This window comes from Hyunsoonleella pacifica, assembly GCF_004310335.1.
Classification (GTDB): domain Bacteria; phylum Bacteroidota; class Bacteroidia; order Flavobacteriales; family Flavobacteriaceae; genus Jejuia; species Jejuia pacifica.
In genome coordinates, this window is the sequence record NZ_SIRS01000003.1 from 634,388 (window position 1) to 690,110 (window position 55,723).

A 55,723-nucleotide genomic window follows, 5' to 3' on the forward strand; every position below is an offset into this window, starting at 1 on the left:
AAGATTTTGCAGAAGAAATTATAAAGTATACCGGAACAAAAAATAAGATTGTTTACAAGGACTTGCCTGTGAATGACCCACTTCAAAGGCAACCAGATATATCATTAGCAAAAAAAGTACTTGGATGGGAGCCAAAGATAGATAGAAAAGAAGGTATGGCTATTACTTACAACTATTTTGAAAGTTTTACAAAAGAAGAACTATATAGAAGTGAGCATAAAGATTTTTCCCATTTTATCAAAAAGTAATATATGGAATATATTCGAGGAAGGTATTCTTGGGTAATTAGGCCTATACTATTGATTTATGATTTAATAATCATTAACCTCTTTGCATATTATTTTCTCAGTTTCAATGAGGACGTAATGTATTTTTTCTCATATAAACCACTCAACAATAAGTATGTTCTTTATGTATTGTATTCTGTAATATTTTGGTCTTTATCTGGTTATTTTACAAAGTTTTATAAAGTATATAGATATTCTTCTCCTTATGCTATTTTGATATTACTAATTAAACAGTTTTTTGTCTATTTAATAATAACTTTTGCATTTATAGGAGCTTTTAGGAGTATAGCTTTACAAGCTTTAGTAACTCTTAATTACTTAAGTTATTCCTTTTTGGCAATAGCTTTTATGAAATTTTTAAGCTATTATAGTCTTAAAGGTTTTAGAACATTTTTGAAAGGTAATCTACGAAATGTTATAATAGTTGGCAGTAATAATGCTACAAATGAGCTTAAAAAGTTATTCATTGAAAAAAAGGAATTAGGGTATAACTTAAAGGGAATCTTTGGTAATAATTCAAACGGTTCAGGAAATATTGAGGATTGTTATTACTATTTAGATCAAAATTCGGATATCGACGAAATCTATTGTGCTATTGATGAATTAACTGAAATTGAAACAACTAAATTTATACAATATGCTGAACGAAATAGATGTAACCTAAAGTTTATTTCCAATACAGACAAAATTTTAACTAAGCGATTAAAAACAGACTATTATAGTTATTTACCAGTACTTTCTCTTCAAGAAGTAACTTTAAATAATGAACTTAATAAGTTTATAAAGCGAAGTTTTGATGTGATTTTTTCAATATTTGTGATAATACTCATAATGTCTTGGCTTTCTATAGTTTTGTTCATACTAATTAAATTAGAATCTAAAGGTCCGCTATTTTATAAGCATAAGCGTCATGGTATTAACTATAAAGAATTTTATTGTTATAAATATAGGTCTCTTAAAACGACAAAAGAAGAGAAGGGAACCTATGTTAAGGAAGATGATTCTCGTGTAACAAAAGTTGGAATATTCTTAAGAAAAACAAGCCTAGATGAATTACCTCAATTTTTTAATGTACTTAGAGGACAAATGAGTGTTGTTGGTCCTAGACCACACATGTTGTCCTATACTGAAGAATATTCTAAAGTTGTTGATAAATATAATTTTATATTTAGGCATAATGTTAAGCCTGGAATAACTGGTTTAGCACAAGTAAGTGGTTACAGAGGTCAAATAGAGTCTGATACAGATATAATTAATAGAATAAAGTACGATAATTTTTATATAGAAAATTGGTCACTCCTATTGGACATTAAGATTATTATTCAAACACTGATTAATATTATAAAAGGAGAAAAAAAAGCATATTAATGAACCTAAAGGTTTCCATAATAACTCCAACCTATAATTCTGAGAGCTTTATACAAACAACAATTAGAAGTGTAATAGATCAAACATATACCAACTGGGAGCTTTTAATAATTGACGATGCTTCTACTGATAATACATTAAATATTGTAAATAAATTTACTTCGAAGCATAAAAATAAAAACATCTATGTTATTAAAAACCATTCAAATCAAGGTGCAGCTATAACAAGAAATCAAGGTATCGAAAATGCTTCAGGAGATATTATTGCGTTTTTAGATTCAGATGATGTTTGGAAACCATCAAAGCTTGAGAAGCAGGTTAAGTTTATGATAAATCATGATATTGATGTATGCTTTACTAGTTATGATTTAATGGATGAAGATGGGGTATTAATGCAAAAAACAGTAAAGGCGTTGCCTAAACTCACATACAAAAAACTTTTAAAATGTAATTATATTGGCAACCTAACAGGTATGTACAATACTAAAAGCTTAGGTAAAATTTATTCCCCCAATCTCCGAAAGCGTCAAGATAGATTGGCTATTATGGTTAAATGCCGTTAAAGAAAGTAGCAAATTGGCTTTAGGAATAGAAGAATCATTAGCTGTATATAGGGTTAGAAAAAATTCTATTTCTTCTAATAAAATAAAAATGCTACAATATAATTATTTGGTATACCGCAAAGGCTTAAGGTTTTCGGTACTAAAATCTACCTATAGTTTAGCGATCTTTTTATTTGAATATTTTTTTATTAAAACAAAACAAATTATTCTTTTACAAAAGAAGTAAACTGTTTTAATTTACCACCTTTCGTACGCTTTAGTTCTTGCTTTCTTTCAAAATATATAGCTAAACCTGGCTCTAAGTAATTAGTAATTGATGCTTCTATAGTTGCTAATTTTTCATTGGAAAGTTCTACCTTACTACTATAAATAATTTTAAAAGTATTTAGTTTATGTTGCTCAATAATAAACTCTTTAACGTTCATATTGTCTTCTATTACTGTTTTAGTAATGTAATAAAAAGTTAAACCAGCTACTTTTTTACCACTAGGCAAAATAGCAATATCACTTGTTCTTCCCGTTACATGTTTTAAAACGGGTTTTTTTGTGGTACTACTTTCGCTCAATACTCCAATATCCCCTAAATCATACCTAATAAAAGGATGAGCCAAGTTATAAAGAGAAGATACTACAATTCGACCTTCCTTTCCATTTGGAAGAGGTTTATCATTTTCATCTAAAATCTCAATATATAAATCTTCTGTATTGACGATCCATTCATTATCAAGACTACTAAATGCGATTAAACTCAATTCAGCTGAACCGTACTCATTAACAATAGGTACTCCTAGATGTTTTTCTAATAATACTTTATCATCCTCAAAAAGCATTTCAGCAGTTACAATACAAACTTTTAGAGATGGGCAAATGTCTTTTAAAACAACACTCTTTTTCTTTAAAAATTTTGCAAATTGTACTATGGCACTAGTGTAACCATTTATATATTCGAATGGAGTAGATTTGAATTTTTTTACATTATGTTCCAATTGTGTGTCACTTAAATCAAAGACAGAGAAACGAAACCTATTACCAAGAAAATCTTTGAAGCGTTCTTTATAATAACCCATTCCATTGAGAGGAATCCCATAAAAACGTGCTTGTTTTGAAGCTGCGGCATCAATACCGTACCAAGAGTATCTGTCCATGAAATTTGCCCAAGACATGGCATGTGTATATTTATCTTTTACAAAAATTAATGGTGTGCCAGAAGAACCAGATGTTTTATGTATGTGGCAGTTTTTAGCTGTAAAACCATTGGATAACCTATGTTTTAAAGGAATTTGTAAGTCACTTTTTTTTATTATTGGTAATGTATTCCAATCATTAGTATCAATTCCCCTAACAAATTCTTTATAAAATATATTATGATTTAAGTGATGAGCTACTATGGCTTGCTTTCTAGAATTAAGATAAATTTTATGCTCTGCTTCAGTTTTAGATTGAATAGCAATTAAATCCCTTTTGGCTTTTTCAATGGGAAACCCTTTTAGTTTTAAAGTAAGGTTAAATAAATTCACTTAAATAAGATATCTGTGTAAAGTAAATAAAAAATATTCGTGTAATACGACCATTAATTTTATTTTTGCGGAAACTTTAAAAGCGTCTTTAATACTCAGTATTAAAAACAAGTGATTTGTCATTTCTGCCTATGCAGGAATCTAAAACTCAAACTATGAATATTCTAATACTTGGTTCTGGAGGAAGAGAGCATACATTTGCATGGAAAATATCGCAGAGTAGCAAATGTGAAAATTTGTATGTAGCACCTGGAAATTCAGGAACTGCTGAGGTGGCAACCAATGTAAATGTAGCTATCACTGATTTTGCTGCGATTAAAGATTTAGTGTTAGATAAGCATATAGATATGGTTGTTGTAGGACCAGAAGATCCTTTAGTTAATGGTGTTCATGATTATTTTTTGAATGATGATGCTATTAAGCATATTGCGGTTATTGGACCTCAAAAAGTTGCAGCAGAATTAGAAGGTAGTAAAGAATTCGCTAAAGAATTTTTGTATCGTCATAATATACCAACAGCTGCTTATGAAAGTTTTACAAAAGATACCGTTGAAAATGGATATTCCTTTTTAGAAACGTTAAAACCTCCTTATGTTCTAAAAGCTGATGGACTAGCCGCAGGGAAAGGTGTTGTGATTTTAAACGATTTAGATGAAGCTAAAGCAGAACTAAAAAGTATGCTCGTTGATGCTAAATTTGGAGATGCAAGTACAAAAGTTGTAATAGAAGAATTTCTAGATGGTATTGAATTAAGCTGTTTTGTATTGACTGACGGAACAAACTATAAAGTTTTGCCAACTGCGAAAGATTATAAACGTATTGGAGAAGGAGATACAGGATTAAATACAGGTGGTATGGGAGCAGTGTCTCCAGTGCCGTTTGCAACTGATGACTTTTTAAGTAAGATTGAAGAGCGTATTGTTAAACCTACTGTTGAAGGGTTGAAAAAAGATAACCTACCATATGTTGGATTTATTTTTATAGGATTGATTAAAGTTGGAGACGATCCAAAAGTAATTGAATACAATGTTCGTATGGGAGACCCTGAAACCGAGGTAGTATTCCCTAGACTTAAGAATGATTTAGTAGAAGTTTTACAAGCTATGGCAAACGGGACTCTAGATACAATTAATATAGAAATAGATGAACGTGCAGCTACAACCATTATGTGCGTTTCTGGAGGTTATCCTGAAGCCTATGAAAAGGGTAAGGAAATTACTGGAATAGAAAATATTGAAGATTCGATTCCTTTCCATGCAGGTGCTCAACTTAAAGATGGAAAGATAGTAACTACAGGAGGAAGAGTTATAGCTATCACTTCCTATGGTAAAACATACCAAGAGGCCATAAAAAAATCTTACCAAAGTATAGAAAAACTACATTTTGATAAGATGAATTATCGTAAAGATATTGGATTCGATTTATAGATACGAATGTGAAGATATGCTTTTATCTTCTTCGTTGTTATTATCAAAAATTTTAAGTTGCTTCATCCAGTAAACAATAGCAACCATACAAATAATAGTAAAAATCCAAGAAATACTATTGGCTAACCACCAATTATCCAATTCTAATGCTCTTAACGCATCATAAGGTGCAAATAACACGTTTACAAACAAATCTTGTATAGCGTAGAAGAAGTCTTTCATCTGTTAAAATATTTTTATTTTAAGAATGTCGTTATATACAAGCTACAATGTATTTAGTAACTCATGTAAATAGTAATCATTCGTTTCTTGATTAGTATATTTACGCAACAAAAATACAAAAACAGTTAATGATAACAAGCATTTTTAGTAAATCTAAACCAATAAATTTTATAATTGTATTTTTCATTATAGGTATTACCTGTCTATTCTCTTTTTTTAAATTACAGAATAATCAAATTAGTTTCAATTCAATTCTCATATGTATTGCTTTATTTATTGGGAGTTATTTTTCAATGTTGATTGTGAATTTTGTCTCAACTAAAAATAGACTTACACAAACCAACAATTTTGAAATTATATTATATGGGTTATTCTTACTTATGGTACCACAAACTACAGATAGTTTATGGATAACTTTAGCTAATGTTTTTTTACTTTTAAGCATAAGGCGGTTAATAAGTTTAAGATCTCAAAAAAATATAAAAAAGAAACTTTTTGATGCTGCATTTTGGATTACCATTGCTATGGTTTGCTACTTTTGGGCTGCTTTGTTTTTTCTTTTAGTCCCTGTAGCAATATTTTTATATACTGAAAATAAATTGCGAAATTGGCTTATACCAATAACGGCTATTATCTCGGTTTTACTCATTTCTTATTGTACTAGTTTTTTAGTGGAATACGATTTGTTAGCGCATCTTTCAAGAAAAAGTAAAATAAGTTTTGATTTTAGTGTTTACAATACCATCCAGTTTTTGGTAGCACTAACAGTGTTATTCTCTTTTGGGCTTTGGTCATTTTTATTCTACATAAAAAATATTAATTCAAAGAAAAAAGCACTTCGTCCAGCTTTATATATTATAATTTGGACGTTAGTTTTATCATTTATCATATTGGTAATAGCACCAAAAAAAACTGGGGTAGAATTTCTATTTATATTCGCCCCTTTAGCTATTGTTATTTCTAATTATGTTGAAATTATTAAAGAAAAATGGTTTAAAGAAGTGTTTTTTTCTATTCTCTTTCTAGTACCTTTTGTGCTTTTATTTTTGTAGCTTTTCTCCATACGATAAATCTCCTGCATCTCCAAGACCAGGAATTATATATCCTTTTTTGTTCAAAGTTTTATCAATAGCTCCAATCCACAGATGAGTAGTTTTTGGGAATTTGGAATTTACAAAATCAACACCTACTTGCGAACCTATTGCACTAATAACATGAATGTTTTTTGGAGTTCCGAAGGTTTTTAAAGCATTAAAAGTTGCAATTATAGACTGTCCTGTTGCCAACATGGGGTCTGCTAAAATTAAAGTTTTATTATTTAAATCTGGACACGCCAAATACTCAATAATAATGTCAAAACTTTCAGGGTTGTTTTTGTGTTGTCTGTAGGCCGAAATAAAGGCGTTCTCAGCATTATCAAAATAATTTAATAATCCATTGTGCAAAGGCATACCAGCCCTTAAAATAGAACAGAGGACAATAGAATCATCAATAACAGGTACATTACATTTATCCAAAGGTGTATGGATAATTTGATTTTTATAATTAAGTGTTTTACTTAATTCATAACCTACAATTTCTCCAATACGTTCAATATTTCTTCTAAAGCGCATACTATCCTTTTGAATTACTTGATCTCGTATTTCAGACATAAATGTGTTTAGTATAGAGTTTTCTTTTGAAAGGTTATGGATATGCATGTTTTAAGAAGTGCTTTTAGAATGCTAAAGTTAACTAATATAAGTATATTTGCGATTTAATATTTAAACCTATGTTTACTGATAAAGCTAATAAAATATTTCAAAATGTTATTGAAAAATACCATATTATAAATACTGTAGATCAACCTTTTGAAAACGCCTATGCTAAGGATAATTTAATTGAACATTTATTGTATAGAAAATGTTGGATAGATACAGTGCAATGGCATTATGAAGATATTATTCGCGATCCTAATATCGATCCAGTTGCTGCTTTAAAACTGAAGCGTCAAATTGACGCCTCAAATCAGGATAGAACAGATATGGTAGAGTATATAGATAGTTATTTTTTAGAGCAATACAAGGCTGTTACTCCAAAAGAGGATGCTACTATTAACACAGAAAGTCCGGCTTGGGGCATAGATAGACTTTCAATTTTGGCATTGAAAATTTACCATATGAATGAAGAAGCAACAAGAATAGATGCTTCTGATGTACACAGAGCTACTTGTAAAGCTAAATTGGATGTTTTGTTGGAACAGCGTGTGGACTTATCTACAGCGATAGATACACTTTTAAATGATATTGAAAAAGGTAATAAGTATATGAAAGTATACAAGCAAATGAAGATGTATAATGACGATGAGTTAAATCCTGTACTGCGTTCTCAAAAATAAAACTCCAGAGATTTCGATGACTATCGAAGTGTGAATCTCAATTTAGAATGGGATGTCGAAACCCGAAAAAAATATTCTAGTAATACGTCTTTCAGCTATGGGAGACGTTGCTATGACAGTTCCTGTTTTAAAAGCTCTTACCGAGCAACATACTGCATTACAGGTTACGGTTTTAACAAAACCTTTTTTTAAACCTCTTTTCAGGGATATAAATAATATTAACGTAATTACTGCTGATGTTAAAGGGAAACATAAAGGCGTTTTAGGATTATATAAACTTGGTAGAGTAATAAATAAATCACATAAATTTTACGCTATTGCTGATTTACATAATGTTTTAAGAAGTAAAATATTAAAACAATTTATAGATTGTAAACGTTTTGTTACTATTGATAAGGGACGAAAAGAAAAGCAACAACTAACTTCAGGCAAACTATTTAAGGAACTAAAAACTACACATCAGCGATATGCTGACGTATTTAATGCATTAGGTTATCCTATTGATTTATTAGAGCCATCTTTTCCTAAGCCAGTAGTACTTAAAGATGGTATTGAAACGCTTATTGGAGATAATTTATCTGGATGTATAGGAATCGCACCATTTGCAGCTCATGATGGGAAAATGTATCCCTTAAATTTAATGCAAGAAATAGTAAAAACATTGTCTTCAAATTATAAGATTATATTATTTGGAGGTGGTAAAAATGAAACGGCTATATTAAATAGCTGGGAGAAATTTAATAAAAATACAGTTTCTCTTGCTGACAAGTTGTCTTTAGATGAAGAGTTGGATGTGATTTCTAATCTAGATGTGATGTTGTCAATGGATTCTGGTAATGCGCATTTAGCAGCAATGTTAGGCATTAAAGTAGTTACTATTTGGGGAGTAACGCATCCTTATGCTGGCTTTGCGCCTTTTAACCAACCCAAAGATTATGCGCTACTTTCAGATAGAAAAAAATTTCCTCTAATTCCAACATCAGTTTATGGTAATAAATTACTTAAAGGTTATGAGAAAGTAGCAGCTTCCATTTTACCAGAAACAGTTGTTGATAAGGTTAAGGCTGTTATTTCGTAGAAGGTGTATTAAACATCATCATAATCTACTATTATAGACGAAGAGGTAGGGTGCGCTTGGCATGTAAGGATTAAACCATCAGCAACTTCACTTTCAGTTAATATGCTATTTTGAACCATTGTAGCTGTACCTTCCTTAATTTTAGCTAAGCAGCTGCTGCAAATACCACCTTGACAAGAGTAAGGCGCATCTAAATCTTTATCAAGAGCAGCTTCAAGAATCGTTTGTTTAGTAGACATTTCAAAAGTAGTTTCTTCATCATCTACTATTACTGTTAGCTGTGTATTACCAGATTCTGATGCAGTTTCCTTCTGTTCAACAGAAGCTTCAGCTTTTGCAGCTTTAAACAGTTCAAAATGAATGCGATTCTCGTCAATATCATGTTCCGTTAATACGTTTTTTACAGTATGAATCATGCCTTCAGGACCACAAATATAAAAAGCATCAACATCAACATCCTTGTACTTGTTTTTTACTACATAGTTAACAGTGCTTTTTTCAATACGCCCAAAAATAGCATTGTCTTCATCGGTTTGACTAAACACAAATTCAATTGAAAAACGCTCACTATATTTATTTTGAAGTTCTAGAAGTTCATTTAAAAACATGGTATCTTTTGTAGACTTATTACCATAAACTAAAATTACTTTACTATTTACTTCTTCCTCTAAAGCGCATTTAATGATACTCATAATAGGAGTTATACCACTACCTGCAGCAAATAGAGCTATGTTTTTTGTTTTATTATCGTTTGGTTCAAAAACAAAACGTCCTTTAGGAGAAGCAACTTCTATAGTCTCTCCTACTTTTAATGAATTGTTTGCGTATACTGAAAAAGTACCATGCTCCACCTCTTTAACAGCCACTTTTAGATCCCCACTTTTGGGAGATATACAAAGTGAATAATCACGTCTTACCTCACTACCGTTAATTTGAGTTTTAAGAGTAATATATTGACCTGCTTTAAATTTAAATTGTTCCTTAACATTTTCAGGAATATTAAAAGCAATACTTACTGATTTTTCGGTTACTCTAGTAATATTTTTAATAGAAAGCTTGTGAAATCCAGACATGAGAAATTTTTTAGCAAAAATAGTGAAGCATTAACGTTTTATCGGTGTTTTTTGTCGAAAAAATAATACATAAGATTTATATGCATAATAAAATTATGTATATTTAAACCCTATGAAAAGTGCCAATTTATATAAGGGAAGCTTAACAACCATCATTTTGAAACTTTTAAATGAAAATGACAAAATGTATGGGTACGAGATTACAAAAAAGGTTAAAGAAATTACCAATGGTAAATTGAATATTACTGAAGGAGCTTTATACCCTTCATTGCACAAGCTAGAAGCCAAAGGATTATTGGATGTGGAGTTTGCTAGAGTAAATAACCGTATGAGAAAGTATTACAAGTTAACGGAATTAGGTACTCAGGAAACTGTGAATAAATTGGCTGAACTAGAGGAGTATATTCAAACAATGCGTGCTTTAGTAAATCCTAAATATAGATTATAATGCTATATTTAGGTTAATATGATTGCTTACACAAGAAATAAAAATCGATTCTCTTATAGCTTTAAATTATACTTAACCTAAAAAAGTTGTAACATTTCTAGCTATTTTTATACCTATATCAAAAATTCACATTAACCATAAAAATTCACACATGAAACATCTTTTACTTGCATTCGTTTTACTATTTGCTTTTACTATTAACGCTCAAGAGGATTCAGAATTTAAATCTGAAACTATAGAGTTTATCAAGCTTACAGGAGCTACTAAAGCTTTTGATGATGCAATAGATCAAATAGGCGCTATGGTGTCTCAAGATAACAAAGCAGCTTATAAAAAGGAAGCTGAGGCTACTTTGGATGCTCTTTATGATGAGATGGCTACCCTTTACATGACAGAGTTTACTCAAGAAGAAGTAAAAGAATTAGTAAAATTTTATAATACAGCTATTGGAAAAAAATTGGCTACTAAACAAGTAGCATTGGCACAAAAGGGAATGATGATGGGGCAGTCTTGGGGTATGAAAGTACAAGGCATTGCGCAAAAGTATAATTAAACGCATTTCTATATGATTAAGCATTTCTTAAATTTAGAATGGAAGGCGTTTTTTAGGTCTGCAAGCTTTGGTAAAAGCCTAGGGATAAAGATTTTTATGGGTTTTATGGGCTTGTGGATGGTTTTGATGTTTTTAGGAACAGGCTTAGGCTTGTATCCATTACTTGAAGACTTATATCCTGAAAAAGACCCATTAAAAATTGTAAATAGTTTTTTGTTTTTCTGGATTCTAGGCGATTTACTGTTTCGGTTTTTCTTTCAAAAGTTACCCGTAATGAGTGTAAAGCCATTATTAACACTGCCTATCGGTAGAAATCAAATAGTTAATTTTGTTCTTGGCAAATCTGCTTTGTCCTTTTTTAATTTTTTACCGCTATTTGCTATAGTGCCTTTTGGTATTATGTTATTGATTAATGATTATCCAGTGGGTTCAGTAGTTAGTTGGCTGTTTGGTTTAATCTTAACAACCTTGATAATTAATTTTATCAATTTCATTATCGAAAGTTTATCGGCCGAAACTGAGCTTTCGTTTGTACCTATTATCCTTTTTACCGGAGGGCTTTTCGCCTTAGATTATTTTGATGTTGTATCATTTAAAAGTTTAATAGGCAGTTTCTATAACGCAATTTATAATTCGCCTTACTTATTAGTTACACTAATAGCAATACTGGGTGTTAGCTATGCTATCAACTTTAATTTACTACACAAAAAACTCTTTTTAGATAGTGGTTTAAAAACCGAGGTAAAAGAAGTAAATACATCAAATTTAGATTGGACCAAAAATTTTGGAGATATAGCACCATTCATGCAATTAGATTTACGATTAATTTGGCGTAACAAACGAACGAAATCTTCGGTTTGGATGTTGGCACTTGGGCTATTATATGGTCTGTTTTTCTATCCTCAACCTACCTATCAAAATCAAACTTTTTTCTTCATTTTTATAGGCATCTTTTCTACAGGTATCTTTTTAATAAACTTTGGACAGTTTGTGCCAGCCTGGGACAGTAGCTATTATAAATTATTGATGAGCCAAAATATTAAGTACGAGCAGTATTTAAAATCTAAGTTTACTTTAATGGCACTTAGTGTGTTGGTATTATTTGTTTTAGGTATTCCATACGTGTATTTTGGTTGGAAGATATTGTTTGCTCATTTTGCGGCAGCAATTTATAACATAGGCGTGAATACACATGTTATTTTATGGGGAGGTTCCTATAACCGAAAAAGAATTGATTTAAGTCAAAAAGCAGCATTTAATTACCAAGGTACAGGTGCAGTGCAATGGCTAATTGGTATTCCTTTACTACTATTTCCAATGCTACTTTTTGCTATTCTTAATTGGTTAGTCAGTTTTGAAATTGCATGTATAGTACTAATTGTAATAGGAGTTTTGGGCATCGTGTTTCATCAAAAACTAATGCGTTTTATTACAGACAAATATTTAGAATCAAAATATAAAATGATTGATGCTTTCGATCAAGAAAATTAAAATAAAACTATGATTACAACATCTAATTTATCTAAGAAATATAGTGGGAATCAAGTATTACATATTGAAAGCTTAGATATCCCAAAAGGTCAAAGTTTTGGTTTGGTAGGCAATAATGGTGCTGGAAAAACCACATATTTTAGCTTATTGCTAGATTTAATTCAACCTACAACAGGGCAGATTACTTCCAACAATATTCAAGTAAATAAGAGTGAAGATTGGAAACCTTTTACATCAGCTTTTATAGATGAAAGCTTTTTAATTGGTTACTTAACTCCAGAAGAGTATTTTTATTTTGTTGGGGAATTACGTGGACAAAATAAGGCTACTGTTGATGCTTTTGTAGCACAGTTTGAGGATTTTTTCCATGGAGAGATTCTAGGAAAGAAGAAATATTTACGTGATTTAAGTAAGGGTAACCAGAAAAAAGCAGGTATTGTAGCGGCTTTAATTGGTAATCCTGAGGTGGTAATTTTAGACGAACCTTTTGCAAATTTAGACCCGACCACACAAATTAGATTAAAGGGTATTGTAAAGGATTTAGCAGAGACAAAAGGAGTTACTGTTTTAATTTCTAGTCATGATTTATTACACGTTACAGACGTTTGCGAGCGTATTGTGGTATTGGAAAAAGGAGAAGTTGTAAAGGATTTGGTTACCAATACAGAAACGTTAAAAGAGCTGGAAGTGCATTTTGCAAATTAGTTTTTTAATTTTGAAGTGTTTTAAATTTACTAATGCAAAACTTATTTAATTACGTACAGACAATAATTTCTATTACAGAAGCAGATATTCACTTGTTTAAAAAGTATTTTGTTATTCAAAATATTCCAGCTAACACTCATTTTTTAAAGGCGGGAGATGTAGAGCGTTATATCTATTTTTTAGATGAAGGTGTTGTAAAAGGCTATCAAAATATAGATGGGAAAATTGTAATACAACATCTTGTAGCTGAACATGATTTTTTTACTTCATTGGATAGTTTTATGAACGAAACTCCTACACTAGACTACTTTGAAACCATAACAGATTGTAAAGTTATTAAGATTTCAAAGTCTGGTTTTGATACTTTACAAAGAGAGACTAAATTTTGGGATATTCTTGTTAAAGAAGTTACTAAAAATCATTTAAGCTGTAAGCAAGAGCGAGTGAAAGATTTTCAAACGCTTACTGCAAAAGAAAGGTATTTAAAGTTTTTAAAACATCATCCTAGATTAGCTCTTACAGTATCCATAGATAATATTGCTTCTTTTTTAGGGATGGAACCTCAATCGTTAAGCCGTATACGAAAACAAATCACTTTCTAACAAATGTTATTTCTAAGGTTCTAAAAGGTTTTGAAATTTGCTCAATCAAAAATTAAAATATGAGCAAAGAAATATCCTTAGTAACAGGCGGTAATGGTCATTTAGGAAATAATTTAGTTAGATTGTTAGTATCTCAAAACCATAAGGTAAGAACTACAGTAAGAGATATTAATAACCGTTTGCCTTTTGAAGGCTTAAATTGCGAAATAGTACAAGCAGATATTACAGATAAAACGGCGTTAAGAAAAGCGTTTAAAGGTGTTACTAATTTATACGCAGTAGCAGCAAACTTTAACATGTGGGCTAAAGATCCTAAAACGGAGATTTATGATAACAATATAAAAGGAACACAATATGTATTTGATATTGCCAAAGAATGTGGTATAAGAAATATTGTTTATGTAAGCTCGGTTGCTAGTTTAGACTTTACAAAATTACCTGCTAATGTAAATAATGGATATAATACAGATAGAAGAAATTGGTACTATAACTCTAAAAACGATTCTGATAAACTAGCTTTAGAGTTGGGTGAAAAATACGGGATAAGAACGGTTTTAATTTTACCCTCAGCCATGATTGGTGCTACAGCTCATAAGTTGAGTTATTCTAATAAGCTTGTATTGCAAGTTCTAAATGGAGAAATTCCATTAGATACAGGAGTTACTTTAAATTGGATAGATGTTAATGATGTGGCTTATGGTGCTTATAATGCAATGTTAAAGGGTAAAAATGGTAAACGTTATATTCTTGCTAACGAAAAACATACATCTTTAAAAGATACCGTTGTAATAGCATCAAAATTATTTCCTGAATTAAAATTAAAAACACCTAAAAGTGCACCAAAATGGGTGTTATATACCATTGCTGGAGTATTGGAGTTTGTTAGTAAAATTACTGGTAAAGCGCCTCTTCTACAACGCCATTATCTAGATATGTTTTATGGTTTACATCAAGATTATGATATTGATGAATCTAGAAAAGAATTGGATTTTAACCCAAAACCTTCAAAACAAGCATTAAAAGATGCTTTAACATATTTAAACTATGAGTGGCAAGCAGAACATGTGTTAAAATAAAATATACTTGTATACTTATTTCTAGAAGCTAGAAACTTTTGCAAAATTAGCTTAAAATAGTAGTAAAGTCTGGTTTTGCCTTTTGGTTTGTGGATAAGTTGCGTTAGGGATTGAGGTCACGCCATGGCGTGATTGAAGCTCCTCGACGTAGGAGGGAGCGACTGTCGAAAGCCTGACTGCCGGTAGGCATGACCCTTTAGGGCAACACCCAAAACACCTTCAAAATTCCTTTCATATTACAGCTTAATCAAAAAAGATGTTTATTTTTACCCACTTGCATACTATATGTAAGAGTTTGTAGTTATTTATTACACCAAACCAAACGGTATTGAAAACACTCTTTAAACCTACGGTAATTTTAGTTATAAGCATTATTGCTATAACGAGCTGTTCTCGTAAAAAAAATAAGTTTTTAAGCAGAAATATTCATGCGGTTACTGCAGAATTTAATGCATTGTACAATGGTTATAATGCTTTGGAGCAAGGAAGAACGTCTTTAAATGATAGCTACGAGGATGATTACTGGTCAATTTTGCCTATTGAGCGTATGCAGATTGATGAGGATGTTATTTTACCAGGACAGTCTAAAAACGACAATTTTACCCGAGCTGAGGAAAAAGCAGCTAAAGCCATACAAAAGCATAGTATGAATATTGATGGTAAAGAGTACAATCCACAAATGGATGAAGCTTATTTGCTTTTAGGGAAGGCAAGATATTTCGATCAGCGTTTTGTGCCAGCTCTTGAAGCCTTTAATTACATATTATACAAATACCCTGCGAGTGATAAAATTAATCAGGCTAAAGTATGGAGAGAAAAAACTAATATTAGGTTAGACAATGATGAGTTGGCTATTAAAAATTTAAAGCGCCTTTTAGAGCAGGAAGATTTGGAAGGTCAGGATTTGGCAGATGCGACATCTATGTTGGCTCAAGCTTACATTAATACAAAGTCCATAGATAGTGCCGTAACACAACTTAATATTGCAGCTAATGCTACAAAAAGTAATGATGAACGTGGACGTTACAGATTTATACAAGGGCAACTCTACAATAACTTAGGTTATAAGGACAGTGCAAATATTGTTTTTGATGAGGTAATAGAATTGAATAGAAAGACACCTCGTATTTACATGATTAGTGCGCATCTAGAAAAAATTAAAAACTTTGATTACGAGAATGGAGATAAATTAGCTCTAGCAGAATTATTGGAGGAGTTGGAAACCAATAGAGAAAATCGCCCATTTTTAGATAAGATTTATCATGTTATTGGTTCACATCATTTAAAAAATGGTTCGGTAGAATTAGCGTCTCGCTACTTCAACAAATCTTTAAGAACCAGTACTAGAGACCAAAAGTTGAAAGCTAGAAATTATGAAATTTTAGGAGATATGACTTTTGATAAGCGATTGTATGCTGATGCTGGTGCGTATTATGATAGTACTTTAGCAAACCTGAAGTTAAATTCTAAACCGTATCGTACTATAAAACGTAAACGTGATAACCTAGAAGATGTTATTTACTATGAAGGGATTGCGAAAGTTAATGATAGCATTTTACATTTAGTAAATCTACCCGACGCAGAAAGAATAGCCTATTTTGAAACTTATGTGACTGAATTAAAAGAGAAGGCCGAAGAAGAGGCAAAAAAGGAAGAAGCTTTACAACGTAATAATGGTTTGGCAACTGTTAATACACAAACAGGTATTAGTAATACTGGTAGTAGACCCTTAGGAGTTCCAGGGCAAGGTAATGTGTTTTATTTTTATAACCCTACTACAGTTGCTTTTGGAAAAAATGAATTTATAAAGGTTTGGGGAGACAGACCGTTAGAAGATAATTGGCGATGGTCTAATAAGGCATTATCTTCTGGAGGTAACTCAGGGACAATAACTGATGTCTCAGCAAGTGCTTCAGAGGAAGAACGTTTTGATCCGCAATTTTATATTTCTAAAATACCTTCAGAAGAAAAAGTTGTTGATAGCATTTCAAAAGAACGTAATTATGCTTACTATCAATTAGGATTGATTTATAAAGAAAAGTTTAAAGAGTTTAATTTAGCTAAAGATAAATTTCAAGAGTTGTTAAATAGCAATCCAGAAGAACGTTTAATACTACCTTCAAAATATAATCTGTATAAGATTTATGAATTATTAGGAGAAAATGATGAAGCTACTATTGCTAAAAATGAGATTGTTTCTAATTACCCAGATAGTAGGTATGCGGCTATCTTAACGAATCCGGAATCGGTTGCATTAAAGGATGAAAATAGCCCAATAGTGCTTTATGAAAAACTATACGATGCGCATGTGGTACAAGATTATGAATCAGTAATTGAAAAAAGTGAGGAATATATTAAAGCTTTTGATGGCGAGCCAATTGTACCAAAATTTGAATTATTGAAAGCTACAGCTTCTGGAAGATTATTAGGTTTTACTGCTTATAAGAAAGCTATTAATTATATAGCTGTTACTTATGCTAATACACCAGAAGGACAACAAGCACAGCGAATGGCTAACGAAATACTACCTAAGTTAAAGGGTAAAGAATTTACTAATGATAGTATTTCGGATAATTTTAAAGTGGTATTTAAATTTAACAGAACTAAAACAGATAGGATAGAAAGTTTTAAAGCTACTTTAGACGAGGTTCTGGAAAACGTAAGATACTACAAATTAAAGAGTTCGGTTGACGTTTACGATACAAATACTACCTTTGTAGTGGTACATGGCTTAAAAAATGGGCAGGTTGCTCGAACTTTTAACCAGATACTATTAGATAAAGATGTGAAGAAAATAAAAGAACCTTATTTTGCAGTATCATCTGCAAATTATCAAATACTCCAAATACATAAAAATTTGGAAACCTACTTAAACTTGAATAACCAATAAAACCAAGATGTTATGTTTTCAGAAAACAAAAAGGATAAACTAACCATGGGAAACCAATCAAGCCAAAATATTATAGCCCAAGGCACCAAAATTATTGGAGACTTTAATAGTGAAGGTGATTTTAGAATTGATGGTGCCATTGAAGGAAGTATTAAAACTTCTGGTAAACTAGTAGTTGGTAAAGATGGTATTATAAAAGGTACTATACAAGGTACTGATGCTTACTTTGAAGGAAAATTTTCTGGAAAACTATCCTTGTCTGGGACGTTAACATTAAAATCATCAGCATTTATTGAAGGTGAAGTTGTAGTTGGAAAGTTAGCAGTAGAGCCAGGTGCTACGTTTAATGTGACATGTGCTATGAAAGGTACTGTAAAACCTATGACAAACGGTGAGCCAACAAGACAAAAATCAGAAACCGAGAAAACAGCTTAATCCTTACTTAAGATTTACGTCTACTGCATTTCAAATGGGTGCAACTATTTATTTAGGTAATGTATTAGGTAAATGGTTAGATGGTAAATATGCCACTACATTTTGGGAATCAATAATTACACTTTTTTCAATTTTTGTTGCTATATATTTAGTTATTTCTCAAGTATTAAAACTTTCCAAAGACAATAAAGATGATTAAATCTTTTTTAGTGTATTTACTTTCGTTTATACTATTGTTTCTGATGTCCTATTGCACACATTCCTATTGTATAGAGACCAATGTCATAGAATTTCGTTTTAATCTGTTACAGCCCTATATGTTTTTTGCAATATTCTCCTTTGGGTTGTGTATTGTTTTTAAAGTGCTTTCATCTTTTAAAAAAATATCTTTTCAATTAGGCTTTATTTATCTGTTTACTCTTGCTATAAAAGTTGGGTTATTTGCCATAATATTTAATGAATCTATATTACAATTACCTAATCTTTCTAAAATTGAGAGTTTAAATTTGCTTATTCCACTATTCATTTTTTTAGTCTTAGAGCTCTATTTTGTAGCCAGACTTTTAGGGGTTGAAAGACCGAACTCAATTAGTTGAAAAAAATAATTGTTATTTCATTTATTATCGTACTTTTGCACGGAATTTAAAAATGCATTTTTTTGATTTTTACAATGAAGGCAGCCAAACAAAGTTTTAAATTTTTAGTATTACTTTTTACGTTATTCTTTGGAGCAGTAGTTTTTGCTCAGCATCACGAGAAAAAACACTCAAGTGAAGGTAGCGAAATAGACACAGAACAAGAGATTGATGAGTATATTATTCATCACACAAAAGATTCTCACGATTTTACATTATGGTCATATACAGATGATGCTAATCAACGCCATCATGTAGGTTTTCCATTGCCGATAATTTTATGGACTAGTGAGGGCTTAGTAACGTTCATGTCCTCAGAATTTCATCATAATGACGATGGTCATGTTCTAGTTGAAAAAGGAGGGCAAAAATTTGCTAAAATTCATTCTAAAATATATGAATTAGAGGCAGGAGCTTCTGTAGTTAATTTTGATGAAACGCATCATGCTACTAATGCTCATAAAGTTGTAGATTTTTCAATTACTAAAAGTGTAGTAGGTGTTTTGCTGATAGGTTTGTTAATGTTTTGGTGGTTCTCTTCTTTGGCAAGACAATATAAAAAGAAACAAATACCAACTGGATTTGGACGTATTCTAGAGCCACTTGTAATATATGTTAGAGATGAAATAGCAAAACCAAATATTGGAGATGCTAAATACCGACAGTTTACAGGATATTTGTTAACGGTGTTTTTCTTTATTTGGATAGCAAATCTAGCAGGGTTGATGTCTTTTGGATTTAATATCACTGGGCAGATAGCAATTACAGCATGCTTAGCAATCTTTACACTAGTAATATACACAACAAAAGCAAACAAAGAATATTGGGGACATACATTATGGATGCCTGGTGTTCCTGTTTTCGTAAAACCTGTTTTAGCTATTATAGAGTTGGCAGGTCACTTTTTAATAAAACCTTTCTCTTTACTTGTACGTTTGTTCGCTAATATTAATGCTGGACATATTGTAGTAATGAGTTTAATTGCAATAATATATAAGTTTAAAGAAAGTATGGGATTAGCAGGTTCTATCCCATTAGGTTTAGTATTATCATTTTTTATCACATTAATTGAAGTATTGGTGGCGTTCTTACAAGCTTATATCTTTACTATGCTTTCTGCATTATTTATTGGTATGGCTGTTGCAGAACATGATCATCATTAATATAAAGAGTTTGTTTAATTTAAATTGATTGTTATGACAATTCCAAATTTAGTAGGTGCTGGTTTAATTGTAATCGGAGCTGGTATTGGTTTAGGTAAAATCGGTGGAAGTGCAATGGAAGGTATTGCGCGTCAACCAGAAGCTACTGGTAAAATCCAAACAGCAATGATTATTATTGCTGCACTTTTAGAAGGTTTAGCATTTGGTGCTTTATTCTTAGGAAAATAAGAAGCCAAATTAAAACTTAAAAACACGTTCCTGCAACGGTTGGTTGCAGGGCGTGTTTTGAAATTAAACAAGACATAAATATAATAGAATGGAAACATTATTAAACGACTTTTCACCTGGGTTATTTGTAGTTCAAACAATATTATTGTTAGGGCTTATCTTTTTAATGGTGAAATTTGCTTGGAAACCTATTTTAAATTCTTTGAATGAAAGAGAAGAAGGTATTCAAAATGCTTTAGATGCTGCTGAAAATGCAAAAGCAGAGATGGAAAATCTTCAGGCAGATAATCAAAAGCTTTTAAAAGAAGCTAGAGCAGAACGTGAAGCTATGTTAAAAGAAGCTCGCGAAATGAAGAACAAGATGATTGAGGATGCTAAAATTGAAGCACAAGAAGAAGCAGGTAAATTAATTGCTCAAGCCCAAGCTAGTATTGAAACAGAAAAGAAAGCGGCTATTGCTGATTTAAAATCTCAAGTTGCTAACTTATCTATTGAAATTGCAGAAAAAGTTGTGAAAGACGAGCTTTCTAATAAGGATAAGCAAGAAAAGTTAGTAACATCTTTATTAGATGGTGCAACTTTAAACTAAAAGTATTATGGCAGGAACAAGAGCAGCAATACGTTACGCAAAAGCAGTTTTAAGTTTGGCCCTTTCTGAGAAAAAAGCAGATAAGGTTAATAACGATATGATTCTTATTGCTGATACAATTGCACAAAATAAAGATTTGGCAGATATGCTTGGTAATTCTGTTGTAAAATCAGAAGCCAAAAAAGGAGCATTGTTAGCTATTTTTCCAAAATTAAATACAATTAGTAACGGGTTGTTTGATGTTTTAATAGCTAATAAGCGAATAGATATATTAAACGAGGTTGCACAACAATACACCATTTTGTTTGATGAGCAAAATGGAAAACAAATTGCAACAGTTACTACAGCTGTAGCGCTAACAAAAGACTTAGAGAAAAAAGTTTTAGCTAAAGTTAAAGCGTTAACAAGTAAAGAGGTACAGTTAGAAAGTATAGTAGATGAAAGCATTTTAGGGGGTTTCATCTTACGTGTTGGAGATAAGCAGTTTGATGCTAGTATCTCAAACAAATTAAATAAGTTAAAAAGAGAATTTACATTAAATTAATAAATGGTTAGAGTGGATGTGTAACATCCGATGTCTAACGTCTAATATCTAAAAAAGATGGCAGAAGTAAAACCAGCTGAAGTATCAGCAATCTTAAAACAACAACTTGAAGGTTTTGAAGCCTCAGCTTCTTTAAATGAAGTAGGAACTGTACTTACTGTTGGAGATGGTATTGTACGTGCTTACGGATTATCTAATGCACAATATGGTGAGTTAGTTGAGTTCGATGGCGGTTTAGAAGGTATTGTACTTAACCTTGAAGAAGATAACGTTGGTATCGTATTATTAGGTGGTTCAACAGGTGTAAGAGAAGGATCTACCGTAAAGCGTACTGGTAAAATTGCTTCTATTAATGTAGGAGAAGGGATTGTTGGACGTGTTGTAGATACTCTAGGAAATCCAATAGATGGTAAAGGACCTATTGCAGGAGATACATATCAAATGCCATTAGAGCGTAAAGCACCAGGTGTTATTTACCGTGAGCCAGTAACTGAGCCATTACAAACAGGTATCAAATCCATTGACGCCATGATTCCTGTAGGTCGTGGACAACGTGAGTTGGTAATTGGAGATCGTCAAACAGGTAAAACAACGGTTTGTATTGATACCATCTTAAATCAAAAAGAATTTTACGATGCAGGAGAGCCTGTATATTGTATATATGTTGCTGTAGGTCAAAAAGCATCTACTGTAGCAAACATTGCTAAAGTATTAGAAGAAAAAGGTGCATTAGCTTACACAACTATTGTAGCTGCAAATGCATCTGACCCTGCTCCAATGCAAGTATATGCGCCAATGGCAGGAGCTGCAATTGGAGAGTACTTTAGAGACACTGGTCGTCCAGCATTAATAATTTATGATGATTTATCTAAACAAGCTGTTGCTTATCGTGAGGTATCTTTATTATTAAGAAGACCACCAGGACGTGAAGCGTATCCTGGGGACGTTTTCTACTTACACTCTCGTTTATTAGAGCGTTCAGCAAAAGTTATCAATGATGATAGTATCGCTAAAGACATGAACGATTTACCAGATAGCTTAAAACCTATGGTAAAAGGAGGAGGGTCTTTAACAGCATTACCAATTATTGAAACACAAGCAGGAGACGTTTCTGCATATATTCCAACAAACGTAATTTCTATTACTGACGGACAGATTTTCTTAGATGGTGATTTATTTAACTCTGGTGTACGTCCAGCTATTAACGTAGGTATCTCTGTATCTCGTGTAGGTGGTAATGCTCAGATTAAATCTATGAAGAAAGTATCAGGTACGTTAAAATTAGACCAAGCACAGTTCCGTGAACTAGAAGCATTTGCTAAGTTCGGATCTGATTTAGATGCTGTTACTTTAAATGTAATTGAAAAAGGTAAGCGTAACGTAGAAATTTTAAAGCAAGCACAAAACGATCCTTATACAGTTGAAGATCAAATCGCAATAATTTATGCAGGATCTAAAAACTTATTGAAGGATGTGCCTGTAGATAAAGTAAAAGAGTTTGAAAAAGGATTTATCGAATTCTTAAATGCAAAGCATAGAGATGTGTTAGACACGCTTAAATCAGGTAAATTAACTGATGAAGTTACTGATACATTAACCGCTGTAGCAAAGGATTTATCAAGTAAGTATTAATTAGATTTTAGTAGTTACTAACTACTAATAACTAAAGACTAGAGAATGGCGAATCTAAAAGAAATACGTAACAGAATATCATCAGTATCTTCAACGATGCAGATTACAAGTGCCATGAAAATGGTATCTGCTGCAAAGTTAAAGAAGGCACAAGACGCTATTACAGCTATGCGCCCTTATGCTGATAAGTTGACTGAACTTTTACAGAACTTAAGTGCAACTTTAGATGAAGATTCTGGAGGTAAATTTTCTGAACAGCGTGAAGTAAACAAAGTATTGATTGTTGCTATTACGTCAAACAGAGGTTTAGCTGGTGCATTCAACTCAAACATCATTAAAGAAGTTTCAAGATTAACATCTGAAACTTATGCTAACCAAGAGGTGTCTTATATGGCCATTGGTAAAAAGTCTAATGATGCATTCAAGAAGTCTAACAAAGTTATTGCTAATCATAGTGAAGTTTTTGATGATCTAACGTTTGATAATGTTGCTGCCATTGCACAGGATTTAATGGATAGATTTGTAGCTAACGAATTTGATAAAATTGAAATTGTTTACAATAAGTTCAAGAATGCTGCTACTCAAATTGTAATGACAGAACAGTTTTTACCAATTGTACCTGTTGAAGGAGATGCTAATGCTAATGCAGATTATATCTTTGAGCCTTCTAAAGAGGAAATTGTAGAGGAATTAATTCCAAAGTCATTAAAAACGCAATTATACAAAGGTATTAGAGATTCTTTTGCTAGTGAGCACGGTGCACGTATGACGGCTATGCATAAAGCAACAGATAATGCTACAGAATTAAGAGATCAATTGAAATTGACTTACAACAAAGCACGTCAAGCTGCTATTACTAACGAAATCTTAGAGATTGTTGGAGGAGCTGAGGCTTTGAATAACTAGTAATTTATAATTTTATACTGAACTTGTTTCAGTAACCTAAATAATTAACTAAAACCTAACTTTAACGAGTTAGGTTTTTTTGTTTTAAAAACCCTATTTTTAACCATAAAATAATTAGTTTTTGAGCATACTAAAGAAGTTCTTTAAGGATACTGTTATTTATGGCTTGGCAACAGTGTTGCCTAGACTCATGAACTTTGTGCTCGTACCATTACATACAGATACTTTAGGAACAGCAAGTTATTCAGATAATACAACATTTTATGTATATGCGGCATTTTTTAACGTATTGCTTACCTATGGTATGGAGACTGCTTTTTTTCGGTTTTTTAGTAAATCTGAAGATAAACAAAAAGTGTTTTCAACAGCACTTATAAGTTTAACCGTGACTACAGCTTTTTTTATAGGTATTGTTTTAGTTTTTAATCAACAACTAGCACAATTTGTTAATCTAAACCAAAATTATTTTAATCTATTAATTGGGGTTTTAGTTTTAGATACTTTAGTTGTTATTCCTTTTGCTTATTTAAGAGCCTCGAGCAGACCAATTAAATTTACAATGATTAAGCTAAGTAATATTGTAATTTATGTGTTGTTGAATTTTTTCTTTCTATGGGCAATACCAAAGTTTAAAATAGACTTTCAAAATTATGATTCTAATGATTTAGTTAAATACATCTTTATTGCCAATTTAGCAGCTAGCATTGTAACTTTCTTATTATTATCCCCTTATTTACTTAAAACAAAATTACAGTTTAGTAAATCTATTTTTAAACAATTGCTCAATTACGGTTTACCAATAATGATAGCTGGTTTAGCTTATGTAATTAATGAGAATTTTGATAAATGGTTGTTACCAGAAGTTTTAGGAAAAGAGATAAATGGAGCATATAGTGGGTGTTATAAAATTGCAGTATTTATGACCATTTTTATACAAGCTTTTCGTTTAGGAGCAGAGCCATTCTTTTTCAATCATGCAAAAGAACATAATGCGAAAGAAACTTATGCTAGAATAATGAAGTACTTCGTTATTTTCGGTAGTGCTATGTTAGTATTCGTTACTGCATTTCTAGACGTTTTTAAATCACTTATTGTAAGAGATGAAAGTTATTGGGTAGCCATAGATATTGTTCCAATAGTGTTGATTGCTAATTTATGTTTAGGTATTTATTTCAACTTAGCCATTTGGTATAAATTAACAGATAGAACAAGATATGGGATGTATTTATCTTTATTAGGAGCTACGATAACTATTACTTTTAATGTCATTATGATAGAAAAAATAGGTTTTATTGCAGCAGCTTGGGCAACGTTATTAGCCTATGGAATAATGATGGTTGTTTCTTATTTTTTAGGTCAAAAGTATTATCCTGTACCATATCGACTTAAAAGTATTTTAGGGTATTTATCTGTGGCAATTATATTTTCAATTTTAGCATTAAGTTCTAATGTAAACTATTATATAAATACAGCTTTAGTTTTAGTATTTTTGGGCTTAGTTGTCTTTTCAGAAAGAAATGAACTAAAACAATTACTTAAAAAATAATATGAAAATAAAAATCATTAATAAATCCAATCACGATTTACCACATTACGAAACGATAGCTTCGGCAGGAATGGATTTACGAGCTAATATATCAGAACCTAGAGTTTTGAAGCCTTTAGAACGCAGTATAGTGGGTACAGGGCTTTTTATAGAGCTTCCAGTGAGTTTGGAAGCGCAAGTACGTCCAAGAAGTGGTTTAGCTGCTAAAAAAGGCATTACAGTGTTAAATGCTCCTGGAACCATTGATGCTGATTACAGAGGAGAAATAGGAGTTATTTTGGTGAATCTATCTAATGAGGACTTTACAATAAACAACGGCGAACGTATTGCTCAATTGGTAATTGCTAAGCATGAACGTGCTGAGTGGGAAGAGGTAGATATACTTTCTGAAACTGATCGTGGAGAAGGTGGTTTTGGTAGCACGGGGACTTCATGATTAATGATTTTAGAATAAAATTACAAAGATTGGCGAATCCGCGGCACACGAATAAACAATGAAACAAATAAACGAATCAACATTTAAAAAATGAAAATAATAGTCCCAATGGCAGGTCGAGGTTCTCGATTACGTCCGCATAGTTTAACAGTACCAAAACCATTAATACCAGTTGCTGGCCAACCTATAGTACACCGTTTGGTAAAAGATATAGCTAAGGTTTTAAAACAACCAATTGATGAAATTGCTTTTGTACTAGGAGACCCTGCATGGTTTGGTGATGATGTAGTAACTAGTTTAGAAGACCTAGCAACAGGTTTAGGTGCTAAAGCCTCTATTTATCGTCAAGATAAACCTTTAGGTACAGGGCACGCTATTATGTGTGCTAAGCCGTCACTTTCCGGGCCAGCTGTAATTGCGTATGCTGATACGTTGATTAGAGCCGAATTTGATTTAGATCCAGAAGCTGATAGTGTAATTTGGACAAAACAAGTAGAAAATCCAGAAGCCTATGGTGTTGTGAAGCTAAATGGTAATGATGAAATAGTGGAGCTTGTTGAAAAACCAGAAACCTTTGTGAGCGATCAAGCTGTAATTGGAATTTACTATTTTAAGGATGTTGCGGTTTTAAAAGGGAAGTTGCAAGAAATCCTGGATGAAAACGTTATGAATGGTGGCGAATACCAAATTAACGATGGTATTAAGCGTATGATGGCTGATGGTAAAATTTTTAAAACAGGAACTGTTGACGAATGGATGGATTGTGGAAATAAAGCCATTACTATTGAAACTAATCAACGTATGTTAGGCTTTTTAAAAGCCGATGGCGAAGAAGTGTTGGTAGCAGATTCAGCTAAATTAGATAATTCAAATATTATTGAACCTTGCTTTGTTGGCGAGAATGTAGTACTTAAAAATACAACTATTGGTCCGTTTGTTTCTGTAGGGAATGGTACAGTTATTGAAAACTCAACAATAGAAAACAGTTTAATACAGACCAATACAGAAATAAAAAACGCAAAATTAAACAACGCTATGATAGGGAATAATGTGAAATACAATGGCGAGTTTACGAGCATTAGTATTGGCGATTATTCGGTTTTAGAATAAATAGGCTGATAAGAACAAAGATATGAGATGACAGGTAGCCCGCGTTAGGGATTGTAGTGGATAGCCCACAGCTTTTGCGCCCTAGTGCAAAAAGCGAGGACTTGTAACGAAAAGCCCGACCGAAGTGATCCTGCAAGGTTTTGAGAACCTTGTAGGTTTAAACGAAGGTAACGCCCAAATAAATAGTAATGAAACAATTAATCTACATACTTTTTTTCTTTGGAATATTGAATATTCCACAGGTAAACTATGCCCAAGTAGATTTTAATAAAACGCCTGATGACGATTTAGGGATTGTTGAAGACCAGTTTCAAGAGCTCTTTTTTGAAGCTTTAAAACAAAAGGGAGTTGAAAACTATGATAGAGCTGTAGATGCATTGCAAAAATGTATTGAAATTGATAAATCGCCTGCTATATTGTATTTTGAATTGGGTAAAAACTACATAAAACTTAAAAATTTTGGTGCTGCGGAAGATGCTTTGAAAACTGCGGTAGAAAAAGCTCCAGATAATGAGTGGTATTTAGATGAGCTTTACGGTTATTATGTTAGCCAAAATGATTTAAAAAAGGCACTTAAAACCGTACAGCAATTGGTGCAATACCATCCAGATTATAAACAGGATTTGGCAAACTTATATGTAAAGATGGAGAAGTATGACGCTGCTTTGGAAATTCTGGATGAACTAGATGCATCTTTTGGTATTTCTGTATCTAGAGATGTACTTCGCAATAGAATTTACAAAGCTACAGGTCGTGCTGAGGAACAGATAGAAAACTTACAATCTAGGGTAGATAAAAACCCAAAGAACGAAGCAAATTATTTGGCATTAATTTACCGCTATAGCGAACAGGGAGAGAAGCAAAAAGCTTTTGAAACAGCTCAGGGATTACTTAAAATACAACCGAATTCACAGGTTGTACATTTGGCACTTTACAAGTTTTATTTAGATAAGAATAATACTGAAGAGGCCATTAATTCTATGAAAATTGTGGTACAAAGTAACGAGATAAAACCTGATGCAAAGTTAAAAGTACTTTCAGATTTCGTTAATTTTGTTAAAGATAATCCGCAATATGAAGCTGATTTATTAGAAGCTACCGCGCTTCTTGATGGCGCTACTGATGCTAAAACCTTAACAGATTTAGGATTGTATTACCTTAACAAAGGCGATAAGGAAAATGCATTGAAAAATTTTCAAGAAGCTTTAAAATTGGATGATAACAATTTTAGTATTTTAAGAAATGTACTTATGCTTCATATTGATTTAAAACAGTTTGAAGTAGCTAAAACTAAGAGTGATGCTGCTATTATAAAATACCCTGCACAACCCTTACCGTATTTAGTAAATGGTATCGCCTTAAACGCATTGCAAAAACCGAAGGAAGCTATTACTACTCTAGAATCTGGTTTAGATTGGATTGTAGACGACAATAAAATAGAAGCAGATTTTTATAGGGAGTTAGCAAAGGCATACAATTTGCTAAACAATACAGCAAAGGCAAAATCGTTTATGGATAAGGCAAATGCACTTAAATCGTGATAAAAACACCTCAAATTTTGAAATATAAGCATATAATACCTTTAAGTTTAGTTGTATTTTTTGTTGGGTTTACAAATTGTAAATCTGCTAAAACCATTACAAGAACAGAGGATAATTTAAAGCTCTCTGCAAAGCAATTAATAAAGGCAAATAAAAAACAATCACCAGATTTTAAAACTTTGCAATCTAAATTAAAAATCACTTATTCTGAAGGCGATAAAAAACAGTCGCATACGGTAAGTTACCGCATGGAAAAAGATAAAACACTTTGGATGAGTGCCCCTTTTGGTATTATTAGAGCCAAAATTACACCACAAAGCGTATCGTTTTACAACAAATTAGATAACACGTATTTTGAAGGGGATTTTCAATATTTTAGTCAGTTACTTGGTACAGAATTAGATTTTGAAAAGGTGCAAAACATTATTTTGGGAGAGGCCTTGTTTAATTTAAACAATGATAAATATACAGCATCTGTGCAAGACAAAACCTATGTATTGCAGCCTAAAGAACAACGTAAGTTATTTGAAATATTCTTTCTTTTAGACCCATCGCTTTTTAAAGTTACCTCGCAACAATTATCACAAATGTCTGCACAACGGCATTTGCAAATCGATTATTTGGCGCATCAAAAGGTGGATGATCAAATAGTACCAGAGCATGTTAAAGTAATAGCTGTAGAGGGTGATGAGGAACTCATTGCAGAATTAGAGTTTAAATCAGTATCGCTAAACGATGATTTAAGGTTTCCGTTCAAAATTCCATCAGGTTTTAAGAAAATAGAACTATAATGCAATTTAAAGCCCACATATTTAGAAGTCTTGTTTTACTTCTTATTCTTGTTGGGAGTGGTGGTGTTTTTGCCCAAGGCCAAAAGCAAAAACAGTTAGAAACACGAAGGCAGGAACTAAGGCGGGAAATTCAAAAAATAAACGCTTTACGCACTGAAAATAAATCAAAAGAGAAATCTCAACTCTCGTTAATAGAGGATTTTAATTATAAGATTAGTGTTTTAAATAATCTAATTAAAGTTACAAATCAGCAAGCTAATTTGTTAACTAGGGAAATCAATAACAATCTAAAACAAATTGATAATCTTAGAAACGAATTAAAACTACTAAAAGAAGACTATGCGGCGATGATTGTTAAATCGTATAAGAGCAGAAACCAACAAAGTCGCATCATGTTTCTACTGTCTTCAAACGATTTTAAGCAAGCCTATAAACGGTTGCAGTATATGAAGCAATATACGAGTCACCAAAAAGAACAGGGAGAAATAATTAAGTCTAAAACAGCTCAATTACAGAAGATAAATAAAGATTTATTAGTTCAAAAAGAAGAAAAACAAAAATTAGTTGCCGAAAATAAAAAAACACAGCAAACACTAGAAAAAGAGCGCGCACAACACCGTTCTATAATGGCTACTATCCAAAAAGATTTAAGTAAGTATACCTCACAAATAAAATCTAAACAACGAGAAGCGGCAAGAATTGATAGAGAAATACAGCGTATTGTTAGAGCAGAAATTGCAAAATCTAATAAGAAGACAAATACCACGAGTAGTACCAGTTTCGCTCTAACTGCCGAAGAAAAAGTATTGGCTAGTAATTTTGTGTCTAATAAAGGTAAATTGCCTTGGCCTGTAGCTAAAGGTTTAGTAAAGGCAAGATACGGTAAGCAGCCGTCTTTAATAGATAGGTCTTTAATTGTGCAGCGTAATGGGGTATTAATTACTACAGAAAAAAATGCTAAAGCCCGTGTAGTCTTTAACGGTACAGTAATTAGAGTAACAGCTGTAAGAAACTCCAATCCTATGGTAATGATTAAGCACGGTAACTATATAACGGTATATAAAAATCTGTCTAAAGTTTACGTTAAGGAAGGCGATAAACTTAAAACCAAGGATATTATTGGCGAAGTCTCCACAAATTTAGAAGGTGACACAATCTTAAGTTTCTCTATTTTTAAAGATGCACAAACTCAAAATCCAGCTAGTTGGATTTATAAGATGTAACGCTACAAACCTACTGTCATGCTGAACTTGTTTCAGTATCTATCGAATACTATAATTTGGGCGTTACCCTCGATGTAACATCCGTCTACAATATTTACGCATTCGTCCTCGGGTCAGACTTTCACTACTCAATCCCTCCTGCGTCGGGGATTTCAAACATGCCGTTCAATCCCTAACGCAGCTTTCTGCAAGCTAAAGTTATATTATTTTTAGCTTTTTAATCATAAAAGCTACTGCCTTAAAAAAGAATAATTTACTAAACTCTAGTAATCACATAACCACGCTTTGTTTTACGGTAATGATTACCATTCCAGAAATAATAACTTCTCCCTTTTACTTTTACAATTTTGTAATGTCTTGGAGGTGTTTTAACAATAGTTACAGATGCAGGTCTTGTTACCACTTTAGTGGTGCAAGACGATAAACTTATCATACAAATAGTAGATAATAAAATAACAAAAGTTCTCATAGCATTAAGATTTTGGGTGTCTTTAATACTTATAAGACCTTAGTCTCATAAAAAGGTTTAAATCCAAATAATTAAAAAAACCTTATAAGGATTATTGCTGTCAACCTGAACTTGTTTCAGGTTCTCATTATAATGTACAATTAGAATATTGAGATTCTGAAATAAGTTCAGAATGACATATTTTAAAGTTTAATCAAATAAAGCTTTCAACTCAGTGGCATCACTAGGTTTTATTTTACCAGCGAGTAATAAACTCAATTGTTTTCTACGTAAAGCTGCCTTAAAACGTTCTTTTTCCAAATCGGTTTCAGGGATTACTTCGGGAACAGCAATAGGACGTCCAGTTTCGTCAACAGCAACAAATGTATAAATGGCTTCATTCGCTTTAGTTCTAGCACCAGACTCTCTATCTTCCATCCAAACATCAATATAAATTTCCATAGAAGTATTAAAAGCTCTAGATACTTTAGCTTCAACAGTAACTACGCTACCAAGAGGCACAGCCCTATTAAAAGCCACATGGTTAACAGAAGCGGTAACTACAATACGTCTGCTATGACGCCTTGCAGCAATACTAGCAGCACGATCCATACGCGCTAATAATTCACCACCAAATAAGTTGTTTAAAGGATTGGTTTCACTAGGTAAAACCATATCAGTCATTGTAGTTTTAGATTGTTCAGGAGTTTTTGCTTGCATCTCTTTTCTTTGATGCTGCAAAGTTACATATTAAAGCAATAATGTAAAGTGTAATTTTCTGCTAAACTAGTCTAGTTTTTCTACTAGTAACCACGCATCCTTATTATGCGTTCTTTTAATGTTTTTAAGAGCTTTAAGTGCATCAAGTCTACCTTCATAACTCGCATATACTACTTGATGTAAACCATAACGATTCGCACCAATTTTTCTCGCACTAAATCCTTCAGCTTTTAATTGCGCTACTTTTTTATCACAGTTCTCCTCTACTCTAAAGGCACCAGCTACAATATGGTAATTACCTGTTTGTTTAGTTACATTTAAGGTAATGGCAGGAAGCGGATTTAAACTAAACGTAGCTTTTTGTATGGTACTATCTAATTGTTGCTTAGCCTGTGCTTCGGCCAACATGTTATGTTCCTCAATTTCTCCTACATAATATTTAGAAGCCAATACACCACCTAGCGTTAAAGCGATAAGAGCTACAGCAGCATATTTAAAATAGCCTCTGTTTTTGCGTTTTTCAGGAGTAATTACAATAGGTGCGGCTTCTTCAATAGCTGTAACAGTTTCTTTATAAACCTCACGAGTTATGGCTTCAGATGTAAACTGAGACAAACCAAAGGCATTTGTAAGATAATTTAAGTTATAAGAAGGCTCAAAAACTATCTTGCCTTCATTATTAAAAATAATCTCACCAATATTATTAAACGTGATAGTCTCGCCTTGTGTTAAGTAAGACTTTAAAATTTTCACACGTTTTTTTATCTTTTTTACCGCAACTTCAAAAGGTATTTTTTCAACATCTGAGATATAGCGAGCCAACAATCCATCATTATTTTGGATTTGTTCATTGAAGGCAATTACCTTTCTGGGAGGATAAAACGAATTAGTGTCCTTATTTATAGTAGCTGATTGACGTTCAGTTAAAAACGCTCCAAAGTCAGGTACAATCACACATTCATATCTATATAGTAAATCGCTAATAAAGGTTTCTAGTTGCATAAAGCAAATTTAAAAAAATATGGTTTTTGTAAAATTTTTGACTTAACTATTTATTAACAATACAAAAATCCGTTTCTTGCATTTGTAATTTATGTGTTTTAAATGACTGAAAACGACCTACTATACACTTTAGCGCTACAACATGTGCCAAACGTTGGAGATATTACTGCGAAACGCCTTATTAGTCATTGTGGTTCAGCCGAAGCAGTGCTAAAAGAGAAAAAGCAAAACTTACTTAAAATTGATGGTATTGGCGAATATGTACTAAGCGAATTGTTTGAAACAAGCCATGTATCCGAAGCTGAAAAAGAATTACAGTTTATAAGAGATAATGATATTACAGTATCTTATTTTAACGGAAAAGACTATCCAGAAAAGTTAAAACATTGTATTGATGGCCCTATTTTACTGTTTCAAACAGGACATATTAATTTAAAACAGCAACATATTATTAGTATTGTTGGTACCCGAAAAATAACGACACAGGGTATAGCTTTTTGTGAAAAGCTTATAGAAACTCTAGAACCGTATAATCCAATAATTATTTCAGGTTATGCTTACGGCACAGATATTACGGCGCATAAATTAGCCATAAAACATAATTTGCAAACAGTTGGGTGTTTAGCACATGGGTTAAACCAAATTTACCCCAAAGCACATAAGAAGTATATGGTGGATATGGAGAAAAACGGAGGGTTTTTCTCTGACTTTTGGAGTACATCTGGGTTTGATAGAAAAAACTTTTTAAAACGAAATCGTATCATTGCAGGTGTAAGTGAAGCTACTATCGTTGTTGAATCAGCCGAAAGAGGTGGTAGTTTAGTGACTGCAGATATTGCACACTCCTACAACCGTGATGTGTTTGCAGTGCCTGGGCGAACTACCGACCAATTTAGTGTGGGTTGTAACAACTTGATTAAGCACCAAAAGGCACACATGATGACAACGCCATTAGATGTACCTTATATTTTGGGTTGGGAACTTGAGAATGCTGAAACACCAGTAGTTCAAAAAAAATTATTTGTAGAGTTAGATGCTACTGAAAAAGTAATTTATAACTACCTCAAGGAAAACGAAAAACAACAATTAGATCTTATCGCTTTGAACTGTGATATGCCTATCTTTAAAGTATCGAGTACTTTACTAAATATGGAATTAAAAGGTGTTATAAGACCTTTACCTGGTAAGTTGTTTGAGGTTATTTGATTGGCTTGATTATTGATCATAGTTTATTGAAAATAAATAATTTATGTATATTTACAATCTTAATTTTCTTATATGAGTATTAAACCAATTTTTTCTGGTAAGCCTTACGATATCGAAGAAATAAAGATGTCAAAAGATACTTTTTTTGCTAAAATAAATGTAATTACAGGAGAAGAAGGAGAGTTTTGGGTTTCCATAAGCCCCTCTCTTAATGTGTCTGGATATGGTAAAACAAAAGAGGAAGCTCAAGAATCTTTTCATTATCACATGCAATTATTTTGGGAAGAGTTAAAAGCATTGAAGATGAATACCAGACATTTAATGTTAAAAGATTTAGGTTGGAATAATAAGTTTTATGCTAAAAAACAATACTCAAAAGCCTTTGTAGATGAAAATGGAGTTTTGCAAGATTTGAAATCTGCTGAAATAAATTCTTTGGAAAGTCAAGCAGCTTAATCAATGGGGAATAACCGACCAGTAAAAACTAAAGATTGGGTTAGGTTTCTAATTGCTCATAAATGTAAATATTTAAGAACCAAGGCTTCTCACGATCATTATAAATGCCCTAATTGTTGGAGAACTATTACTCATAGAGAGAAAGATAAAGAAATACCACCAATGCATCTACGTACAAATTTAAGAACAATGGGGTTGACTCTAGAGTATTTATACAATTGGATTAAAGAAAATTAATACCCAACCTTTTCACGAACCCTTTCCAAAACTGCGTCAGCTACTTTTCTAGCCTTTTCGGCACCAATAGCTAAAGCTTTGTCTATGTCGCCAAGGTTACTCATGTAGTGGTTGTAACGCTCACGTGGTTCAGCAAATTTATCAATAATCAATTCGTATAAGGCTTGTTTTGCATGTCCGTAACCGTAACCACCTTTTTCATAATTGGCTTTCATTTCTGTAATTTGTGATGCATTAGCTAGTAAGCTATAAATAGCGAAACAGTTACAGGTGTTCCAATCTTTAGGATCTTCAAGTGGCGTACTATCAGTTTTTATAGACATAATTTGCTTGCGTAACTTTTTATCTGCTAAAAAAATATTGATAGTGTTGTTTCTGCTTTTACTCATTTTTTCGCCATCAGTACCAGGAACCAACATAGTATGTTCTTGAATTTCAGCTTCAGGCATTATAAAGGTTTCGCCACCAGTTTGCTCATGAAAATAGGTAGCCACTTTTCTTGTCATTTCAATATGTTGCTCCTGATCTTTCCCTACAGGAATAATCTCGGAATCATACAATAATATATCAGCAGCCATTAACATAGGATAGGTAAATAATCCTGCATTAACATCCTCTAGTCTATCGGCTTTATCTTTAAAACTATGGGCTAGTTTTAGTCTGTTATATGGAAAAAAACAATTTAAATACCAGGTTAACTCAGTTACTTGAGGAATATCACTTTGTCTATAAAACACTGTTTTTTCAATATCTAATCCAAACGCCAACCAAGTTGCAGCAGTAGAATAGGTATTTTCTCTTAAGGTTGCAGCGTCTTTAATTTGCGTTAGTGTATGCAAATTTGCTATAAACAAATAAGAATCGTTTTTAGGATCTTCGGCCATTTTAATTGCAGGCATTATAGCCCCTAAAATATTACCTAAATGTGGTGTTCCAGTACTTTGTATGCCTGTAAGTATGCGTGCCATAATAACTACCTGCGAAAGCAGGTATCTTTTTTTATTAGAAATAATAAATTTTAACCGATGGCAAAGGTAATCCATTTCATAAAAACCTCAATACAATTGCTTATTTTTGACTTTAATGATGTTTTTTAAATATATATTCTGGACGCTTTATCGTATTTGGTTTTACATTCTAGTAGCACTGCCTATTTTGATATTGTTTCCAATGTTATTGATTTCTATTTTAAAGGAATCATGGTATCCTTTCTTCTTTAAACTAGCGCGAGTGTGGGCGAAGTTTATTTTAATTGGTATGGGATTTAACTATACTATTAAGCGGGAACAAACACTAGAAAAAGGTAAGAGCTATATGTTTATAGCTAACCATACATCTATGGTAGATATTATGTTGATGTTAACTGCGGTTAAAAATCCGTTTGTATTTGTAGGCAAGAAGGAACTAGCTAAAATTCCATTGTTTGGATTTTTCTATAAACGTACTTGTATTCTAGTAGATAGAAGTTCAGCAAAAAGTAGGCAGGCTGTATTTTTAAGAGCCCAAAGGCGTTTACAACAGGGTTTAAGTATTTGTATATTTCCAGAAGGCGGCGTGCCCGAGGAGCATATTATTTTAGATACATTTAAGGATGGCGCATTCAGATTAGCAATAAACCACCAAATCCCCATAGTACCATTAACTTTTGCCGATAATAAAAAGCGTTTCTCTTACACGTTTTTTAGTGGAGGTCCTGGAAAAATGAGAGCTAAAATTCACAAGTTTATTCCAACTACAGGTTTAACTACCGATGATACAAGACATTTAAATGAATCTTCAAGGGATATCATTTTAAATCAATTACAAAGTTTTAATAAATAAAAAACTGCTCTTGGGGAAAGAGCAGTTTTTTTAGATACCAGTTCCGAGCTTAAAGGAAGCCGATATCATCTAACCAAAAACCTAAAATTTAATTCCGAATCCGGTGTAAACCCCAATAAAGAAAGGTTGAAAATCACCAGACGTATTTCTAAAAGTGTTAATTTGATATTTGAACATTGGTTCAAAATTTAAATTAATCTTTTCTGATATTTTATAATTTACACCTAAACCAAAGTTGGCACTATAACTGGTGTTGTTAATACTAGTGTCGTTTTCTTGTAATAGCGTGCGCTGTCCTTCTATTACAGAAGCCGATTCGTAATTGTTTAGAAACAAAGAGCTAAATCCTCCAATAACATTTAAACCTAAGCGCTTATTGGAGATGGTATATTGTAATTCCAAGGGTACCTCAATAAAACCAAACGACTGATTGATGCTAGTATTAGTAGCCTCAAAAGGTGTAATGTTGTTCGATTTAAATGTATTAGCACTCATTATAGCAACATTATCTCCCGCACTAATAGCTGATGTTCCTGCAGTATTGTTGGTGACAGTGCCACTTATTGTACGTAATGTTTGGGTACTAGCACTAGCATTTACAGTACTAAAAACTACAACGTCATTAGTATTATAACCTAAGTTTACACGATTGATCCCAGAGCGTACGGTAAGCCGTTTATTTATAGCATAGCTAGCGTTGAGACCGTAGCTCATATTTACTTCGCCACTTTTAGAGTTTTCATTGAACTGGGCACCTATAGATGATCCTTTTCCTAAGCTACTAAAATATACGGGTGCTACATTTGGAGCTACACTCCATTTATTAAATGCGACTTCAGTCTTTTCTTCTTCAAGGAGCGATTTGTTTTGCTCAATAGCTTCTCCAATAGATTGCTTACCTTCCTTGGTGTTGTTTTCTGCAACTTCTTGCTTAGCTTTATTCTCTACAGGCACTGTAGTTTTATGCTCGGTATTTTCCTTATCTGAAGTAATTGTATTATTTTGTTTAGTAACTATAGTATTCTTTACAAGATTTGTTTTATGCTTATCTGATCTACTTTCTTGGGTTGATGAAGTTTCTTTTTCAGAATTATCTTTAAGATTTGCAATCTCAGTTTTAGTTATATGATCTTTGTAAGTTATAATTGCAGGGTTATCATCTTTTGAAGGTGCTTTAAAAGTTTTCTTATAAGTTTCTTCATTTGTATTAGTGTTAGCAATTGATGATGATTGTTCTTTAGGAATTATATTCTTGTTTACTTTCTTAGTTTGATTAAATGAAGAGTTAGTATTATTCCCTTTGGTACTTTTTAGAATATCATTTGTTTCAACCTCAGTTTTATCTTCTGCAATAACACTATTCTTTGCTTCACTATTGGTATCACTGCTATTTTGAAGGTTTTCATTAATAGTATTTTCTATATCTGTTTGCTCGGTATCAACTATTTGTGGTGTTATTTGTTCTACTTCATCATTGTTAAATAGAGACACACCAATTGTAAGCATTACTGCTAAAAGTGCAGCTACACCAGCATAACGCCACCAAATAGGGATAACCCTTTGCTTTTTCTTCTTTTCGTTAAGCTTAGCTTCTATGTTGTTCCAAACAGTATCATCTGGCTGCACTTCAAAATCTTTAAAGTGTTCCTGATATAGTCTGTCTATATGTTTTTTATCTCCCATTACAAGGATTGTAGGTTTTTCTTTTTGTTATGTTGTTCTATAGTTTGCTTCAAAATTTGCCTTGCTCTTGCTAGGTTAGATTTTGAAGTTCCTACAGTAATTTCTAGCATTTCTGCTATATTTTTATGAGAATACCCATCAAGTGCATAAAGGTTAAAAACCAATCTGTACCTGTCGGGTAAATCTTGTATAATTTGCAGAAGATAATCAATGGAGATTTCATCCTCGTCAACTTCTACTTCTACATCTTCGGTTATGTTTTCATTTATAATATCAAAAACTTTTTCGTTACGATAGCGTTGCAATACAGTATTTACTGTAACCCGTTTTAGCCAACCTTCAAAAGAGCCTTTATGTTTATATTGTTCAATTTTATTAAAAATGGTTAAAAATGCGTCTTGTAAATTATCTTGTGCTTCTGCATAATTGCGCGAATACTTTAAGCATGTAGAAAATAACTTGCCCGAAAAGAGCTTATATAGTTCCCCTTGTGCTTTAGTATCATTGGCTTTACATTTTTCTATGAGTTGGTTTAAACTCAAATGACACAAAAATTAATTTACACTTAGTTTAATTAGTTACTGGTACTTCTATCTCTAGAAATATATCCTCATTATTATCGTCTTTGCCCTGCCAAAATTTAAAAATATAAGAAACATTACTGGTAACTTGAAAATTAAAAGTGGCTGTAAGAGTTTCATCAACTAAATCAATACAATCATTACGCTCAAACACTGTATTTACTACTGCAACCGTTCTTTCATTATTATGCGGAGCATAATAAAACTTTCCAAAGATATGACAGTTTGAAGGTCTTTTATAGGTCACTCCTATAGTATGTACTTCTCCTAATGTAAATTCGTCTGGAATATCTACACTTTCAATAGGTATGAAAACACTTTTAAATGACAAATTATCATCATTCTTGTTGCAAGAGAAGAATGAAATAAACACAAATATGAAAAATACAATTTTTTTCATAATAAAAATTTGGGCTTTTTAATTTATATATAGATGCAACATCTCACATAAGGTTGCGTAAAAAAATAAATAAAGGCATTTTGATTCTTTATTAAAAGAAAAAACTTATATATTTACATGTAAAATTCTTATAAAATGAAAAAGTTTTTTGTATTGTTATATGTTTTCGGTTTATTATTTTCCTGTAGTGAAAAGGATGATTTTATTCCGGAAATGGAAAATTCATTGTCTGAAAAAAATATTTTGACTTTTACATCAATTGAGGATTTAAAAAACACTATATCTGAAATAGATATTTTAAAAAGGGAACAGGAACATAGGATTTATGATGTAAGTTATTCGAGTATACCAAATTCTTCTGTTACATCTAATATTAAAGAAATAGATTATTCAAAAATCTTACCTGCTTTAGAGGGTTATCATAAGAAGAGTTTAAAAAATGTTTATGAATTAAGAGAAAAACTAGGTTTTACTAGTTTGCAAAGTATTGTAGAAGAAATCAATTCCTTGAAGCTCCTCAACCCGCAAAAAGCGGATGAGTTATTTAACAACTTTAGTAAGTTTTTAGTTCAATCAAAATTTGAAGTGTCAAGTGTTTTCGGAGATAAACTTTCTAACATTTTAAATGAAGAAGCCAGAGTTATGGTAAATGATGAATTGCTAGACTTAAACTCTAACTCAACAAATGAATCTCAAGAATTAATGCAAGGTTTAATTATTGAAGGTAATGTTCAACTGGAAGATAACAATGGAGGGCAAACATCCAATAAATTAATACAAAATGATTCTGGTATTTTGTTTCTAAATGACTTTATGGCTGTAATTTGGGAGGTTGGTAAAAAAAGGAATACCAGTAATATATTTAGTAGATATGATTATTTTTCAAGAATTTCCGGATTCATCAGAATTCCAGGGGGAGGTAAGTATGTCAGTTATCCAATATCATGGGAACTAGAACCTGGTTCTTACTGTGAGTATAATGGTATTACTAATCCTTTCAGGTTTGGATTTCCAGAAAAATGGACTAATGTTAATAGCATTACTAACAGAGGTTATAAATCAAGTCGTAATTTCTATTTAAACAAAGTATATATTACGAGAGGCATTTTTTCAATAGAAATTGATAATGAAAAATTCACAATACTAAGTGATCCTTTTCTCAGAAATTACGATAATTATGATCCAGATAATCCTATTTATGATTAAACTAAAAATCCCGTCAATGCGGGATTTTTTAATTATAATAAGGAATGTTATTCGCCTTTGATAACTTCTTTAATTTTTTCTTCTAGTTCTTCAAATAACTCTGGGTTATCTTTTATAATTGCTTTTACAGCGTCTCTACCTTGTCCCAGTTTGGTTTCACCATAGCTAAACCACGAACCACTTTTCTTTATAATGTTGTGTTCTACAGCTACATCTAATATTTCTCCAACTTTCGATACCCCTTCTCCGTACATAATATCAAATTCACACATCCTAAATGGTGGTGCAACTTTATTTTTTACAACCTTAACACGGGTTTTATTTCCTAAAACTTCACCATTACTATCTTTAATTTGCGTAGATCTACGAATATCTATTCGTACTGAAGCATAGAATTTTAGTGCATTACCACCTGTTGTTGTTTCTGGATTACCGAACATTACCCCAATTTTTTCGCGCAATTGGTTAATAAAGATTACAGTACAATTTGTTTTGCTAATAGAAGCGGTTAGTTTTCTTAAAGCTTGAGACATTAAACGTGCATGTAAGCCCATTTTAGAGTCCCCCATTTCTCCTTCTATTTCACTTTTGGGAGTTAATGCTGCTACAGAATCTACTACAACAATATCGATAGCTCCAGAACGGATTAAGTTATCGGCAATTTCTAGAGCTTGCTCTCCATTATCTGGTTGAGAAATGATGAGGTTATCTATATCTACACCTAATTTTTCGGCATAAAACCTATCAAAAGCATGTTCTGCATCTATAAAAGCTGCTATTCCTCCTGCTTTTTGTGCTTCGGCTATAGCATGCAATGTTAAAGTAGTTTTACCTGAAGATTCAGGTCCGTAAATTTCAATGACACGGCCACGAGGATAACCTCCCACGCCTAAGGCAATATCTAACCCTAAAGACCCTGATGGGATGGCATCTACATCTACCACTGCGGCATCACTCATTTTCATTACGGTGCCTTTACCGTAAGCTTTATCTAGCTTATCTAACGTTAATTTTAATGCTTTTAATTTTGCTTCTTTTTCGCTGCTCATTATCTTCTTTGATGTAAAATTATTCATGCTAAAATACTATATCTTTCTAGATGTTACAATAATAGTTTTCAACACAAATACAGGAAATTTGATAGCTGTATTTTTTAGCTAAAAAAATTTTTTTTTAATCGAGACGCAACCTTTTTATTTTTTCTGCATCTAATGTTAAAGTGGGTAAAATTTTGCCGTGAAAAAGAAAATTTATAATTCCAAATCCCATTTATATAAAGCATTAGGCGTTTCAATCATTGTATATCAGATTATAGAATTGTGTTAAGCCCATTGCAGCTAACTCTTATTAATTTTATTTATGAAAAAGAAAAATTTAATGATGAGTTACTCGAAAAAAGCACTTTGTTCCTAATAAAAGTGCTTTTTTTATGCCTTTATTTCTCCAAATGTTTTGATAGTATGAATTTGAGAATGACTTTGGCGGATAAGTTGCGTTAGGGATTGAACGGTATGTTTGAAATCCCCGACATAGGAGGGATTGAGTAGTGAAAGCCCGACCGCGCCTAAAGCGTGGTAACGCCCAAATTATGTGTTGAAATTAGCATACTTGGTAATAAATTGTACTTTTGTGCTTTAAAATATTTCTTAACCTTAAAAAATTAGTATAGCATGCAACTGTACAATACATTAAGCGCAAAGGAAAGGGCAGAATTAATCGAAAAAGCTGGTAAGGATCGATTAACACTTTCTTTTTACACCTACGCCAAAATTGATAATCCTCAAGAATTTAGAGATCAGCTTTTTATAGTTTGGAATTCCCTTGACGTTTTAGGTAGAATTTATGTAGCAACCGAAGGTATTAATGGGCAATTATCGCTTCCTGCAGATCGTTTTCAAGAATTTAAAACACATCTAGACACTATTGATTTTTTGAAAGATATTCGTTTAAATATTGCTGTAGAGCAGGATAACATGTCTTTTTTAAAATTGAAGGTAAAAGTGCGCCATAAAATTGTAGCTGATGGATTAAATGATGATACGTTTGATGTAACCAATAAAGGCGTACATGTTGATGCTGATAGATTTAACACGCTTATTGAGGATGAGAATACCGTTTTGGTAGATATGCGTAACCATTATGAAAGTGAAATAGGGCATTTTAAAAACGCTGTTACACCTGATGTTGATACATTTAGAGAGTCTTTAGATATTATTGAGGACGATTTGAAGGCACACAAAGAAGATAAAAATTTAGTAATGTACTGTACGGGTGGTATACGTTGTGAAAAAGCAAGTGCGTACTTTAAGCATAAGGGTTTTAAGAATGTATTTCAGTTAGAAGGGGGTATTATTGAATATACCAGACAGGTTAAAGAGCACAATCTTGAAAATAAATTTATTGGTAAAAATTTTGTATTTGATGAGCGCAGAGCCGAAAAAATTAGTGAAGATGTGATTGCAAAATGTCATCAATGCGGAGCGCCTTTTGATGTGCATACTAATTGTGCTAATGATGCTTGCCATTTATTATTTATTCAATGTGATTCATGTAAGGAGGAGATGAACAACTGTTGCTCAACAGCGTGTAAAGAGATACATGCTTTACCTTACGAGGAGCAAAAAGCATTGCGTAAAGGCCAAGGTAATAGCAATGACATTTTTAAGAAAGGGCGTGCAGACCATTTACCTTATAAAAAGGATTTAAGGAATATTTTTGAAACTTTAAAACACGAAAAGTCTTAATTATAGAAAGGATTAGTACTTTATTTTGGATTAACTATGTAATCTGTTTCTATGAGATTTGGATAAATTAGTTCTAGAGATTGTTAATCCTCTTTTTTAAGTACTGAGATAATCCTATATTTACATTTTAAAGTGTTTTAAAGCATTTTATAAATCATCAGGTATGAATCTTCATTCGTAATAACTTAATTATTAACGGATTCAATATATAAAATATGGCTTGCGCAAGTTGCTCAACTAAAGACGGTTCTCCAAAGGGCTGCAAAAATAATGGTACTTGTGGGACAGACAGTTGTAATAAACTAACGGTTTTTGATTGGTTAGCAAACATGTCACTCCCAAATGGTGAGAAACCTTTTAACTGGGTTGAGATTCGTTATAAAAATGGTAGAAAACACTACTACGAAAATACTGAAAACTTAACGTTAAGTATAGGAGATATAGTAGCCACTCAGGCTCAGGCAGGTCATGATATTGGTATGGTAACGCTCACTGGCGAATTAGTGCGTGTACAAATGAAACGTAAAAATATTGCGCCAGAAGGAGAAGATATTTTAAAAATCTACAGAAAAGCATCTCAAAAAGATATTGATATATGGCAAAAATCTCGTGATAGAGAAGAGCCTATGAAAGTAAAAGCACGCCAGTTTGCTATAGATTTACGCCTAGAGATGAAAATTTCTGACATTGAATTTCAAGGTGATGGTAGTAAAGCTACATTTTATTATACTGCTGAAGAGCGTGTAGATTTTAGAGAACTCATTAAAGTTTTTGCAAGAGAATTTAGAACACGCATAGAAATGCGTCAAGTTGGGTTTCGTCAAGAAGCCTCTAGGCTTGGTGGTATAGGGTCTTGTGGACGTGAATTATGTTGTTCCACTTGGTTAACAGATTTTCGTTCGGTAAGTACCTCTGCGGCACGTTATCAGCAATTATCGCTAAACCCACAAAAGTTAGCAGGACAATGTGGAAAACTAAAATGTTGTTTAAATTATGAGTTAGACACCTATTTAGATGCTTTAAAAGACTTTCCTAAAACAGATGTAAAACTACAGACTGAAAAAGGCACTGCAGTATGCCAAAAAACCGATATTTTTAAAGGTTACATGTGGTATGCTTATGAAGGAGAGTGGATGAATTGGCATAAAATAACAGTACAGCAAGCCAATGAAATTATTGAGCTAAATACTCAAAATAAAAAGGTAGTAAGCCTCGAAGAATATGCTTTAGACCTAGTTGAAGATACTAAAGTGGAATTTGAAAACGTTGTTGGGCAAGACAGTTTAACCCGTTTTGATAGTCCAAAACGTAATAAAAAACGTAGAAATAATAAGCGCAAGGGTAATCAAAGAAATACAAAAGGAAATCAAGGCAATAAAAAGGAAACTACCAACAACAATAACACAAACAAAAATAAAAGAAGACGAAACAATAAAAGAAAACCGCAAAATGCTAAGAAAAATCAAAAATAGTGTCTTAGTAATACTATTGTTTTTTTGTGTGATGTCTTGTGACAAAAACCGAGTTTTTGATACCTATAAAGCTTTGCCTGATGCATGGCATAAAGATTCTATTGCAAGTTTTAAAATTAACCCACCAGATACAACTAACCTTTATAATTTATTTGTAAACCTTAGAAATACTAATGCCTATAAGTACAACAATTTATTTTTAATAGTTGAAATGACTTTTCCTCATGGGAAAACAATTAAGGACACTTTAGAATATCGTATGGCCGAACCTTCAGGGAAGTTATTAGGTACAGGTGTCTCTGATGTAAAAGAGAATAAATTGTGGTATAAAGAAAGCGTTGTTTTTAACGAATTTGGAGAATATGAAGTTAAAATTCAACATGCCATGAGAGAACATGGTAAAGTAAATGGTGTTGAATCTTTAGAAGGTATTACAGATGTAGGTTTTAGAGTTGAAAAACCACAATAAGTAAATAAAAAAGTATCAATTGTCACACTGAGTCTTTTGTTTTTCTTTAAAACAAACCGATGGCAAAGTGTCTTTAATATTTAAGAATAAATGGCAAAAACAAAAGCAAAAAAAGAGGCGGCCTCAGTTCAAAGCTTTTCAAAATATATCAGATGGTTTTGGATGGTGTTTTTAGGCGGAATTTTTGGATTAATTCTAGTGTTTTTATTAGCGTCTTGGGGTGTTCTCGGAGAAATGCCTGATCATACTGTTTTAGAAAACCCAAAAACTAATTTAGCTACTGAGATTATTTCTTCTGATGGTAAAACATTAGGCAAGTTTTATTTTAATGATAACAGGACACCTGTAGGTTATGAAGAATTACCAAAACATTTAGTTGATGCCTTAATAGCCACTGAAGACGTACGTTTTCATGAACATTCTGGTATTGATGCTAGAGGAACATTACGCGCTATAGCTAAGCTTGGTGGAGGTGGTGGCGCTAGCACAATATCACAACAATTAGCAAAACAACTTTTTACAGTTAAAGTCTCTAGTAGTAAATTTGAAAGAGTTTTTCAAAAAGTTAAGGAATGGATTATAGCTACACGTTTAGAACGTCAGTACACTAAAGAAGAAATTATAGCTCAATACTTTAACATTTATGATTTTTTAAATAATGCTGATGGTATCAGAAGCGCAGCGAGTATTTACTTTGATAAAGAACCAAAGGAGCTAAATTTAAAGGAAGTTGCAATGTTAGTAGGAATGTTTAAAAACGCTTCTTATTTTAATCCTAGAAAGTATCCTGAGAGAGTCAAGGATAGAAGAAATGTTGTACTAGCTCAAATGCATAAATACGATTACATTGATGAAAAAACTAAAGACTCACTTCAAAAAACGGATTTAGATTTAAAATACACACCACAATCCCACCGTGACGGAATTGCTACTTATTTTAGAGGATATCTAGCAACATTTATGAAAGACTGGATTAAGAAAAACCCAAAACCAGATGGCACTAAATGGAGTTTATATAATGATGGTTTAACGATTTATACGACAATAGATTCACGCATGCAAAAATATGCCGAAGACGCTGTACAACAACACATGCCTAGGCTACAAGCTGAATTTTTTGTTCAGAATACACCAAAAAGAAATCCAACAGCACCATTTTTAGAGTTAGATAACGAAGAGATAAAAGATTTGATGAATCGTTCTATGCGTCAATCAGAGCGTTGGAGGCATATGAAATATGATTTAAAAAAATCGAATGAAGAGGTTATAGCATCTTTTCAAAAGCCAGTAGCAATGTCGGTTTTTGCATGGAAGGATGGAAGGCCTTCTGAAATAGATACCATTATGAAACCTATGGACTCTATGCGTTATTACAAATCGTTCTTAAGAACAGGTATGATGTCTATGGATCCTCGTACAGGACACGTTAAAGCTTGGGTAGGAGGTATGGATTACAAGCATTTTCAATACGATATGGTAAAACAAGGGAAACGTCAAATAGGTTCTACCTTTAAGCCTTTTGTATATACCTCTGCAATAGATCAATTACATTTTTCGCCATGTGATGAGTTTCCAGACACACCGTTTTGTATAGAAGCTAATAAATACGGTAACCCTGAAGAGTGGTGTCCTAAAAATTCAAATCATAATTATGGTGGTAATCGCAGTTTAAAAAACGCATTAGCTAATTCTGTTAATACAGTTACTGCACGTTTAATTGATAAGGTTGGGCCACAAACTGTTGCTGATTTAGCAAAAAAGTTGGGTATAGAGTCTGAAATCCCTCCTGTACCATCTATCGCACTTGGAACTCCAGACATTAGTTTGTATGAAATGGTTGGTGCCTATGCTGCCATAGCAAATAAAGGAGTGTATACAAAACCTGTTATGGTAACTAGTATTGAAGATAAAAATGGTACAATTTTATACCAATTTAAACCAGAGACTCGAGATGTATTAAGTGAAGAAACAGCATATGTTACGGTTAAACTTATGGAAGGCGTTACGCAATCTGGTTCTGGAGTTCATTTAAGAACACGAGGAGTTGATTCTTATAGAGCTGCATATAGAGAAGTTGTGACTGGCTATCCTTACGAGTTTACAAATCCTATAGCAGGAAAAACAGGAACTACACAAAATCAAAGTGATGGTTGGTTTATGGGTATGGTGCCTAATTTGGTAACTGGTGTTTGGGTTGGAGGAGAAGAGCGATCTATACATTTTAGAACAATTAATTATGGACAAGGAGGTGTAATGGCATTACCAATTTGGGGGTTATATATGAAAAGTTGTTATGCTGATGAAGAATTAAATATTTCTAAGGAAGACTTTGCAGAGCCTAAAAACCTTTCTATTGTTGTAGATTGTTCTAAAGCAACTGGAAAAACTGTAATTGATGCTGATGATTTAAATGATGATGAAGTTCCTGAAGATTTAGAATTTTAAATTTGTTTCGCAAATTCTAGAAAGAAATTAACAGACTCTGGATTTCGCATGGCATCTAAATTTATAGAGGTTTCAATAGGCATTTTTAGCAAAATCTTTTTAATAGGGGCTTCCATTTTTTTGCCGCTTATAGTGTAAGGAATGTCTTTAACTTCAATAATTTCATCAGGAACATGTCGCGGCGAATAGTCTGTTTTTAATTGATTATTGATATTTGACTTTATGTCTTCTGATAATTCAAAACCAGATTTAAGCTTAATAAATAGCGGCATGTAATGCTTGCCTTCATCCAATTCTAAATTGATAATTAAAGAGTCTTCAATAGCTGAAATTTTATTTACAGCACTATATATTTCACTTGTACCAATTCTAATACCGTGTCGGTTTAAGGTAGCATCAGAGCGTCCATAAATTACCAAACCTCCGGTTTTAGAGTTTATTTTAATAAAATCACCATGGCGCCATTTCCCCGGATAATCTTCAAAATAGCTAGATTTATAACGCGTGTTATCTTTGTCATTCCAAAAGTAAATAGGCATGGAAGGCATAGGTTTATCAATAACCATTTCGCCTAGCTCATTTTTAACGGGTTTACCAGTATTATCTAATGCATGTAATGATACTCCCAAAGCACGACATTGAATTTCTCCAGAATAAACAGGATTAAAAGGTATACCTCCAACAAAAGCTGTGCATACATCAGTTCCACCAGCCATTGAGCATAACCATACATCAGTTTTTATATTGTCATATACATAATCAAATGCCTCAGCAGGTAAAGGTGCCCCAGTTGAACTTATAGAACGGATTGAAGATAAATTATGCTCTTCTTTTAAATTAATGTCCTTCTTCATATTAGCGACCAAAAAAGGTGCACTTGTACCAAAATGGTTAACTTCCAGTTTATCTGAAAAACGCCAAAGCGCATCAAATTTTGGATATGTTGGAGAACCATCATATAATACCATTGAAGCTCCCATTAATAAGGCAGATTGTAAAAAGTTCCACATCATCCAACCCGTTGTGGTAAACCAAAAATAGCGTTCATCTGGTTTTGTGTCGTTATGAAATGCCATGTATTTATAATGCTCCAATAAAATTCCGCCATGAGAATGTACAATGGCTTTAGGCAAACCTGTAGTTCCTGAGGAGTATAACACCCAAATAGGATGGTTGAAATCTACAGGTTGAAACTCTAAACTGCCACCTTCCATTTCAAAAATGGAATTAATATTCATATAGTCTTCAGGGAAATCATCAAGTGCATTTGTATTTAGATATGGTAACACCACTACTTTTTTTAGAGAGGAAAGCCCTGATACAATTTCCTTTACTGTTTCTGTTTTGTCGTATGGTTTTCCATTGTAATTGTAACCATCAACTGCGATAAGAACTTTAGGTTCTATTTGAGCAAAACGGTTTACTACACTTTCAGTCCCAAAATCTGGAGAGCTACTAGACCAGACTGCACCTATTGCATTTGCTGCTAGAAATGCTATGGTAGCTTCTGGGATGTTAGGTAAGAACCCCACAACACGATCACCTTTTGTTACACCCAAAGATTTAAAATACATTGCCATGGATGCTACTTTTTTTTCAAGTGCTTTCCAAGAAATCTTTCGATGTATACCACTTTCATTACTAAAATAAATAGCGGTTTTATTTGGTTTAGATACTCTAAAAATATGTTCGGCATAATTTAAAGTAGCGCCTTCAAACCAGTTACAGTTTGGCATATCATCTGAAGACAAAACTTTCGTGTATGGCGAATGTGATTTTATTTTGAAGTATTGCCAAATACTTTCCCAGAAATCTTCAATATTATTTGTAGACCATTCCCATAGTTCGTGGTAATCTCGAAACTTGAGATTGTGGTTTTGTTTCAGCCAATTACAATATAGTTGTAAATGGCTGTCTTTCTTAAACTGATTAGACCCTTCCCAAAGCTTTTTCATAAAACCTTAATTATATTCTTTATCAAATATAGAATTTATATAGGTGACAAATAGTAAAAAATATATATGCTTAGGAATAGTGATATATTTTTTATCGGTCAAAATGTTAAAATAAATTGCACTTAATCGATTTTATGTGTTTTTAAACGATGTATTTGAAAATGTATGCTATATTAGCTGTCCCAAATCAACCAGATTAAAATAGATTTCCCCCAAATCTATCATAAACTTAAAATTCTTAGATATGGCAACAAATCTACCTGAACAACCTACAAAAAAGGAAAGTAAATTTAAAGAGACTTTGAGTGAACAAATACGATTTGTAAAAGGCTTTCTTTATTTAACAAAAAAAATATTTATGCTTTAATCTAAAAGAGTGATAAGCTAAATGTTATTTAATCTTGCTAAGCGTCTATTTTTTTAGGTTTTTAGCAAGATTTCCTTTTATATTCCTTTTGGAATAGAATCAATTAACTTCTTAGTATATGTTTTCTCAGGATTAGTATAAATACTATCTGCATCTCCTAGTTCCTCAATTTTCCCTTTATTCATTACTAATAGTTGATCTGCCATATATTTTACTACCGCCAAATCATGAGATATAAAAATATATGTAAATCCAAAATCGGTTTTAAGCTCATTTAGTAAATTTAAAACTTGTGCTTGTACGGAAATATCTAAAGCGGAAACGGATTCATCACAAACAATTAATTTTGGTCGTAACGCAATGGTTCTAGCAATACCTATACGTTGGCGTTGACCTCCAGAAAACTCGTGAGGATATCTGTTAAAATAAGCTTCTGATAAACCAACGCGTTCTAAAATTTCAATCACTTTAATTTTGCGTTCATCGTTAGTTGCATAAAGCTTATGAACCTTCATAGGTTCTAGTATCGCTTTCCCTATTGGAATTCTAGGGTTTAAAGAGGCAAAAGGATCTTGAAATATAATTTGAATATCTTTTCTTAGTGCTCTAGTTTTAGAAGTAGAAAGCTTAGTAATATCTATACCTTTATAATTAATAACACCAGCTGTTGCTTTATCTAGTTGCAAAATAGCATTGCCTAAAGTGGATTTCCCGCAACCAGACTCTCCAACTAAACCTAAGGTTTCACCTTCATACAGTTTAAAACTTATGCCATTTACAGCTTTAAACGTTTGTGGTTTTGACAACCAACCTGATTTTGAAACGTATTCTTTTTCTACATCAATTACTTCTAGTAAAGGAGGTTGACTATATAATTTCTCATGAACCTTTTGGCGATCAGCAGATGTTATGATTTCAGACTTTAAAGCATCATTTAAAAAATCCTTAATTGTTGGTAATACTTTTAAGCGTTCTTTTAAAGAAGGTCTGGCATTTATTAATGCTTTTGTGTAATCCTCTTTAGGATTTTTAAAAATAGCTTTTATACTACCTTTTTCAACAATTTTACCTTTATACATTACCAAAACCCTGTCAGCTATCTCAGAAATCAAAGCTAAGTCGTGTGTAATAAATATAACACTCATTTTTGTTTCCTCTTGTAGCTCTTTTATCAGGTTAATAATTTCTTTTTGAACGGTAACATCTAAAGCAGTCGTTGGTTCATCTGCAATTAAAATATCTGGTTTGCAGGCAATAGCCATAGCAATCATTACCCGTTGTTTTTGTCCGCCAGAAATTTCATGAGGATAAGCTTTAAAAACGCGTTCAATGTTTGGTAGTTTTACTTTTTCAAATAAGGAAAGGGTTTCGTTTTTAGTTTCAATTTTTGAAAGACTAGTATGTTGTAATAAGATTTCTTGTACTTGTTTACCGCACGTCATAGATGGGTTTAATGAACTCATAGGTTCTTGGAAAATCATTGCTATTTTATTACCTCTTATATTTTGAAAAGCTTTGTTAGTAAGCTGTGTTAAATCAATATCATTATAAAGAATACTCCCGTTTGAAATTTCGGAAATTCGTTTAGGTAATAAACCTAAAATAGCTAAAGAAGAAACAGATTTTCCTGAACCAGACTCTCCTACTATACCTAGTATTTCATTTTTATTTAAATCGTATGAAATGTTTTGAATAACCTCTGTTTTATTAAAAGTAATAAAGAGGTGTTTTACAGATAGGATTGGTGTCATTTATTATGAAACAGTGTTTTCAAATATACTAAATAGAAGTTTCATACTCATGTTAGTAAGAGCTAATATATAAATGTAGGTTTTTTCTTTGTGAGAAATATGGCTTTTCCATAAAAACGATAAATACCTTAAAATCAATATGTAAAGTGAGTGTTTTCTGGTAAAAAAATATTACTTTGATAATGTATATTAATCTTATTAACCAACCAACCACATGAAAAAAATTACTTTTACCCTCATTTTTCTTTTTAATATGCTTTTTGTTTTTGCTCAAGAAAAACAAACACCAAAACGAATTTCAATAGCTAATCCTTCTCAATTTACAATTCATAAAATACAGAAATCAGGTATAGATTTAACCTGTGGTCCAAGATTTGTAAACAATAACTTAGAAATGGAACTTAGTTATACTGAACTACAAGCATTACAAAAAAGTGGGATTAATTATCAAATATTGATAGATGATTTAACTAAATACTATAGTGATAGGAATACTTTTGAATTACCACTTGCAAGAAACAGACTTAAAAGTTTAAAGAAGAAACCTAAAAAACAATTAAGTGGATCTAACACACAAAAAAGTTTGAGCTTACAAAATATCTTAGTTGGTAATCCTACCCAGCACGATGAATGTGAAGAAATAAACTGGGCAGTGCCTACAAACTTTCAATTAGGGAGTATGGGTGGTTGTTTAACAGTTAGTGAAACCCTAGCACAATTAGATTTAATGCGCAGTTTGTATCCAAATCTTATCTCTGTTAAAACTGATGCTTCTCCTTCTGGTCAAACTACTCATGGCAACTCAACTGGAGGAACAACATGGTCAGGGCAAACAGTATACTATGTTAGAATTTCTGATAATCCAGACATTGATGAATCTGATGAGCCAGAAACCTTAATTACAGGGATGATTCATGCTAGAGAGGCTAATAGCCTTATGAATATTATGTATTATATGTGGTACATACTTGAGAATTATAGTAGTGATCCTTTTATCAAAAATATAGTTGATAACCAAGAATTGTATTTTATTCCGATAATTAACCCTGACGGGTTACGTTGGAATGAAGTTATTGCTCCTAATGGAGGAGGTTTACAACGAAAAAATCTAAGACCTGGTGTTGCTGATAATGGCACTACAAATACATCAAATAATGTTAGAGGGATTGATTTAAATAGAAATTTCAATTATTATTGGGGTATTGATAATTCAGGATCATCTCCAACTGAAAGTAGTAACACTTATAGAGGAGCATCTGCAGGTTCTGAACCTGAAACACAAATAGTTCAAGATTTTGTAGCACTTCATGATTTTAAAGTGGGTGTAAACCATCATTCTGGATTAAATTCTATAGTAACATCGTCTTACAATGGAAGTCTCTCAGCAGCAGATTCAGGACGTGAAGATGAATATGCCAAAATATGTCATGATTTGACAAATTATAACCGATATATTTATGGGTCAGCACCAAATACACTAACCTCTGCAAATGGAGATGCTAACGACTGGATGCTAGGTGGTCCAGCAGTTACTTCAGGAGGACAAACCAGTTCTGGCTCTGGAAAAGATATTTTGGCTTTTGCGCCTGAAAATGGGGATGACTTTTGGCCAGCACCTTCAGAAATAACACCTATTGCTCAAAATGCTATGCGCATGAATTTCCTTTCCGTACTATACTCTGGGAAATTTGCAAAATTACACGACCTTAATCTTAGTACAATTTCCTCAACTTCTGGAGATTTAACCTTTGGGGTGGAGTACTTAGGCAAAACTTATGATGATATTACGTTAACAGTTACTCCCGTGTCCTCAAACATTACCTCAATAACGTCCCCTTCAACACAAACAGGGTGGACTAAATTAGAGCAAAGAAATTTAACAGTACCTTATACCTTAGATGCCGGCATACAACCTAATGATGAAATTGAATTTCAAGTAACCTTAAGTAATGATGATTTTGTGCTCTATCAGGCTAACTACGTTAAGTATTATCAGGCAAGTGTGTTATTTGCAGATGACCCAGATGTTACAGGAACCTCTAATTGGACTACATCTGGAGGCAGTTGGGGAACAACTACGGATGCTTATTCTGGTTCTGCTGCAATTACAGATTCGCCATCTGGTGCTTACAGTGATAATGAGAATAAAACCATTACTCTAAATTCAACAATCGATTTATCAGCGACATCGCAGGCATTGGTTCAATATTATGCAAAATGGGATTTGGAGCGTAATTATGATTTGGTACAAATTGAAGCAAGTACCAATGGAGGCGGTAGTTGGACAGCCCTTTGTGGAAATTATAATAAACCAGCAGCTGGTTTTGATACCAACTTTCACTTAAATAAAAATACATCAACTTTTAGAAACCATCAATCTACAAATGGAGATATTGTTTACGATGGAGATACGATGGACAAATGGGTAATGGAGGAGATTTATATCAATGCTACTGAAAACACATTTTTGTTGGGACAGAGTAATGTGCAAATTCGTTTTAGGCTTAAAAGTGACAGTTTGAATAGAGAAGATGATTTAACGACTACTTTTGACGGATTTACTTTTGACGATTTTAGGGTTATTAGTATTCAAACGCCATGTGTGTTATCTGTGCCTACATCAGTTACAGCCAGTAATATTACAGCTACTGCAGCTACAATTTCTTGGGATAACATACCATCTGCTACGTATGACTTAAGATATCGTGTTGTTGGAACTTCAACTTGGACAGATGTTACAGGATTAACTTCAGTAACATCTAACTTAACAGGGTTAACTGAAAGTACAGATTATGAAGTTCAGGTTAGAAGCCTTTGTGGATCAACACCATCAAATTACAGTGCATCAGTCAACTTTACAACAAACGCCTTTGTAGCTTGTTCGGGAACCTCTATTAATAGCTTTCCCTATGCCGAAGGGTTTGAAGGTAACATTGGAGATTGGAGTCAGTCATCAGCAGATGATTTAGACTGGTTAGTAAACTCAGGAACCACACCATCTTCAGATACGGGACCATCAGCTGCAATAGAAGGCTCTAGTTATATTTATGTTGAAGCCTCAATAGAAGGAACAGGCTACCCTGACAAACGCGCTATTATAAGTTCGCCTTGTTTTGATTTGTCTGGGATGCTTCAGGCTACATTTAGTTTTCAGTACCACATGTTTGGTGCTGCAGATATGGGAACTATAGATTTGGAAATCAGTAATGATAATGGAACAAATTGGACAAGTATTTGGAGTCAATCAGGAAATCAAGGTAATTCTTGGTTTGCGGTTGATGTTAATTTAGATGCTTATGTTGGAGGAAGTGTACAATTACGATTCAATAGGTTTGTGGGTAGTACTTGGCAAGCTGATATAGCTATTGATGCTATTAACGTTACAGTATTTAACGGAGTAGACACAACACCACCAGTTATTACACTAAATGGAAATACTTCAGTTGATGTTATTCTTGGAAATACATATAATGAACAAGGTGCTACTGCCTCTGATAATGTAGATGGGGATATTAGTAGTAATATAGTAATAGCAGGAGATACAGTTGATACGAGTACTCTAGGAACCTATATTATAACTTATGATGTAAGTGACGCTGCAGGAAATGCAGCAACTCAAGTAACAAGAACGGTAAATGTTATAGAAGCAGTGCCAGGGTGTACAGGCGGGATAACAGTATTTCCGTATACTCAAGGGTTTGAAGGTAGTATTGGAGATTGGAGTCAGTCATCAGCTGATGATTTAGATTGGTTGGTAAACTCAAATAACACTCCTTCTAATAATACTGGACCCTCAGCTGCGATTGAAGGCTCAGATTATATATATGTAGAAGCTTCAACAAATGGAGTGGGTTACCCCAATAAACGCGCAATTATAAATTCTCCTTGTTTTGATTTATCAAGCGCAAGTAGTGCTGATTTTAGTTTCCAATACCATATGTTTGGAGCTACAGATATGGGTACTATTGATTTAGAAATAAGTAATGATGACGGAGCTAATTGGACCAGCATTTGGAGTCAGTCTGGAAATCAAGGTAATTCTTGGTTAACAGTTAATTTAGACTTAGCTTCTTATGCAGGAGGAAGTATTCAATTACGGTTTAATAGGTTTGTAGGGAGTACTTGGCAAGCAGATATTGCTATTGATGATATCAGCTTAACTGCCATTGAATCAGACACCACCGCACCAGTAATCACATTAAACGGTAATGCTACGATAGACTTAAACGTAGGCGATATCTACACAGAAGCAGGCGCAACAGCGACAGATGATTTAGATGGAGACATCACGGCAAACATTGTTA

The 55,723-nt window shown here is 32.6% G+C and carries 53 protein-coding genes (1 of these 53 only partly in view); 39 read left to right on the forward strand and 14 right to left on the reverse strand.

What is annotated here, in order from left to right:
- The 3 genes in view from EYD46_RS08925 to EYD46_RS08935 are tightly spaced (at most 3 nt apart) and all read left to right on the forward strand, a layout consistent with a single transcriptional unit that may run on beyond the window.
- Positions 1 to 248, forward strand: partial view of a UDP-glucuronic acid decarboxylase family protein gene (locus EYD46_RS08925; protein WP_130936724.1) — the final stretch only. 739 nt of this gene lie to the left of the window's left edge; only the last 248 of its 987 coding nucleotides appear in the window; the start codon falls outside the window, past its left edge; the stop codon is at positions 246 to 248.
- 3 nt (positions 249 to 251) lie between these two features.
- Positions 252 to 1,655, forward strand: a complete 1,404-nt coding sequence (locus EYD46_RS08930; protein ID WP_130936725.1) for an exopolysaccharide biosynthesis polyprenyl glycosylphosphotransferase — start codon at positions 252 to 254, stop codon at positions 1,653 to 1,655.
- The gene (locus tag EYD46_RS08935) at positions 1,655 to 2,218 is read left to right on the forward strand and encodes a glycosyltransferase family 2 protein (protein ID WP_229731311.1); all 564 of its coding nucleotides are present in this window, start codon (positions 1,655 to 1,657) and stop codon (positions 2,216 to 2,218) included. The genes EYD46_RS08930 and EYD46_RS08935 overlap by 1 nt, the downstream gene beginning before the upstream one ends.
- A gap of 203 nt (positions 2,219 to 2,421) precedes the next feature.
- On the opposite strand, the gene EYD46_RS08940 is transcribed toward EYD46_RS08935, so the two are convergent.
- Positions 2,422 to 3,735 carry a phenylacetate--CoA ligase family protein gene (locus tag EYD46_RS08940; protein WP_130936726.1) on the reverse strand — a complete coding sequence of 438 codons (1,314 nt, stop codon included), beginning with the start codon at positions 3,733 to 3,735 and terminating at the stop codon, positions 2,422 to 2,424.
- 155 nt (positions 3,736 to 3,890) lie between these two features.
- Between EYD46_RS08940 and purD the strand changes: the two genes are divergently transcribed.
- The gene (gene purD, locus EYD46_RS08945) at positions 3,891 to 5,162 is read left to right on the forward strand and encodes a phosphoribosylamine--glycine ligase (protein ID WP_130936727.1); all 1,272 of its coding nucleotides are present in this window, start codon (positions 3,891 to 3,893) and stop codon (positions 5,160 to 5,162) included.
- Here the strand turns inward: purD and EYD46_RS08950 are convergent.
- Positions 5,157 to 5,384 carry a DUF6341 family protein gene (locus EYD46_RS08950; protein WP_130936728.1) on the reverse strand — a complete coding sequence of 76 codons (228 nt, stop codon included), beginning with the start codon at positions 5,382 to 5,384 and terminating at the stop codon, positions 5,157 to 5,159. The two genes, purD and EYD46_RS08950, sit on opposite strands and share 6 nt — an antisense overlap.
- Before the next feature lie 302 nt (positions 5,385 to 5,686).
- Here EYD46_RS08950 and EYD46_RS08955 point away from each other — a divergent pair, with 302 nt between their 5' ends.
- On the forward strand, positions 5,687 to 6,436 hold the full coding sequence (locus EYD46_RS08955) for an LTA synthase family protein (protein WP_130936729.1): 750 nt from the start codon (positions 5,687 to 5,689) through the stop codon (positions 6,434 to 6,436).
- Here EYD46_RS08955 and upp read toward each other — a convergent pair.
- Positions 6,425 to 7,084: a uracil phosphoribosyltransferase gene (upp, locus tag EYD46_RS08960; protein ID WP_130936730.1), complete on the reverse strand. Its 660-nt coding sequence runs from the start codon at positions 7,082 to 7,084 to the stop codon at positions 6,425 to 6,427. The genes EYD46_RS08955 and upp overlap by 12 nt on opposite strands.
- 71 nt (positions 7,085 to 7,155) lie before the next feature.
- Between upp and EYD46_RS08965 the strand changes: the two genes are divergently transcribed.
- Both EYD46_RS08965 and EYD46_RS08970 read left to right on the forward strand, forming a co-directional pair.
- Positions 7,156 to 7,761: a DUF4254 domain-containing protein gene (locus EYD46_RS08965; protein WP_130936731.1), complete on the forward strand. Its 606-nt coding sequence runs from the start codon at positions 7,156 to 7,158 to the stop codon at positions 7,759 to 7,761.
- 52 nt (positions 7,762 to 7,813) lie between these two features.
- The gene (locus EYD46_RS08970; protein ID WP_130936732.1) at positions 7,814 to 8,839 is read left to right on the forward strand and encodes a glycosyltransferase family 9 protein; all 1,026 of its coding nucleotides are present in this window, start codon (positions 7,814 to 7,816) and stop codon (positions 8,837 to 8,839) included.
- Positions 8,840 to 8,847: 8 nt separating this feature from the next.
- Here the strand turns inward: EYD46_RS08970 and EYD46_RS08975 are convergent, their stop codons facing one another.
- Complete coding sequence (locus EYD46_RS08975; RefSeq protein ID WP_130936733.1) at positions 8,848 to 9,912, reverse strand: ferredoxin--NADP reductase; 1,065 nt, start codon at positions 9,910 to 9,912, stop codon at positions 8,848 to 8,850.
- A gap of 112 nt (positions 9,913 to 10,024) precedes the next feature.
- Between EYD46_RS08975 and EYD46_RS08980 the strand changes: the two genes are divergently transcribed.
- From EYD46_RS08980 to EYD46_RS09080, 22 genes are all read left to right on the forward strand, one after another.
- Positions 10,025 to 10,360 carry a PadR family transcriptional regulator gene (locus tag EYD46_RS08980; protein ID WP_130936734.1) on the forward strand — a complete coding sequence of 112 codons (336 nt, stop codon included), beginning with the start codon at positions 10,025 to 10,027 and terminating at the stop codon, positions 10,358 to 10,360.
- Positions 10,361 to 10,511: 151 nt separating this feature from the next.
- Positions 10,512 to 10,913, forward strand: coding sequence for a DUF2059 domain-containing protein (locus tag EYD46_RS08985; protein ID WP_130936735.1), 402 nt, complete (start codon positions 10,512 to 10,514; stop codon positions 10,911 to 10,913).
- 12 nt (positions 10,914 to 10,925) lie between these two features.
- A complete protein-coding gene (locus tag EYD46_RS08990) occupies positions 10,926 to 12,404 on the forward strand; it encodes a DUF5687 family protein (RefSeq protein ID WP_130936736.1) in 1,479 nt (492 codons plus the stop codon).
- 9 nt (positions 12,405 to 12,413) lie between these two features.
- Complete coding sequence (locus EYD46_RS08995; RefSeq protein WP_130936737.1) at positions 12,414 to 13,109, forward strand: ABC transporter ATP-binding protein; 696 nt, start codon at positions 12,414 to 12,416, stop codon at positions 13,107 to 13,109.
- Between the two features lie 32 nt (positions 13,110 to 13,141).
- The gene (locus EYD46_RS09000) at positions 13,142 to 13,711 is read left to right on the forward strand and encodes a Crp/Fnr family transcriptional regulator (protein WP_130936738.1); all 570 of its coding nucleotides are present in this window, start codon (positions 13,142 to 13,144) and stop codon (positions 13,709 to 13,711) included.
- 59 nt (positions 13,712 to 13,770) lie between these two features.
- Entirely contained in the window at positions 13,771 to 14,787 is a 1,017-nt protein-coding gene (locus EYD46_RS09005; protein ID WP_130936739.1) for an NAD-dependent epimerase/dehydratase family protein, read from the forward strand.
- A gap of 328 nt (positions 14,788 to 15,115) precedes the next feature.
- Positions 15,116 to 17,677: a type IX secretion system periplasmic lipoprotein PorW/SprE gene (porW, locus tag EYD46_RS09010; RefSeq protein WP_130936740.1), complete on the forward strand. Its 2,562-nt coding sequence runs from the start codon at positions 15,116 to 15,118 to the stop codon at positions 17,675 to 17,677.
- Between the two features lie 12 nt (positions 17,678 to 17,689).
- Positions 17,690 to 18,112: a bactofilin family protein gene (locus EYD46_RS09015; protein ID WP_130936741.1), complete on the forward strand. Its 423-nt coding sequence runs from the start codon at positions 17,690 to 17,692 to the stop codon at positions 18,110 to 18,112.
- Positions 18,069 to 18,311 carry an AtpZ/AtpI family protein gene (locus EYD46_RS09020; RefSeq protein WP_262708428.1) on the forward strand — a complete coding sequence of 81 codons (243 nt, stop codon included), beginning with the start codon at positions 18,069 to 18,071 and terminating at the stop codon, positions 18,309 to 18,311. The genes EYD46_RS09015 and EYD46_RS09020 overlap by 44 nt, the downstream gene beginning before the upstream one ends.
- Before the next feature lie 43 nt (positions 18,312 to 18,354).
- Positions 18,355 to 18,708, forward strand: coding sequence for a DUF6168 family protein (locus EYD46_RS18135; RefSeq protein WP_394365772.1), 354 nt, complete (start codon positions 18,355 to 18,357; stop codon positions 18,706 to 18,708).
- A 74-nt stretch (positions 18,709 to 18,782) separates the two neighbouring features.
- Positions 18,783 to 19,910: a F0F1 ATP synthase subunit A gene (gene atpB / locus EYD46_RS09025; RefSeq protein ID WP_130936743.1), complete on the forward strand. Its 1,128-nt coding sequence runs from the start codon at positions 18,783 to 18,785 to the stop codon at positions 19,908 to 19,910.
- A 33-nt stretch (positions 19,911 to 19,943) separates the two neighbouring features.
- A complete protein-coding gene (gene atpE / locus EYD46_RS09030; RefSeq protein ID WP_042240059.1) occupies positions 19,944 to 20,138 on the forward strand; it encodes an ATP synthase F0 subunit C in 195 nt (64 codons plus the stop codon).
- An 88-nt stretch (positions 20,139 to 20,226) separates the two neighbouring features.
- Positions 20,227 to 20,727, forward strand: coding sequence for a F0F1 ATP synthase subunit B (locus EYD46_RS09035; RefSeq protein WP_130936744.1), 501 nt, complete (start codon positions 20,227 to 20,229; stop codon positions 20,725 to 20,727).
- A gap of 7 nt (positions 20,728 to 20,734) precedes the next feature.
- Entirely contained in the window at positions 20,735 to 21,271 is a 537-nt protein-coding gene (atpH, locus tag EYD46_RS09040) for an ATP synthase F1 subunit delta (protein WP_130936745.1), read from the forward strand.
- A 57-nt stretch (positions 21,272 to 21,328) separates the two neighbouring features.
- Positions 21,329 to 22,903: a F0F1 ATP synthase subunit alpha gene (atpA, locus tag EYD46_RS09045; protein WP_130936746.1), complete on the forward strand. Its 1,575-nt coding sequence runs from the start codon at positions 21,329 to 21,331 to the stop codon at positions 22,901 to 22,903.
- Between the two features lie 45 nt (positions 22,904 to 22,948).
- Positions 22,949 to 23,809 (forward strand): ATP synthase F1 subunit gamma, encoded by an 861-nt coding sequence (atpG, locus tag EYD46_RS09050; protein WP_130936747.1) that lies wholly within the window; start codon positions 22,949 to 22,951, stop codon positions 23,807 to 23,809.
- Positions 23,810 to 23,930: 121 nt separating this feature from the next.
- Positions 23,931 to 25,355: a lipopolysaccharide biosynthesis protein gene (locus EYD46_RS09055; protein ID WP_130936748.1), complete on the forward strand. Its 1,425-nt coding sequence runs from the start codon at positions 23,931 to 23,933 to the stop codon at positions 25,353 to 25,355.
- Position 25,356: 1 nt separating this feature from the next.
- Positions 25,357 to 25,791 carry a dUTP diphosphatase gene (gene dut / locus EYD46_RS09060; RefSeq protein WP_130936749.1) on the forward strand — a complete coding sequence of 145 codons (435 nt, stop codon included), beginning with the start codon at positions 25,357 to 25,359 and terminating at the stop codon, positions 25,789 to 25,791.
- Positions 25,792 to 25,881: 90 nt separating this feature from the next.
- The gene (locus EYD46_RS09065) at positions 25,882 to 26,901 is read left to right on the forward strand and encodes a sugar phosphate nucleotidyltransferase (protein ID WP_130936750.1); all 1,020 of its coding nucleotides are present in this window, start codon (positions 25,882 to 25,884) and stop codon (positions 26,899 to 26,901) included.
- A 188-nt stretch (positions 26,902 to 27,089) separates the two neighbouring features.
- Positions 27,090 to 28,442 (forward strand): tetratricopeptide repeat protein, encoded by a 1,353-nt coding sequence (locus EYD46_RS09070; protein WP_130936751.1) that lies wholly within the window; start codon positions 27,090 to 27,092, stop codon positions 28,440 to 28,442.
- 17 nt (positions 28,443 to 28,459) lie between these two features.
- Positions 28,460 to 29,233, forward strand: a complete 774-nt coding sequence (locus EYD46_RS09075) for a DUF4292 domain-containing protein (protein WP_229731309.1) — start codon at positions 28,460 to 28,462, stop codon at positions 29,231 to 29,233.
- On the forward strand, positions 29,233 to 30,456 hold the full coding sequence (locus EYD46_RS09080; protein ID WP_130936752.1) for a murein hydrolase activator EnvC family protein: 1,224 nt from the start codon (positions 29,233 to 29,235) through the stop codon (positions 30,454 to 30,456). Before EYD46_RS09075 ends, EYD46_RS09080 begins: the two co-directional genes overlap by 1 nt.
- 256 nt (positions 30,457 to 30,712) lie before the next feature.
- On the opposite strand, the gene EYD46_RS09085 is transcribed toward EYD46_RS09080, so the two are convergent.
- The 3 genes from EYD46_RS09085 to EYD46_RS09095 all read right to left on the reverse strand — a co-directional run bounded on the left by EYD46_RS09085 (position 30,713) and on the right by EYD46_RS09095 (position 32,626).
- On the reverse strand, positions 30,713 to 30,925 hold the full coding sequence (locus tag EYD46_RS09085) for a DUF6515 family protein (RefSeq protein ID WP_130936753.1): 213 nt from the start codon (positions 30,923 to 30,925) through the stop codon (positions 30,713 to 30,715).
- Positions 30,926 to 31,114: 189 nt separating this feature from the next.
- Positions 31,115 to 31,624 (reverse strand): acyl-CoA thioesterase, encoded by a 510-nt coding sequence (locus EYD46_RS09090; RefSeq protein ID WP_130936795.1) that lies wholly within the window; start codon positions 31,622 to 31,624, stop codon positions 31,115 to 31,117.
- Between the two features lie 66 nt (positions 31,625 to 31,690).
- Positions 31,691 to 32,626, reverse strand: coding sequence for an HU domain-containing protein (locus tag EYD46_RS09095; protein ID WP_130936754.1), 936 nt, complete (start codon positions 32,624 to 32,626; stop codon positions 31,691 to 31,693).
- Between the two features lie 102 nt (positions 32,627 to 32,728).
- Here EYD46_RS09095 and dprA point away from each other — a divergent pair, with 102 nt between their 5' ends.
- From dprA to EYD46_RS09110, 3 genes are all read left to right on the forward strand, one after another.
- Entirely contained in the window at positions 32,729 to 33,832 is a 1,104-nt protein-coding gene (dprA, locus tag EYD46_RS09100) for a DNA-processing protein DprA (RefSeq protein ID WP_130936755.1), read from the forward strand.
- A gap of 72 nt (positions 33,833 to 33,904) precedes the next feature.
- Positions 33,905 to 34,288, forward strand: coding sequence for a hypothetical protein (locus EYD46_RS09105; RefSeq protein ID WP_130936756.1), 384 nt, complete (start codon positions 33,905 to 33,907; stop codon positions 34,286 to 34,288).
- Between the two features lie 3 nt (positions 34,289 to 34,291).
- Positions 34,292 to 34,525 carry a type II toxin-antitoxin system HicA family toxin gene (locus EYD46_RS09110; RefSeq protein WP_130936757.1) on the forward strand — a complete coding sequence of 78 codons (234 nt, stop codon included), beginning with the start codon at positions 34,292 to 34,294 and terminating at the stop codon, positions 34,523 to 34,525.
- On the opposite strand, the gene trpS is transcribed toward EYD46_RS09110, so the two are convergent.
- The gene (trpS, locus tag EYD46_RS09115; RefSeq protein WP_130936758.1) at positions 34,522 to 35,493 is read right to left on the reverse strand and encodes a tryptophan--tRNA ligase; all 972 of its coding nucleotides are present in this window, start codon (positions 35,491 to 35,493) and stop codon (positions 34,522 to 34,524) included. The genes EYD46_RS09110 and trpS overlap by 4 nt on opposite strands.
- 115 nt (positions 35,494 to 35,608) lie before the next feature.
- On the opposite strand from trpS, the gene EYD46_RS09120 reads away from it, so the two are divergent.
- On the forward strand, positions 35,609 to 36,346 hold the full coding sequence (locus EYD46_RS09120) for a lysophospholipid acyltransferase family protein (RefSeq protein ID WP_130936759.1): 738 nt from the start codon (positions 35,609 to 35,611) through the stop codon (positions 36,344 to 36,346).
- Between the two features lie 81 nt (positions 36,347 to 36,427).
- Here the strand turns inward: EYD46_RS09120 and EYD46_RS09125 are convergent, their stop codons facing one another.
- Genes EYD46_RS09125 through EYD46_RS09135 form a run of 3 tightly spaced genes read right to left on the reverse strand, consistent with a single transcriptional unit; the run spans position 36,428 to position 39,010 of the window.
- A complete protein-coding gene (locus EYD46_RS09125) occupies positions 36,428 to 38,029 on the reverse strand; it encodes a hypothetical protein (protein WP_130936760.1) in 1,602 nt (533 codons plus the stop codon).
- A complete protein-coding gene (locus EYD46_RS09130; RefSeq protein WP_130936761.1) occupies positions 38,029 to 38,571 on the reverse strand; it encodes an RNA polymerase sigma factor in 543 nt (180 codons plus the stop codon). The genes EYD46_RS09125 and EYD46_RS09130 overlap by 1 nt, the downstream gene beginning before the upstream one ends.
- Before the next feature lie 28 nt (positions 38,572 to 38,599).
- The gene (locus EYD46_RS09135; RefSeq protein ID WP_130936762.1) at positions 38,600 to 39,010 is read right to left on the reverse strand and encodes a hypothetical protein; all 411 of its coding nucleotides are present in this window, start codon (positions 39,008 to 39,010) and stop codon (positions 38,600 to 38,602) included.
- Between the two features lie 135 nt (positions 39,011 to 39,145).
- Between EYD46_RS09135 and EYD46_RS09140 the strand changes: the two genes are divergently transcribed.
- Complete coding sequence (locus tag EYD46_RS09140; RefSeq protein WP_130936763.1) at positions 39,146 to 40,216, forward strand: hypothetical protein; 1,071 nt, start codon at positions 39,146 to 39,148, stop codon at positions 40,214 to 40,216.
- A gap of 47 nt (positions 40,217 to 40,263) precedes the next feature.
- Here EYD46_RS09140 and recA read toward each other — a convergent pair whose 3' ends face one another.
- Positions 40,264 to 41,265 carry a recombinase RecA gene (recA, locus tag EYD46_RS09145; RefSeq protein ID WP_130936764.1) on the reverse strand — a complete coding sequence of 334 codons (1,002 nt, stop codon included), beginning with the start codon at positions 41,263 to 41,265 and terminating at the stop codon, positions 40,264 to 40,266.
- Positions 41,266 to 41,886: 621 nt separating this feature from the next.
- On the opposite strand from recA, the gene trhO reads away from it, so the two are divergent.
- The 4 genes from trhO (at position 41,887) to EYD46_RS09165 (ending at position 47,346) form a co-directional block, all read left to right on the forward strand.
- A complete protein-coding gene (gene trhO, locus EYD46_RS09150; protein WP_130936765.1) occupies positions 41,887 to 42,960 on the forward strand; it encodes an oxygen-dependent tRNA uridine(34) hydroxylase TrhO in 1,074 nt (357 codons plus the stop codon).
- 215 nt (positions 42,961 to 43,175) lie between these two features.
- Positions 43,176 to 44,432, forward strand: coding sequence for a PSP1 domain-containing protein (locus EYD46_RS09155; RefSeq protein WP_130936766.1), 1,257 nt, complete (start codon positions 43,176 to 43,178; stop codon positions 44,430 to 44,432).
- Entirely contained in the window at positions 44,410 to 44,901 is a 492-nt protein-coding gene (locus tag EYD46_RS09160; RefSeq protein ID WP_130936767.1) for a gliding motility lipoprotein GldH, read from the forward strand. The genes EYD46_RS09155 and EYD46_RS09160 overlap by 23 nt, the downstream gene beginning before the upstream one ends.
- 90 nt (positions 44,902 to 44,991) lie before the next feature.
- A complete protein-coding gene (locus tag EYD46_RS09165; protein ID WP_130936768.1) occupies positions 44,992 to 47,346 on the forward strand; it encodes a penicillin-binding protein 1A in 2,355 nt (784 codons plus the stop codon).
- Here EYD46_RS09165 and EYD46_RS09170 read toward each other — a convergent pair.
- Both EYD46_RS09170 and EYD46_RS09175 read right to left on the reverse strand, forming a co-directional pair.
- On the reverse strand, positions 47,343 to 49,301 hold the full coding sequence (locus EYD46_RS09170) for an acetoacetate--CoA ligase (RefSeq protein WP_130936769.1): 1,959 nt from the start codon (positions 49,299 to 49,301) through the stop codon (positions 47,343 to 47,345). The genes EYD46_RS09165 and EYD46_RS09170 overlap by 4 nt on opposite strands.
- Before the next feature lie 444 nt (positions 49,302 to 49,745).
- Complete coding sequence (locus tag EYD46_RS09175; RefSeq protein WP_130936770.1) at positions 49,746 to 51,419, reverse strand: ABC transporter ATP-binding protein; 1,674 nt, start codon at positions 51,417 to 51,419, stop codon at positions 49,746 to 49,748.
- A gap of 214 nt (positions 51,420 to 51,633) precedes the next feature.
- Here EYD46_RS09175 and EYD46_RS09180 point away from each other — a divergent pair.
- On the forward strand, positions 51,634 to 55,723 hold a 4,090-nt coding region (locus EYD46_RS09180; protein WP_130936771.1), incomplete at its 3' end, for a M14 family zinc carboxypeptidase.

Coding starts and splice junctions, on each gene's coding strand:
- EYD46_RS08930 (WP_130936725.1), top strand. CDS start 252: ATGGAATATATTCGAGGAAGGTATTCTTGGGTAATTAGGCCTATACTA.
- EYD46_RS08935 (WP_229731311.1), top strand. CDS start 1,655: ATGAACCTAAAGGTTTCCATAATAACTCCAACCTATAATTCTGAGAGC.
- purD (WP_130936727.1), top strand. CDS start 3,891: ATGAATATTCTAATACTTGGTTCTGGAGGAAGAGAGCATACATTTGCA.
- EYD46_RS08950 (WP_130936728.1), bottom strand. CDS start 5,384: ATGAAAGACTTCTTCTACGCTATACAAGATTTGTTTGTAAACGTGTTA.
- upp (WP_130936730.1), bottom strand. CDS start 7,084: ATGCATATCCATAACCTTTCAAAAGAAAACTCTATACTAAACACATTT.
- EYD46_RS08965 (WP_130936731.1), top strand. CDS start 7,156: ATGTTTACTGATAAAGCTAATAAAATATTTCAAAATGTTATTGAAAAA.
- EYD46_RS08970 (WP_130936732.1), top strand. CDS start 7,814: ATGTCGAAACCCGAAAAAAATATTCTAGTAATACGTCTTTCAGCTATG.
- EYD46_RS08975 (WP_130936733.1), bottom strand. CDS start 9,912: ATGTCTGGATTTCACAAGCTTTCTATTAAAAATATTACTAGAGTAACC.
- EYD46_RS08980 (WP_130936734.1), top strand. CDS start 10,025: ATGAAAAGTGCCAATTTATATAAGGGAAGCTTAACAACCATCATTTTG.
- EYD46_RS08985 (WP_130936735.1), top strand. CDS start 10,512: ATGAAACATCTTTTACTTGCATTCGTTTTACTATTTGCTTTTACTATT.
- EYD46_RS08990 (WP_130936736.1), top strand. CDS start 10,926: ATGATTAAGCATTTCTTAAATTTAGAATGGAAGGCGTTTTTTAGGTCT.
- EYD46_RS08995 (WP_130936737.1), top strand. CDS start 12,414: ATGATTACAACATCTAATTTATCTAAGAAATATAGTGGGAATCAAGTA.
- EYD46_RS09000 (WP_130936738.1), top strand. CDS start 13,142: ATGCAAAACTTATTTAATTACGTACAGACAATAATTTCTATTACAGAA.
- EYD46_RS09005 (WP_130936739.1), top strand. CDS start 13,771: ATGAGCAAAGAAATATCCTTAGTAACAGGCGGTAATGGTCATTTAGGA.
- EYD46_RS09015 (WP_130936741.1), top strand. CDS start 17,690: ATGTTTTCAGAAAACAAAAAGGATAAACTAACCATGGGAAACCAATCA.
- EYD46_RS18135 (WP_394365772.1), top strand. CDS start 18,355: ATGTCCTATTGCACACATTCCTATTGTATAGAGACCAATGTCATAGAA.
- atpB (WP_130936743.1), top strand. CDS start 18,783: ATGAAGGCAGCCAAACAAAGTTTTAAATTTTTAGTATTACTTTTTACG.
- atpE (WP_042240059.1), top strand. CDS start 19,944: ATGACAATTCCAAATTTAGTAGGTGCTGGTTTAATTGTAATCGGAGCT.
- EYD46_RS09035 (WP_130936744.1), top strand. CDS start 20,227: ATGGAAACATTATTAAACGACTTTTCACCTGGGTTATTTGTAGTTCAA.
- atpH (WP_130936745.1), top strand. CDS start 20,735: ATGGCAGGAACAAGAGCAGCAATACGTTACGCAAAAGCAGTTTTAAGT.
- atpA (WP_130936746.1), top strand. CDS start 21,329: ATGGCAGAAGTAAAACCAGCTGAAGTATCAGCAATCTTAAAACAACAA.
- atpG (WP_130936747.1), top strand. CDS start 22,949: ATGGCGAATCTAAAAGAAATACGTAACAGAATATCATCAGTATCTTCA.
- dut (WP_130936749.1), top strand. CDS start 25,357: ATGAAAATAAAAATCATTAATAAATCCAATCACGATTTACCACATTAC.
- EYD46_RS09065 (WP_130936750.1), top strand. CDS start 25,882: ATGAAAATAATAGTCCCAATGGCAGGTCGAGGTTCTCGATTACGTCCG.
- EYD46_RS09070 (WP_130936751.1), top strand. CDS start 27,090: ATGAAACAATTAATCTACATACTTTTTTTCTTTGGAATATTGAATATT.
- EYD46_RS09080 (WP_130936752.1), top strand. CDS start 29,233: ATGCAATTTAAAGCCCACATATTTAGAAGTCTTGTTTTACTTCTTATT.
- EYD46_RS09085 (WP_130936753.1), bottom strand. CDS start 30,925: ATGAGAACTTTTGTTATTTTATTATCTACTATTTGTATGATAAGTTTA.
- EYD46_RS09090 (WP_130936795.1), bottom strand. CDS start 31,624: ATGCAAGCAAAAACTCCTGAACAATCTAAAACTACAATGACTGATATG.
- EYD46_RS09095 (WP_130936754.1), bottom strand. CDS start 32,626: ATGCAACTAGAAACCTTTATTAGCGATTTACTATATAGATATGAATGT.
- dprA (WP_130936755.1), top strand. CDS start 32,729: ATGACTGAAAACGACCTACTATACACTTTAGCGCTACAACATGTGCCA.
- EYD46_RS09105 (WP_130936756.1), top strand. CDS start 33,905: ATGAGTATTAAACCAATTTTTTCTGGTAAGCCTTACGATATCGAAGAA.
- EYD46_RS09110 (WP_130936757.1), top strand. CDS start 34,292: ATGGGGAATAACCGACCAGTAAAAACTAAAGATTGGGTTAGGTTTCTA.
- trpS (WP_130936758.1), bottom strand. CDS start 35,493: ATGGCACGCATACTTACAGGCATACAAAGTACTGGAACACCACATTTA.
- EYD46_RS09120 (WP_130936759.1), top strand. CDS start 35,609: ATGATGTTTTTTAAATATATATTCTGGACGCTTTATCGTATTTGGTTT.
- EYD46_RS09125 (WP_130936760.1), bottom strand. CDS start 38,029: ATGGGAGATAAAAAACATATAGACAGACTATATCAGGAACACTTTAAA.
- EYD46_RS09135 (WP_130936762.1), bottom strand. CDS start 39,010: ATGAAAAAAATTGTATTTTTCATATTTGTGTTTATTTCATTCTTCTCT.
- EYD46_RS09140 (WP_130936763.1), top strand. CDS start 39,146: ATGAAAAAGTTTTTTGTATTGTTATATGTTTTCGGTTTATTATTTTCC.
- recA (WP_130936764.1), bottom strand. CDS start 41,265: ATGAGCAGCGAAAAAGAAGCAAAATTAAAAGCATTAAAATTAACGTTA.
- trhO (WP_130936765.1), top strand. CDS start 41,887: ATGCAACTGTACAATACATTAAGCGCAAAGGAAAGGGCAGAATTAATC.
- EYD46_RS09155 (WP_130936766.1), top strand. CDS start 43,176: ATGGCTTGCGCAAGTTGCTCAACTAAAGACGGTTCTCCAAAGGGCTGC.
- EYD46_RS09160 (WP_130936767.1), top strand. CDS start 44,410: ATGCTAAGAAAAATCAAAAATAGTGTCTTAGTAATACTATTGTTTTTT.
- EYD46_RS09165 (WP_130936768.1), top strand. CDS start 44,992: ATGGCAAAAACAAAAGCAAAAAAAGAGGCGGCCTCAGTTCAAAGCTTT.
- EYD46_RS09170 (WP_130936769.1), bottom strand. CDS start 49,301: ATGAAAAAGCTTTGGGAAGGGTCTAATCAGTTTAAGAAAGACAGCCAT.
- EYD46_RS09175 (WP_130936770.1), bottom strand. CDS start 51,419: ATGACACCAATCCTATCTGTAAAACACCTCTTTATTACTTTTAATAAA.